62 protein-coding genes, 3 tRNA genes and 3 pseudogenes (1 of these 68 cut by a window edge) are annotated in these 53,587 nt (G+C 64.6%); 43 read left to right on the top strand and 25 right to left on the bottom strand.

From position 1 onward, the window contains the following. The 9 genes and pseudogenes from FHR94_RS16705 to FHR94_RS16670 form a co-directional block, all read left to right on the top strand. Positions 1 to 1,563, top strand: the 3' portion of a protein-coding gene (locus tag FHR94_RS16705; RefSeq protein WP_183327385.1) for an AsmA family protein. It extends 789 nt beyond the left edge of the window; the window shows 1,563 of its 2,352 coding nt (coding positions 790–2,352); its start codon lies off the left edge, out of view; the stop codon is at positions 1,561 to 1,563. 75 nt (positions 1,564 to 1,638) lie between these two features. Next, positions 1,639 to 2,727: pseudogene (gene mutY / locus FHR94_RS16700) on the top strand (A/G-specific adenine glycosylase); the annotation flags it as partial. 30 nt (positions 2,728 to 2,757) lie between these two features. Then, entirely contained in the window at positions 2,758 to 3,030 is a 273-nt protein-coding gene (locus FHR94_RS19530) for an oxidative damage protection protein (RefSeq protein WP_221188519.1), read from the top strand. Positions 3,031 to 3,124: 94 nt separating this feature from the next. Beyond that, a tRNA-Phe gene (locus FHR94_RS16695) sits at positions 3,125 to 3,200 on the top strand. A gap of 6 nt (positions 3,201 to 3,206) precedes the next feature. Then, a tRNA-Gln gene (locus FHR94_RS16690) sits at positions 3,207 to 3,281 on the top strand. A gap of 47 nt (positions 3,282 to 3,328) precedes the next feature. Beyond that, a tRNA-Thr gene (locus FHR94_RS16685) sits at positions 3,329 to 3,404 on the top strand. A gap of 251 nt (positions 3,405 to 3,655) precedes the next feature. After that, on the top strand, positions 3,656 to 4,027 hold the full coding sequence (locus tag FHR94_RS16680; protein ID WP_183327381.1) for a type II toxin-antitoxin system MqsR family toxin: 372 nt from the start codon (positions 3,656 to 3,658) through the stop codon (positions 4,025 to 4,027). Beyond that, complete coding sequence (locus FHR94_RS16675) at positions 4,024 to 4,767, top strand: type II toxin-antitoxin system MqsA family antitoxin (protein WP_183327379.1); 744 nt, start codon at positions 4,024 to 4,026, stop codon at positions 4,765 to 4,767. The genes FHR94_RS16680 and FHR94_RS16675 overlap by 4 nt, the downstream gene beginning before the upstream one ends. A 2-nt stretch (positions 4,768 to 4,769) precedes the next feature. Continuing rightward, on the top strand, positions 4,770 to 5,249 hold the full coding sequence (locus tag FHR94_RS16670) for a hypothetical protein (protein WP_183327377.1): 480 nt from the start codon (positions 4,770 to 4,772) through the stop codon (positions 5,247 to 5,249). On the opposite strand, the gene FHR94_RS19730 is transcribed toward FHR94_RS16670, so the two are convergent. The 14 genes from FHR94_RS19730 to FHR94_RS16600 form a co-directional block, all read right to left on the bottom strand. Beyond that, positions 5,246 to 6,406 carry a site-specific integrase gene (locus tag FHR94_RS19730; protein ID WP_183327375.1) on the bottom strand — a complete coding sequence of 387 codons (1,161 nt, stop codon included), beginning with the start codon at positions 6,404 to 6,406 and terminating at the stop codon, positions 5,246 to 5,248. The genes FHR94_RS16670 and FHR94_RS19730 overlap by 4 nt on opposite strands. Continuing rightward, positions 6,403 to 6,615, bottom strand: a complete 213-nt coding sequence (locus tag FHR94_RS16660; RefSeq protein ID WP_183327373.1) for a DUF4224 domain-containing protein — start codon at positions 6,613 to 6,615, stop codon at positions 6,403 to 6,405. Before FHR94_RS16660 ends, FHR94_RS19730 begins: the two co-directional genes overlap by 4 nt. A gap of 69 nt (positions 6,616 to 6,684) precedes the next feature. Next, positions 6,685 to 8,388 carry a DNA cytosine methyltransferase gene (locus FHR94_RS16655; RefSeq protein ID WP_183327371.1) on the bottom strand — a complete coding sequence of 568 codons (1,704 nt, stop codon included), beginning with the start codon at positions 8,386 to 8,388 and terminating at the stop codon, positions 6,685 to 6,687. Further along, a complete protein-coding gene (locus tag FHR94_RS16650) occupies positions 8,385 to 8,786 on the bottom strand; it encodes a hypothetical protein (protein WP_183327370.1) in 402 nt (133 codons plus the stop codon). Before FHR94_RS16650 ends, FHR94_RS16655 begins: the two co-directional genes overlap by 4 nt. Further along, on the bottom strand, positions 8,783 to 9,421 hold the full coding sequence (locus tag FHR94_RS16645; protein WP_183327368.1) for a hypothetical protein: 639 nt from the start codon (positions 9,419 to 9,421) through the stop codon (positions 8,783 to 8,785). Before FHR94_RS16645 ends, FHR94_RS16650 begins: the two co-directional genes overlap by 4 nt. 67 nt (positions 9,422 to 9,488) lie before the next feature. Continuing rightward, on the bottom strand, positions 9,489 to 9,797 hold the full coding sequence (locus FHR94_RS16640; protein WP_183327366.1) for a hypothetical protein: 309 nt from the start codon (positions 9,795 to 9,797) through the stop codon (positions 9,489 to 9,491). A gap of 175 nt (positions 9,798 to 9,972) precedes the next feature. Next, positions 9,973 to 10,776 (bottom strand): DUF2303 family protein, encoded by an 804-nt coding sequence (locus tag FHR94_RS16635; protein WP_183327364.1) that lies wholly within the window; start codon positions 10,774 to 10,776, stop codon positions 9,973 to 9,975. 58 nt (positions 10,777 to 10,834) lie between these two features. Next, entirely contained in the window at positions 10,835 to 11,191 is a 357-nt protein-coding gene (locus tag FHR94_RS16630) for a hypothetical protein (RefSeq protein WP_183327362.1), read from the bottom strand. A gap of 41 nt (positions 11,192 to 11,232) precedes the next feature. Continuing rightward, positions 11,233 to 11,631 (bottom strand): pyocin activator PrtN family protein, encoded by a 399-nt coding sequence (locus FHR94_RS16625; protein ID WP_246390021.1) that lies wholly within the window; start codon positions 11,629 to 11,631, stop codon positions 11,233 to 11,235. Next, positions 11,618 to 11,911: a phage antirepressor KilAC domain-containing protein gene (locus tag FHR94_RS16620; RefSeq protein ID WP_183327360.1), complete on the bottom strand. Its 294-nt coding sequence runs from the start codon at positions 11,909 to 11,911 to the stop codon at positions 11,618 to 11,620. The genes FHR94_RS16625 and FHR94_RS16620 overlap by 14 nt, the downstream gene beginning before the upstream one ends. Next, entirely contained in the window at positions 11,908 to 12,480 is a 573-nt protein-coding gene (locus tag FHR94_RS16615) for a deoxynucleotide monophosphate kinase family protein (RefSeq protein ID WP_183327358.1), read from the bottom strand. The genes FHR94_RS16620 and FHR94_RS16615 overlap by 4 nt, the downstream gene beginning before the upstream one ends. Beyond that, positions 12,477 to 12,668 (bottom strand): hypothetical protein, encoded by a 192-nt coding sequence (locus FHR94_RS16610; RefSeq protein ID WP_183327356.1) that lies wholly within the window; start codon positions 12,666 to 12,668, stop codon positions 12,477 to 12,479. Before FHR94_RS16610 ends, FHR94_RS16615 begins: the two co-directional genes overlap by 4 nt. Beyond that, positions 12,665 to 12,985: a hypothetical protein gene (locus FHR94_RS16605; protein WP_183327354.1), complete on the bottom strand. Its 321-nt coding sequence runs from the start codon at positions 12,983 to 12,985 to the stop codon at positions 12,665 to 12,667. Before FHR94_RS16605 ends, FHR94_RS16610 begins: the two co-directional genes overlap by 4 nt. Then, positions 12,982 to 13,173: a hypothetical protein gene (locus tag FHR94_RS16600; protein WP_183327352.1), complete on the bottom strand. Its 192-nt coding sequence runs from the start codon at positions 13,171 to 13,173 to the stop codon at positions 12,982 to 12,984. The genes FHR94_RS16605 and FHR94_RS16600 overlap by 4 nt, the downstream gene beginning before the upstream one ends. A 196-nt stretch (positions 13,174 to 13,369) precedes the next feature. Between FHR94_RS16600 and FHR94_RS16595 the strand changes: the two genes are divergently transcribed. Then, positions 13,370 to 14,113: a DUF5131 family protein gene (locus tag FHR94_RS16595; protein WP_221188517.1), complete on the top strand. Its 744-nt coding sequence runs from the start codon at positions 13,370 to 13,372 to the stop codon at positions 14,111 to 14,113. Here FHR94_RS16595 and tcmP read toward each other — a convergent pair. Both tcmP and FHR94_RS16585 read right to left on the bottom strand, forming a co-directional pair. Beyond that, the gene (gene tcmP / locus FHR94_RS16590) at positions 14,100 to 14,960 is read right to left on the bottom strand and encodes a three-Cys-motif partner protein TcmP (protein WP_183327348.1); all 861 of its coding nucleotides are present in this window, start codon (positions 14,958 to 14,960) and stop codon (positions 14,100 to 14,102) included. The two genes, FHR94_RS16595 and tcmP, sit on opposite strands and share 14 nt — an antisense overlap. Positions 14,961 to 14,977: 17 nt before the next feature. Continuing rightward, positions 14,978 to 15,607 carry a LexA family protein gene (locus tag FHR94_RS16585; protein ID WP_183327346.1) on the bottom strand — a complete coding sequence of 210 codons (630 nt, stop codon included), beginning with the start codon at positions 15,605 to 15,607 and terminating at the stop codon, positions 14,978 to 14,980. A gap of 88 nt (positions 15,608 to 15,695) precedes the next feature. Here FHR94_RS16585 and FHR94_RS16580 point away from each other — a divergent pair, with 88 nt between their 5' ends. The 3 genes from FHR94_RS16580 (at position 15,696) to FHR94_RS16570 (ending at position 16,848) form a co-directional block, all read left to right on the top strand. Beyond that, a complete protein-coding gene (locus FHR94_RS16580; protein WP_183327344.1) occupies positions 15,696 to 15,953 on the top strand; it encodes a hypothetical protein in 258 nt (85 codons plus the stop codon). 177 nt (positions 15,954 to 16,130) lie between these two features. Further along, entirely contained in the window at positions 16,131 to 16,646 is a 516-nt protein-coding gene (locus FHR94_RS16575; protein WP_183327342.1) for a phage regulatory CII family protein, read from the top strand. Beyond that, positions 16,639 to 16,848, top strand: coding sequence for a TraR/DksA family transcriptional regulator (locus tag FHR94_RS16570; RefSeq protein WP_183327340.1), 210 nt, complete (start codon positions 16,639 to 16,641; stop codon positions 16,846 to 16,848). The genes FHR94_RS16575 and FHR94_RS16570 overlap by 8 nt, the downstream gene beginning before the upstream one ends. Before the next feature lie 2 nt (positions 16,849 to 16,850). Here the strand turns inward: FHR94_RS16570 and FHR94_RS16565 are convergent, their stop codons facing one another. Together FHR94_RS16565 and FHR94_RS16560 are read right to left on the bottom strand one after the other, a co-directional pair. Next, positions 16,851 to 17,144, bottom strand: coding sequence for a hypothetical protein (locus FHR94_RS16565; protein WP_183327338.1), 294 nt, complete (start codon positions 17,142 to 17,144; stop codon positions 16,851 to 16,853). A 12-nt stretch (positions 17,145 to 17,156) separates the two neighbouring features. Then, positions 17,157 to 17,663, bottom strand: a complete 507-nt coding sequence (locus FHR94_RS16560) for a hypothetical protein (RefSeq protein WP_183327336.1) — start codon at positions 17,661 to 17,663, stop codon at positions 17,157 to 17,159. Positions 17,664 to 17,691: 28 nt separating this feature from the next. On the opposite strand from FHR94_RS16560, the gene FHR94_RS16555 reads away from it, so the two are divergent. The 29 genes and pseudogenes from FHR94_RS16555 (at position 17,692) to FHR94_RS16420 (ending at position 46,379) form a co-directional block, all read left to right on the top strand. Continuing rightward, positions 17,692 to 18,726: a PriCT-2 domain-containing protein gene (locus tag FHR94_RS16555; RefSeq protein WP_183327334.1), complete on the top strand. Its 1,035-nt coding sequence runs from the start codon at positions 17,692 to 17,694 to the stop codon at positions 18,724 to 18,726. Then, the gene (locus FHR94_RS16550; protein WP_183327332.1) at positions 18,726 to 20,444 is read left to right on the top strand and encodes a DUF5906 domain-containing protein; all 1,719 of its coding nucleotides are present in this window, start codon (positions 18,726 to 18,728) and stop codon (positions 20,442 to 20,444) included. Before FHR94_RS16555 ends, FHR94_RS16550 begins: the two co-directional genes overlap by 1 nt. 350 nt (positions 20,445 to 20,794) lie before the next feature. Further along, positions 20,795 to 21,175 carry a hypothetical protein gene (locus FHR94_RS16545; RefSeq protein ID WP_183327330.1) on the top strand — a complete coding sequence of 127 codons (381 nt, stop codon included), beginning with the start codon at positions 20,795 to 20,797 and terminating at the stop codon, positions 21,173 to 21,175. 262 nt (positions 21,176 to 21,437) lie between these two features. Next, the gene (locus tag FHR94_RS16540) at positions 21,438 to 22,007 is read left to right on the top strand and encodes an N-acetylmuramoyl-L-alanine amidase (protein ID WP_183327328.1); all 570 of its coding nucleotides are present in this window, start codon (positions 21,438 to 21,440) and stop codon (positions 22,005 to 22,007) included. A 38-nt stretch (positions 22,008 to 22,045) separates the two neighbouring features. Further along, entirely contained in the window at positions 22,046 to 22,396 is a 351-nt protein-coding gene (locus FHR94_RS16535) for a phage holin, lambda family (RefSeq protein WP_183327326.1), read from the top strand. Next, the gene (locus FHR94_RS16530) at positions 22,396 to 22,866 is read left to right on the top strand and encodes a hypothetical protein (RefSeq protein ID WP_183327324.1); all 471 of its coding nucleotides are present in this window, start codon (positions 22,396 to 22,398) and stop codon (positions 22,864 to 22,866) included. Before FHR94_RS16535 ends, FHR94_RS16530 begins: the two co-directional genes overlap by 1 nt. Before the next feature lie 444 nt (positions 22,867 to 23,310). Then, on the top strand, positions 23,311 to 23,886 hold the full coding sequence (locus tag FHR94_RS16525) for a terminase small subunit (RefSeq protein ID WP_183327322.1): 576 nt from the start codon (positions 23,311 to 23,313) through the stop codon (positions 23,884 to 23,886). A gap of 13 nt (positions 23,887 to 23,899) precedes the next feature. Next, positions 23,900 to 25,843 carry a phage terminase large subunit family protein gene (locus FHR94_RS16520; protein WP_343064680.1) on the top strand — a complete coding sequence of 648 codons (1,944 nt, stop codon included), beginning with the start codon at positions 23,900 to 23,902 and terminating at the stop codon, positions 25,841 to 25,843. Further along, positions 25,840 to 26,064 (top strand): hypothetical protein, encoded by a 225-nt coding sequence (locus tag FHR94_RS16515; protein WP_183327320.1) that lies wholly within the window; start codon positions 25,840 to 25,842, stop codon positions 26,062 to 26,064. Before FHR94_RS16520 ends, FHR94_RS16515 begins: the two co-directional genes overlap by 4 nt. Next, positions 26,058 to 27,731 (top strand): annotated as a pseudogene (locus FHR94_RS19725) (phage portal protein). Before FHR94_RS16515 ends, FHR94_RS19725 begins: the two are co-directional and overlap by 7 nt. Positions 27,732 to 27,767: 36 nt before the next feature. Beyond that, entirely contained in the window at positions 27,768 to 28,997 is a 1,230-nt protein-coding gene (locus tag FHR94_RS16505; RefSeq protein ID WP_183327318.1) for a S49 family peptidase, read from the top strand. A 38-nt stretch (positions 28,998 to 29,035) separates the two neighbouring features. After that, a complete protein-coding gene (locus tag FHR94_RS16500; protein ID WP_183327316.1) occupies positions 29,036 to 29,389 on the top strand; it encodes a head decoration protein in 354 nt (117 codons plus the stop codon). 59 nt (positions 29,390 to 29,448) lie between these two features. Further along, positions 29,449 to 30,489, top strand: coding sequence for a major capsid protein (locus FHR94_RS16495; protein WP_183327314.1), 1,041 nt, complete (start codon positions 29,449 to 29,451; stop codon positions 30,487 to 30,489). 69 nt (positions 30,490 to 30,558) lie between these two features. Then, positions 30,559 to 30,822 (top strand): hypothetical protein, encoded by a 264-nt coding sequence (locus tag FHR94_RS16490; RefSeq protein WP_183327312.1) that lies wholly within the window; start codon positions 30,559 to 30,561, stop codon positions 30,820 to 30,822. Then, entirely contained in the window at positions 30,822 to 31,139 is a 318-nt protein-coding gene (locus FHR94_RS16485) for a hypothetical protein (protein WP_183327310.1), read from the top strand. The genes FHR94_RS16490 and FHR94_RS16485 overlap by 1 nt, the downstream gene beginning before the upstream one ends. Positions 31,140 to 31,175: 36 nt before the next feature. Beyond that, a complete protein-coding gene (locus FHR94_RS16480) occupies positions 31,176 to 31,778 on the top strand; it encodes a hypothetical protein (RefSeq protein WP_183327308.1) in 603 nt (200 codons plus the stop codon). 7 nt (positions 31,779 to 31,785) lie between these two features. Next, positions 31,786 to 32,265: a hypothetical protein gene (locus tag FHR94_RS16475; protein WP_183327306.1), complete on the top strand. Its 480-nt coding sequence runs from the start codon at positions 31,786 to 31,788 to the stop codon at positions 32,263 to 32,265. Positions 32,266 to 32,269: 4 nt separating this feature from the next. Then, a complete protein-coding gene (locus FHR94_RS16470) occupies positions 32,270 to 33,025 on the top strand; it encodes a phage tail tube protein (RefSeq protein ID WP_183327304.1) in 756 nt (251 codons plus the stop codon). A 71-nt stretch (positions 33,026 to 33,096) separates the two neighbouring features. Next, the gene (locus FHR94_RS16465; RefSeq protein WP_183327302.1) at positions 33,097 to 33,249 is read left to right on the top strand and encodes a DUF7210 family protein; all 153 of its coding nucleotides are present in this window, start codon (positions 33,097 to 33,099) and stop codon (positions 33,247 to 33,249) included. A 215-nt stretch (positions 33,250 to 33,464) separates the two neighbouring features. Further along, entirely contained in the window at positions 33,465 to 33,839 is a 375-nt protein-coding gene (locus tag FHR94_RS16460; protein WP_221188513.1) for a Panacea domain-containing protein, read from the top strand. A 705-nt stretch (positions 33,840 to 34,544) separates the two neighbouring features. Continuing rightward, on the top strand, positions 34,545 to 37,505 hold the full coding sequence (locus FHR94_RS16455) for a coiled-coil domain-containing protein (RefSeq protein WP_183327297.1): 2,961 nt from the start codon (positions 34,545 to 34,547) through the stop codon (positions 37,503 to 37,505). Between the two features lie 11 nt (positions 37,506 to 37,516). Continuing rightward, positions 37,517 to 37,936, top strand: a complete 420-nt coding sequence (locus tag FHR94_RS16450; protein ID WP_183327295.1) for a hypothetical protein — start codon at positions 37,517 to 37,519, stop codon at positions 37,934 to 37,936. Positions 37,937 to 37,940: 4 nt separating this feature from the next. After that, entirely contained in the window at positions 37,941 to 41,372 is a 3,432-nt protein-coding gene (locus FHR94_RS16445) for a hypothetical protein (protein WP_183327293.1), read from the top strand. A gap of 12 nt (positions 41,373 to 41,384) precedes the next feature. Further along, positions 41,385 to 42,599, top strand: a complete 1,215-nt coding sequence (locus tag FHR94_RS16440; protein ID WP_183327291.1) for a hypothetical protein — start codon at positions 41,385 to 41,387, stop codon at positions 42,597 to 42,599. Positions 42,600 to 42,610: 11 nt separating this feature from the next. After that, positions 42,611 to 43,120, top strand: a pseudogene (locus tag FHR94_RS20095) (LamG-like jellyroll fold domain-containing protein); the annotation flags it as partial. Between the two features lie 18 nt (positions 43,121 to 43,138). Next, positions 43,139 to 43,600 carry a hypothetical protein gene (locus tag FHR94_RS19720; protein ID WP_246390020.1) on the top strand — a complete coding sequence of 154 codons (462 nt, stop codon included), beginning with the start codon at positions 43,139 to 43,141 and terminating at the stop codon, positions 43,598 to 43,600. After that, complete coding sequence (locus FHR94_RS16430) at positions 43,597 to 43,998, top strand: hypothetical protein (RefSeq protein ID WP_183327287.1); 402 nt, start codon at positions 43,597 to 43,599, stop codon at positions 43,996 to 43,998. The genes FHR94_RS19720 and FHR94_RS16430 overlap by 4 nt, the downstream gene beginning before the upstream one ends. A 9-nt stretch (positions 43,999 to 44,007) precedes the next feature. After that, the gene (locus tag FHR94_RS16425) at positions 44,008 to 46,152 is read left to right on the top strand and encodes a hypothetical protein (RefSeq protein ID WP_183327285.1); all 2,145 of its coding nucleotides are present in this window, start codon (positions 44,008 to 44,010) and stop codon (positions 46,150 to 46,152) included. Continuing rightward, on the top strand, positions 46,152 to 46,379 hold the full coding sequence (locus tag FHR94_RS16420; protein WP_183327282.1) for a hypothetical protein: 228 nt from the start codon (positions 46,152 to 46,154) through the stop codon (positions 46,377 to 46,379). Before FHR94_RS16425 ends, FHR94_RS16420 begins: the two co-directional genes overlap by 1 nt. 3 nt (positions 46,380 to 46,382) lie before the next feature. On the opposite strand, the gene FHR94_RS16415 is transcribed toward FHR94_RS16420, so the two are convergent. The 4 genes from FHR94_RS16415 to FHR94_RS16400 form a co-directional block, all read right to left on the bottom strand. Continuing rightward, on the bottom strand, positions 46,383 to 46,877 hold the full coding sequence (locus tag FHR94_RS16415; protein ID WP_183327280.1) for a hypothetical protein: 495 nt from the start codon (positions 46,875 to 46,877) through the stop codon (positions 46,383 to 46,385). Positions 46,878 to 47,014: 137 nt separating this feature from the next. After that, a complete protein-coding gene (locus FHR94_RS16410) occupies positions 47,015 to 47,437 on the bottom strand; it encodes a hypothetical protein (RefSeq protein WP_183327279.1) in 423 nt (140 codons plus the stop codon). Between the two features lie 204 nt (positions 47,438 to 47,641). Next, the gene (locus FHR94_RS16405) at positions 47,642 to 47,839 is read right to left on the bottom strand and encodes a hypothetical protein (protein ID WP_183327277.1); all 198 of its coding nucleotides are present in this window, start codon (positions 47,837 to 47,839) and stop codon (positions 47,642 to 47,644) included. Between the two features lie 404 nt (positions 47,840 to 48,243). After that, complete coding sequence (locus FHR94_RS16400; protein WP_183327274.1) at positions 48,244 to 48,465, bottom strand: DUF1654 domain-containing protein; 222 nt, start codon at positions 48,463 to 48,465, stop codon at positions 48,244 to 48,246. Between the two features lie 480 nt (positions 48,466 to 48,945). Between FHR94_RS16400 and thpD the strand changes: the two genes are divergently transcribed. After that, complete coding sequence (thpD, locus tag FHR94_RS16395; protein ID WP_183327272.1) at positions 48,946 to 49,944, top strand: ectoine hydroxylase; 999 nt, start codon at positions 48,946 to 48,948, stop codon at positions 49,942 to 49,944. Between the two features lie 93 nt (positions 49,945 to 50,037). On the opposite strand, the gene speA is transcribed toward thpD, so the two are convergent. The 3 genes from speA to FHR94_RS16380 all read right to left on the bottom strand — a co-directional run bounded on the left by speA (position 50,038) and on the right by FHR94_RS16380 (position 53,319). Beyond that, positions 50,038 to 51,960 carry a biosynthetic arginine decarboxylase gene (gene speA / locus FHR94_RS16390; protein ID WP_183327270.1) on the bottom strand — a complete coding sequence of 641 codons (1,923 nt, stop codon included), beginning with the start codon at positions 51,958 to 51,960 and terminating at the stop codon, positions 50,038 to 50,040. Next, entirely contained in the window at positions 51,957 to 52,916 is a 960-nt protein-coding gene (locus FHR94_RS16385; RefSeq protein WP_183327268.1) for a homoserine kinase, read from the bottom strand. The genes speA and FHR94_RS16385 overlap by 4 nt, the downstream gene beginning before the upstream one ends. A 112-nt stretch (positions 52,917 to 53,028) precedes the next feature. Then, a complete protein-coding gene (locus tag FHR94_RS16380; protein WP_183327266.1) occupies positions 53,029 to 53,319 on the bottom strand; it encodes a DUF2782 domain-containing protein in 291 nt (96 codons plus the stop codon). Between the last annotated feature and the right edge of the window lie 268 nt (positions 53,320 to 53,587).

Below are 53,587 nucleotides of genomic sequence, written 5' to 3'. Positions count from 1 at the left end.
AGCACCCTGCTGGAGAATGGGGAGGAAGCCCAGGAGGCTTCCCTAGTGGCGAAAGAGCTCGCGGTCGATCTCAAGGCACAGCAGCTGCGGCTCGATGGCGGTACCCTGGAGGCCAGCCTGCTGCACCCGCAGCTGGGCGACAAGCGCCTGCCGCTGACGCTGAGCCTTTTGATGGAGGCCGACCTGGCCGAGCAGACCGCGCAGCTGCGCGAGCTGTCCCTGACCGGTCCCGACGGGCTCGATCTGAGCGGCAACCTCGGCCTGGAGCAACTAGGCGCGGCCCCCCGCTACAGCGGTCAGGTGCGCCTGGCCCCGCTCTCGCTGAGGCCCTGGCTGGTACGCCTGCGCATGATGCCGACCATGGCCGGCACCACTGCCCTCTCCCAGGTGGCCCTGACCAGCCCGGTCAGCGGTGACCTTTCGGCCATCGAGCTGGATGGCCTGACCCTGGCGCTGGACGACAGCACCCTGACCGGGCGGTTGGCGGCGGGCTTCGATGGTCGTCGACTGGCGATCGACCTACAGGGGGATCGCCTGAATCTCGATGCCTACCTGCCCCCACGGGATGCGGCCCGGGACGGCGCCTCGGCCCGGCTGCCGGGCGTGGGACGTGCCTGGGCCGAGGAGGATAAGGCCCCCTTGGTGCCGGCCTCCTGGCTGGCCGAGCTCGACCTGGACGCCCATCTGGCGCTGGGTGAGCTGCGTCTGACGGGGCTGGCCTTCCAGGACGTCGACCTGAGTCTCGAAGGACGCGATGGTCGCCACCGGTTGACTGCCTTCGAGGCGGGCTTCCACGAGGGCCGCCTGGCGGCCACCGGCGAGCTCGATGTGCGCCAGGCGCCGCTGCGCTGGCAGCTCTCGCCGACGCTGTCGCGGATCCGCCTGGCCTCGCTGCTGGAGACCCTCAGTGACGAGCCTGCTCCGCTGAGCGGTCGCTTCAGCGGTAAGGGACGTCTAGAGGCCCGGGGCAACCGCCTGGGCGAACTGACGCGCTCGCTGAACGGGCGACTGACCTCGCGCCTCGATGAGGGCGCGATCGTCGGGACCAACGTCTCCCGGGAACTGTGCACCGCCGTGGCGACCCTAGAGGGAGAGGCCACCCGTCGTGACTGGGCCCCGGACACCCGCTTCGAGCGCGCGGAGGCGAGCTTCGACCTCCGCGACGGTGTGGCCTACAACGAGGACCTTACGGTCATCCTGCCGGGTATCGAGATCGGCGGTAGCGGACAGCTCGACCTGGTCAGTGAGCGTTTCGAACTGAGCGCCGCTGCCCGGCTGGTCGGTGGCGTGGATGCCGCCTGCGAGGTCAACCCGCGGCTGGCACGCGTGCCTTTCCCGGTCCGCTGCGAAGGCCAGCTGGACGGTGACCGGGCCGAATGGTGCCGCTTCGACCGCGACGCCTTCCAAGCCACGCTGGTGGAGCAGCTGCGGGCCGAGGCCGGCCGGCGCGCCGGCGAAGAGGTCGAGAAGCAACTCGACGACGCCGTGCAAAAGCTCGAAGAGAAACTTGGTGACAAGGCTGGGAGTGAACTTCGTGGCGCCCTGGAGGGTCTCTTCAAGTGAGCATCGAGTAATGCCAGTCCCTGCGCCGACCTGACCGTCGGCGCTTTTTTATGTGTTGTCTTCCCGGAGTACGCCATGAAGGAGATGCCGGTCCCCATCCTGGCACCCTACCTCTTCCAGCAGCGCCTGCTGGCCTGGTTCGCTGACCATGGTCGGCACGAACTGCCCTGGCAGCAGGCGCGTACCCCCTACCGGGTCTGGGTCTCGGAAATCATGCTGCAGCAGACTCAGGTCACCACGGTGATTCCCTACTTCGAGCGCTTCATGGCCCGCTTTCCCGACGTGCAGGCCCTGGCCGAGGCCAGTCAGGATGAAGTGCTGCACCTGTGGACCGGGCTTGGCTACTACGCCCGCGGCCGCAACCTGCACAAGGCGGCGCGGGTCGTGATGGACGAGCATGGTGGCGCGTTCCCGGTGCATAGCCTCGAGGCCATGGCCGCCCTGCCAGGCATCGGGCGCTCCACCGCGGGTGCGGTGATTGCCCAGAGCACCGGAGAGCGGGCGGTGATCCTCGATGGCAACGTCAAGCGGGTGCTGACACGCCTGCATGCCGTGGCGGGCTGGCCCGGGAGGCCGGCCGTGGAGCGCCGGCTGTGGGCCCTGGCCGAGCACTACACGCCGCATGCGCAGGTGGTGGATTTCACCCAGGCGATGATGGACCTCGGCGCGACCCTGTGTCGACGCGGGAGCCCCGACTGTGGCCGCTGCCCCTTCCGTGACGTCTGCGTGGCCCATGCCCGCGGCGAGGAGAAACGTTTCCCCGAGTCGAAGCCGAAGAAGGCCCTGCCGACCCGCGAGACCCTCATGTTGCTGCTGCAGGACGACAAGGGCCGGGTGCTGCTGGAGCAGCGCCCCCCCAGCGGGCTATGGGGCGGACTCTGGAGTTTGCCCCAGTTCGACGACCATGGCGACCTCGAGGGCTGGCTGGACGTGCATGCCCCCGGCGCCGAGCTGGCCCCGGCCCGTTCCCCTTTCACCCATGTGTTCAGCCACTTCCGGCTCGAGATCACCCCGCAGCCGGCACGAGTCACCCGGCTGGATGCGGTGAGCGAGCAGCGGCGCTGGGTCGAGCCCGGGCGCCCCGACGGCATCGGGCTGGCGGCCCCGGTGAAGGGCTTGCTGGAATCCCTGGCGCCCTTCACCCTGTCTGCCCCCCAGGGTCCCCGACCCGATTCCCAGGAGGAGGAGTCCCCCATGAGCCAGACCGTGTTCTGTCGCAAGTACCAGCAGGAGCTCGAGGCCCTGCCGTTCCCGCCGCTGCCCGGCAAGAAGGGCCAGGAGATCCAGGCCAGCGTTTCCCGGCAAGCCTGGGAGGAATGGCAGGCGCTGCAGACGCGCCTGATCAACGAGAAACACCTCAACATGCTCGACCCGGCCTCCCGGGAGTACCTGATGGAGCAGATGGAGCGCTTCCTCGACAACCGCGAGACCGACCAGGCCGAGGGCTACGTGCCCCGCGGCGAGTGATCGGCCAGGTGCCGTCGGCTTGCCGCCATCCTTCTGAAACGGAAGGGGTTGACGCCGGCGGCGCCTTGGGGTTTAATACGCACCGTTGGCAAGGGGCCAGATAGCTCAGTTGGTAGAGCAGGGGATTGAAAATCCCCGTGTCGGCGGTTCGATTCCGTCTCTGGCCACCACATTGCTGGGGTATCGCCAAGTGGTAAGGCACCGGTTTTTGGTATCGGCATTCGCAGGTTCGAATCCTGCTACCCCAGCCACGCCAACCCAGTTTCCTTCTGCATCTCGACCCGCGGGTCGGTAGCGCGCCGGCATAGCTCAGTTGGTAGAGCAACTGACTTGTAATCAGTAGGTCCCGGGTTCGACTCCTGGTGCCGGCACCATCGAGACCTCCGGGAAATCAAAGCGTTGCAGAACACAAGAGGCCGCCCATCGAGGCGGTTTTTTTGTATGCGTACAATTTGACGTAAAATCTTTGATCAGCTTCCTCATTGCTACAGCTCCTCAGGCTACTTCACATTACGCCTCGGAATGTGGTCTCCTAACCAACGTGAGATCCTGGTTGCCTGTGCGTTCTATGTAAAACAATGGGTTGCAGGCCTGGCCGACAACACCTAACCATTATGGTTGATCTATGGCAGAAGAGTCGCCACACTACCCTACAGAGGTGGTTCGAGAGCTGGTGAGGCAAAGGAAATGCAATTTTGCCAGGAATGCTTATCGCGAAGCAGAGGATCTCGGATACGCGGGTGAAGAGAAGTATTTACTTTTGGAAGAGCTTTCTGAGAGTGATTATCGTTACAGCGTAGACTTTTCTTCTGATCGGCCGGATATAAAAATGGATGTTTATTTTGTCAGGAGGAGGTCCCGCTTAAACCCTGAGTATATGTGTGACATTTATGTGAAGATTCTGGTCACCCCTCTCAGTGAAGCGGTGATAAGTATTGAAAATGCCGAGCACGTTAGTGTTCGGTCATTTCATCTCGAAAGAGGTGGGAGACTATGAGTAAGCAATGTGTTATTTGTGCTGCCGAGTGCGGCATAATTGAAGTGGAGGAGAAGTTTCTCCACAAAGGCGCTTATTTGTCTGTTCCGGGTATTAAATATTACAAGTGCTCTTCTTGTGAGGAAGAGTTCGTTGACTATGCCCTGGATAAAGAGAACTCTTTCCTTGTCAATGAAAAGAAAAAGCAAGCTGAAGGAAGAAGAACCGCTGGTGAAGTTTTTCGTCTGAGGAAGCGCTTTGGGATTTCTCAAGCTGATGCTGCCAAGGTCTTTGGGGGTGGTGCAAACGCTTTTTCAAAATATGAGCGAGGTGAAGTGACACAAAGTGCAGCTATGGATAAGCTGATGAGTGTCGCAGAAGATATACCAGGTGTTATGGAATATCTGTGCGAGAAAGAAGGCGTGGAGTATTCGCGTGAAGTTAAGAAAGCCTCTAAGAGGGGGCTTGCCTCTGCATCACCAATAGAAGATCTTTGTGCGAAGTTTTCTGCAGGGAGTGCTATGTGGGGGACTTCGCTGAGGAAAGTTCGGAAGACTTACGCGGAAGTGTCAGTTGTTAGTGCTCTAAAGGTGGCAGAGTCAGTCGATGAAGATGCTAAATATAGAGTCTTTGTCTATGGAGTTTCAAGCGCTCTGAATGAGCTTTCAACTCCTAGGATCAAGGAGTTAAGTTCAGATGAAGAGTTGTATCGCTGTGGGTTTGATTCTGAGCCGGATGCTGAGTTAGAGATGAGGCACTGAATATGAATACTGATCTCATCCATGAGGTTTTGAATGATCTATCAATCATGGATGTTTATATTGTTGATTTTAGTTTCAAGCCTCATGGGGATTACTATCCTCGTTATCTCCCTGAGGAAGACTCATTGGGGTTTCAGGATAAGTTGGCCATAAGTTCAAAAACAATATCTGTGGGCGAAGATGGTGAAGAGCAATATATATTTTTGACTGAAGCATCGTTAGGTAAAAGAGTTGTTGTGATGAAGGATGGTGAGGACTCTCCGCTCTTCTCTATAGAGGCTACCTTCAGAGCTGAGTACCTGATGAGCCGGCCTGATTTAAACAAGGATGCACTCAAAGAGTTTGCAACACATAATGGGTTGCATGCGATTTGGCCATTTTGGAGACAGTTTGTTTACGATATGATGCCAAGGCTCAGGCTTCCAATCCCAGAGATACCGCTTCGGGAGCCACTTTACAAGAAAAAGCAGTCTGAAGCTTAACTTGATGGAGGTACTACTGGGATGCTCAAGTCGTAAACATCCATCATTCCCGCTGATCTATGTCCGCTGGCATCTTGCTTCTCGTGGCGGGTGCCCACGGTATCAGTAATTCCCTTCCTTTTGAGATCGTGCATGCTGAAGCGCTCGTCTTCGGTGATGATCTCGGCCTCCATAGCCCGGCGGATGAAGCGCTGCCAGGCGCTGTCGAAGGATGACTTTCGCAGCGCGTCGCCGGAGCGGGAGACGATCAGCGGGCGGCGATCCGGCAGCATGGGTACCGCTCGGCTCCGGCGATTCCAGATCTCGGCGCGGCGATCGACGGCAGCTTGCCAGGCGGCACGCAGGCGAGGCGTCCAGGCGACGATGTTGTTCCGACTGCCCTTGCGACGATTGGTAAGCAGGCCCTCGGGGCGGGCGTTGGCGTCGGTAAGGGTGATGACTTCGATCCCCCGCAAGCGGCACAGATAGGCAAGTTCCATGACGATCCACAAGTAGGTGGGGCAGCTTCCTTTCTGGCCGCGCCGTGGGTAGTCGTTGCCGGTGGCCTGGGCGTGGGCGATCAGCTTGGCCATTATCGGGCTCTCGGGTAGCCGGCGCCGCTCGCGTTCCTTGGCGTGCTCGACGCCGTGGGCCGGGTTGTCGTCGCAGTAGCCGCGGTTCCGGCCCCAGCGGAACAGGCGCCCCAGGTAGCGCAACACGGCGTTGGCCTTGCTGGGGGTGCCTTCGTCGGCGATGCGATCGACCAGTCGCTGGACGACGGCGGAGGTGATCCGCTTGGTGGCCAGGTCACCGAAGGGTATGCCGAGCCGCGTGGGCTGCTCGAGCAGCACAGCGGCGGCGTAGTCGTACCCTTCCCGGGTCTTGGCGGCGAGCTGCTTGAACTGGCTGCTGTCGTGGAACTGCTGGCTGAGCCAGCGTAGCTTGTGCCGATCGGTGTGGCTCAGGTCATCGGCGAGCTGGTGCAGCTCGGCGAGGGTGGCCCGGGCGGTGGCGATGTTCTTGCGACGCCGGCGGTCGCCTTCCTGATAGATGGTGTACCAATTCCCACGGCCGCGGTGGTCGAAGTAGATGCCGTCGGGCAGCTTGGCCTGGTCGATGTGCCGGGGGATGTGAGGGTTGTGGCCGCGCTTGCGGCCACGCTTGGCGGGTGGGCTCATAGGATGCTGGCGTCGTAGCGTTCGTCGTTCTGTGCGTGGGGCGTGAGGCCTCCGGCCTGGTTGACCAGGTCGATGGTGGTCCAGGGGCCGAGCCGGCCCCGGAACACCTTCACTCCCTGCTCGACCAGGCAGCGCTCGATGTCGGCGGCGCGCTGGTACCCGGTGATCTCGCGGAGATCCTCGCAGGATAGTACGTTCGGGCTAGCCATGGCGTGGCGACTCCTTGGCGGTAATGCCCCGCGGTGGCTGCCAGCCAGTGGGGGCGAAGTCGCAAGTCTTCATGACGCCTCCCTTGCCGAGTGAGCGGCATATTGCGCAGATATGCGGTGAATGGCCGGTGTCTGAGCGTGATGTTGCTCAACATGGTTCGCCCTGGCGATGGCGGCCATGGGCAGAGGACTGACGCTGTTGCCGACCATCCGGGTCTGGGCCGTGGCCGTGAAGCGCCGGCCGTCGTGGCCGTGATCGATGACGTAGGTGTCGGGGAAGCCCTGGGCGCGGTACAGCTCCCGGGGCTTGAGCATGCGCAGGGCGATGTCGACGATCACGTAGGGCGTGCCCTGGATGGTGACGGTGACCAAGGCCAGGCGATCGCGGGTGGTGATGGTGTCCAGCGGAGCACGCAGGTCGCGCGGTTCGCCTTTGCCGTAGTAGTTGATCAGAAAGGCGACGCGCAGGGCACCGGCCTTCTGGTCTTGAGTGAGCGGGGCCGCCAGGCTGGCCGTGACCAACTGCTGCTGGGTACCGCGGCCGGTGATGGTGCTGAGAGGATCGCGGGCGTCTCGGCCGGCGCCGTCGTAGAAGCCGCCGTTCATTTGGGCCATGAAGGCCGTGACCAGGGCATGCTTGCCGCCGCCGGCGACCACCGTCCCGAGGGGCTGGCGGATGTCCAGCGCGCGGGGGGACTGGCCGGGACGCTCGCCATAGCCGGTCTGCACCAGGGTGGCGGTGGCCAGGGCGAACGTGCCGCCCCGTGGCCAGGCCGTAATGGTGCGCAGCGGTTCGTCGATCGGGTGCACGGCCACGCCGGTCCCGCCGTAGTTGGCGATGGGCACGATGAAGGGATCGCCGCTGTCGAGGACGAACTTCTGCACGCCCTTGGCGATCCGCCGCAACGTGTTCTCCGCCAGCGGGCGGGGCCGGTCGAAGATCGAGCGGGTGGGGATCGACCAGTCGATGCACTCGGCGGCCGATCGCCGGGGCTTCTGGCCACGCTTGGGGCGCTGGTGGTGCGTGGACTCCGGCCAGACGATCGGGCGGCCGTCGCATCGGGCGATCAGGAACAGGCGTTCGCGGGTAGTCGGGGCGCCATAGTCGCAGGCGCGCAGGGTGCGCCACTGCACGGCATAGCCCAGGCGGTGCAGGCCGTCGACGAAGTGTCGCCAGTTGTGGCCGCGGCGGCGTCGATCTGGTACCAGGAACTGCTGCTCGAGCGGCACGCGCTCGCCGGGTTCAGCCACGCGGTAGATCTTGCGGCCGGTGCGCGGGCAGGTCACCTGGTCCATGGTCACCACGCGGCCAGTGGCCTTGCAGCGCTTGGCCACCAGCGGCGACCACTGGAGGATCTGCTCGACGTTCTCCAGAGTGATTACCCGAGGCCGTTTCTTGCCGGCCCACTTGTGGACGACCCACGATAGCGAGCGGATCGCCCGCTTGCGTGGCTGACCGCCGCGGGCCTGGCTGTGGTGGGTACAGTCCGGGCTGGCGTGGAAGTGACCGACCGGCCGCCCCTTGCAGGCGGCGACCGGGTCGACCTCGTAGACGTCGGAGAGGTGATGCTCGGCGCCTGGGTGGTTCACCTGGTGCATGCTGATGGCGTCGGCGTCGTGGTTGATGGCCACGTGCACCGGGCGATTGAGGCCCATCTCCAGGCCGGTGCTTGCCCCGCCGCCACCGGCGAACAGGTCGACGTTGATCTCGCCCTCGAAGTCGATGGCGAACTGGGTGCGCCAGGCGAGGTTGGTGGGAGGGTTGGCGCTCATGCGGCGTCCTCCCTCAGCGCCCGTTCCAGCATGCTGACGATGGTCAGGCCGGGCGCGGCCGGCAGGTTGTCCCCGGCATACAGCCGTGCCTGCTGGACGGCACCGGTCAGGCGATCGAGCCGGGCCTCTTGCTCGTGCAGCTCGCCCAGGATCTGGTGCAGGCGGCGCACGGCGCGGTTCCACCCGTCGCCCACGTAGACGTCGGGCTCAGGCTCCGGCAGGTCGTCGCACGCGGCCAGCGCCTCCTCGATGTCGTCGCAGTCCTGCTTGGGCACTGTGTAGCAGTCCTCTTCGACGTGGTGGCAGGTGTCGTCTGCCCGGAAGTGCGTGGCGCGGGCTATGTTGCCGAGCAGCTCGACCAGCACGTGGGCCTCATCGGTTCGGGTCTTGTGGCTCATCCCTCACCTCCCTGCCGCTCGGCGGCCCGGTCCAGCCGCTCGATCTCGGCGAGGATCAGCGCGCCGGCCTTCACCAGGTTGCGGCGGGGGTGATCGGGGCTGGGCTTCCACCACTTGGCAGGCCAGGGCCAAATGGCCGGGCACTTGTTTGTGCCGTCGACGATGCCGGAACTCTGATAGGCATAGCTGGCGGCCGCGTAGGACAGTTCACCGTGCACGTACTGGTCATCTCGCTCGCGGCTGAACCCCTCGGTGGAGAGCTGCCGCATGCGCTCGCGGTAGACGTCGATATAGGAGCCACTGTAGGGGCTGGACGGCCCGGCGAAGGTGGCGTCGGCGCACAGCAGAAGCTGGGCGAAGACGGTCTTGGCGCGCACGGCGACGCTGATGATGTCGCCGTCTTCGTTCTCGTCGCGATAGACCTCGGTGAAGCCGGCGGGGTGCGGGAATTCGAGCGAGGCGATATAGGCCTGGGGGTCGTTGGCGAAGGCGTCCACGACGTCATCGTCGTCGACGGCCGGGTCGATCGGGGCCTCGATGGCGTGGATATTGACCTCGAATCCGAACGGCTCAATCACTTCATTGATGGGCCGTTCCTCGAACAAGGGGTGGTCGAACAGCTGATGGTTGTGCATGTGGTGTGCTCCCGTGCGTGGTGGTGAGCCCCGCCGCCGTGGTGGGCAGCGGCTGGGCGGTGGTGTGTCAGGCCGCGAAGTCGCGGAACAGGCACCCGGCGAGCCTGCCGGGCGAGGTGGCGAGGATCGCCTCGGCGCGCTGCCTTCGCTCCGCCGGTGAGTGGGGCGACACGCGCCGGCGAGCTGCCGAGCTCGCGGCTTTCTTGGCGGCCCGGGCGCGGGCGCTGTGGGGCGGCTCGACCAGGGCGGCGCCGCGCTTGCCGCTGCGGTACCGCATGCTGAGGGTGCTCAGCGGCAAGTCGTAGCGGTCGGAGAGCGTGGCCAGGGAGACGAGCTCCCGGGTACGCGGGTCAGTGCCCACGGTGGTCAGGAACACGCCCTTGACGGTCGACGAGCTCCCGGGTACGCGGGTCAGTGGTGAGGATCTTGCCCATGATGGTGTCCCTCAGTGCCAGATCAGCCAGCCCAGCGCCAGACCGGCGCTGAGTGCATAGCCGAGCTGGAGGTATTCGCCGAGCAGGCCGATCAGTTCCATGGTTTACCTCGTCGGGTTACTTGCTGAAGTTGCCGAGCAGCACGCGGACGGTGTCCGGGTGCAGCTGCTGCTCGAGCACCGCCTTGAACTCCTTGGCGATCTCTTCCTGGATGCCCTCGAGGCCCATGATCCGCAGCTTGATGCGCGGCTTGCTGTCGTCGGTGAGGATCGACACGCGCAGGTCGAAGGTGCGCAGGCGCAGGCCTTCATAGGGCAGGCAGGCGAAGCGGATGAACGCCGGGGTATCGTCGCCGGCGCTGGCGTCCATGGCATCGAGCCCGGTGCGCCGGGCGTTCCAGTCGCCTTCCTCGTGGGTACGCTCGGAGGTGGCCTTCACCTCGATGCGGCGGACCAGGTTGGCCAGCTGCTTGGCGCTGAGCTCCTTGCCCTGGCTGCTCTCGCCGGTGATGTGGGCGTGCCAGTCCTCGATCCAGTGCGCGAGATCCTTCTGGCCGAAGGCGCGGTCGTGGGCCTGCAGGCAGGCGGCATAGGGCGCGGTGCGCTGGAGCTTGAGCCGGGCGCGGTGCTCGCCGTGGCCGGCGGCCTCGGCGCTGCCCAGGTCGAAGAAGGCGAGGGCGTCCATGTCGTCGGTGTCGACGAACACCTGGGCGACAGCCTGGGCGTTGACGTAGGCGGCGTAGTCCTCGATGGAGCTGGTGGAGAAGGTGCCCCGGAAACGGCTGGGGGTGTCCTGGTAGCGCTCGAGCGATTCCAGCGAGTAGCCGTTCGGGACCAGCATGGTCGGCACGTCGGTGCCCGGGGCGCCGATCTGGCTGGCGGCGACGAGGGCTTCGATCTTCTCGATGGTGTTGGCGTCCATGTGTCAGTTCCTGTGATCGTGTGGTGGTTGGTGTGCGTGGGTGGGGGTGTGGGCGCGCTCAGGCGCCCTGGGTGGAGCCCTGCCCCTGGGGCTCGAACTCGAATTTGCCCTGGTTCTCGGGGAACAGCGTGAGCTTGCCGCCGCGGCCGACATACAGCGGCGTCTTGGTGGTGTTCTCCTCGCTGCGCTTGCCCTTGGCGGTGGGCACCGTGTAGCTGAGCTTGTGGGAGCAGTCGACCTGCGAGCTGTCGGCGATCTGCTTGAGGTCCAGGGTGACGGTGACTTTGCCCGCCTTGCCGGTCTGGACGACGCCGGCGGCGGCATCGCTCAGGGCGCGGCCGAGCTTCTCGCGGAACACGCCGGCATCCAGGTCGTCGAGCAGGGCGTTGACGTCGGTGGTGGGTTGATCACTCATGGTGTGCATCCTCTGTCGTGGTGGTTGGCCCGGTGGGCCGGTCAGTCCGCGGTGCCGGTGGGCGCGCGGAAATCGGTGGTCGGGATCGCGTCGACGAAGGCGCGGTTGAGCCGGGCATGCTGGCGATCCGGCAGCGCCTGGGCGCGTTCGATGGCGGCGGCCCGGCTGCGGTGCTCGATGTAGGCGGCCAGCTGGTAGAGGCAGACGAAGCGCCTCGTCTTGTGGCTGTCGTCCAGGGTGACCACGGGCAGCGGGATCTCGCCGCTGTTCAACGCCCGGCGGAAGGTGTGCTCGTTGCGGTTGCGGAAGTAGCGCTGCCGCACGTCCTCGATCGGGATCAGCACGTCGCCGAACTCGCGATAGAGCAGGGCGACGGTGCTGACCGGCTCGGCCTCGTCGAGCCAGGCCGGCATCTCCGCGCGCGGCTCAGCCCTGGGCATCGTTGGCGGCCTCCCGGTGGGTGACGACATCTCGGCCGAGGCGGTGGGCGATGTACATCAGCCCGCGCTCGGTCACCAGTGTCTTGCCGTAGGGGCGGGGCTGGCCCATGCCCACGTGCTGGTATTCGCGCAGCTCGACGACCAGGCGCCCGGTGCTGGTGTGGGCGCGGGTGGCCAGGTTGTTCTGGTCGAGCATGCCGAGCTCGCGCAGCTGCTGGCACAGGGTGGTGCGGCCGGTGCCGAGCAGGCTGGCGGCCTGCTGCAGGGTGTAGCGCTTCATGATGCGGCCCTCATGTCGATGATCTCGTCGATGGTCAGCGTCAGGCGGGCGTTGAGCTCGTCGAGGTCGCCGCCGTTGGTGACCACGCGGTCCTGCCGGGCGAGCGGGATGCCGGCCTCGCTGCGATGGCTGCGCACGGGCTCGGTGCCGGGGCGGTAGAGGTGGATCAGCGTGCCGCCATGGGCGCGCAGCCACTCGGCCTCCTGGGGGAAGCGGACGTCGCTGATCACGGCGCCCTGGTAGGCGTCGCCCTCGATGTCCTCGAGCTGGGCCAGGCGCTGCTGGGCCACGCGGACCCAGAAGTCCTGGGCGACCTGGTCGCGGCCCCACTCGGTGCCCAGCGTCTGCATCAGCTCGCGGGGGCTCTTGCCCAGCCAGGCCAGCGGCTCCTCCTTGAGCTCGCCATTCAGGTGCCGGTCGTCCAGGTCGAGCATGGCGCCCAGGGCGTCCTTGAGCGGGTCGGCGAAGTTGAGCCGGGCCAGGCCGTAGCGGTCGGCGATGATGCGCTGGGCGGTGCTCTTGCCGCAGCGGGCCGGGCCGGCGAGGCCGATCAGTAGCTTGATGGTCATGAGGTCCTCCGATCGCGGTGTTCGAGCCAGGCGCCCAGCAGGCAGATGGGCAGGATGAAGAGAGCCAGCGTCAGGAGCAGGCCGCCCATCACGGCAAGGCCGATGGCCTGCTCGCTGGCGTCGAGCGGCAGCAGGTCCACCAGCGCCTGGGCGACGGTGCGGAAGGGATCGAGCAGGGCGGCGATCATGCGGCACCTCCCGGGGGAAGCAGCAGGCTCTCCAGGTTGGTGATCAGATCGGCCAGTTCCCCCGTGGCAGTGCGGTAAGTCATGCGCGCCTTGGTGCCGGGCAGGTAGATATGCGCGAGCTCGGTACCGCGGAAGCTGTCGTCACCGCCCTGGTGCTTGCTGAGGTGGGCACGGGGCGTCAGCCGCACGCTGAGTTCGTGGGTGCCGCCCGAGTATTGGCAGGTCGCGACCAACTCGGGGTGGTGCAGCGTGATGTCGATGCAGATGTCCTGAATACGCGAGATCAGGACGCGGTGTTCCCTGGTGAGCTGGCTCATGCCGCACCTCCTGGCTGGGCCAGGCAGTGGACAGGAGCAACCAGCGGCATCAGTCGGATGGTTCGGGTGGTGGGGTCGGTGAAGGCCAGCCGGCCTGTGGCGACTTCGATGTCGCGCACGGCCTGGGGGCTGGTGGCGGCTGCCGGGTGCAGGTACACCCGGGCCTGGGTCGAAAGAGTGGTGTGCATCGTGCTTTCCTCTTACTCGTGGTGGGCGAGTAAGAAGCAGCATCGTACCATAACGGTATTATGTCAATACCAATAGGGTATATTTTCGCCCTCGTTTGCTTTGTAGAGCGACCCGCCGCTTGACATAGAGTACGATATGGCTTGTATTCATACCGCATGAATCATGTTTTTTTGTACAGTATCTCGCGTGGCCGCTATGAGTGACATCGAATGGACGGAGCAGACTTGGAACCCGGTGACGGGATGCACCAAGGTCTCTCCAGGCTGCAAGCATTGCTACGCCGAAGTGATGGCGGGGCGGCTACAGGCCATGGGGGCTCGTGGGTATGAGAACGGCTTCGCGCTCTCATTGATGCCCGAGCGCCTCGAACAACCTCTCAAGCGCAAGAGGCCGACCACCTACTTCGTGAACAGCATGAGTGATCTGTTCCACGAAGGCGTGCCTGACTACTACATAGAGCAGGTCCTCGACGTAGTGAAAAAAACTCCTCGCCACACCTATCAGGTGCTTACCAAGCGAGCTGCAAGGTTACCGGACTTCTTCTCAAGCCGTGATGTGCCTAAGAATCTTTGGCTGGGGGTGTCGGTTGAGGATCAGAAGTATGGCGTGCCAAGAATCGAACACCTTCGGCAGGTTGAGGCAGCCGTCCGCTTCCTCAGCGCTGAGCCACTACTTGAGGATCTGGGGGACTTGGACCTGGCTGGTATCCACTGGGTGATTGTGGGCGGAGAGTCCGGAAAGGGAGCTAGGCCAATGCGTCCTGAGTGGGCTGATAGCATCCGGCGTCAGTGTGAGGAGCAGGGGGTGGCCTTCTTCTTCAAACAGTGGGGAGGATGGGGCCAGGATGGCAAGAAGCGAAGCAAGAAGGCCAATGGTCGTGAGCTCGGGGGTAGGGTCTATGACAACTATCCTTTGATCCCCTCTATTACCGTCGCTTGAGAATATGGTTTATACCTCTTTGGGCAAGTCCGATGGCTTTTTCTGAGTCATTGGACATCGCAAAGTACAAGTTGAATAGTAGAGAATTGTTGGTGTTGTAGAATGGCACTGGATAAGGGTGGACGTACTTGAAGATCTCGTTCAGCTTGGAGGTGACGAACATATCGAGCGCTCGTGTTCCGGACTCCCTTGTCAGCTTCTCCTCAACGGGTTCGCCAAACAAGTCGGTTTCCTGTGTAGCCTGGCTAGCCTGGTAGATGGTCTGCTCCCACTCATTGCCGCCAAAGAGCTTGTTTAAGCGGTTCCGCCACCCATCCTGAATTTTTGAGTGTTCACGAGGGGTCTGTCTTATGACGGCGCTTACTGGAAACCAAATCCAGACGTCATTTCCGCGAATGCTTGATATCAGCTTCAGTGATTCCCAGTCGAGCTGGCATCCAAAGGGGTCAATAAAAAACACCGCTCTTTCGCCTCGGCGTTGAAGCAGTTCGCCACAAACGTTTCGGATCATAGTGTTGGCATCGGCGGCGCTGATGCTGACGTTGCGGCCGGTATGTTGGTTCACAATTGCTTCGAGTCGAGCTCGTCGCTCTGCGTTCGGCTCGTTGAAGTGATATTTGTAAAAAGGATTGTTTACGCCAAGCGAGATGGCTGCAGAGCCTTCGATCGGCTCGCTGGTTATCAGCTCTCCGGCGGAGTCGATCGTTCCTGTGCCTGAGAAGGGGTCAACGTAATGAAGGTTGAAATTCTGGTTCTTTAGTGCTGTTGAATAAAAGTCGAGATAACGCTTGAGGATGTCCAGCTTTTTGGCGGTCCAAGCTCCGCCGAATTGGTGGTTGTCTGTCACGGCAAGCTCCCTGCATGTTATAGATCTTCAACCCTCCAGCGGGCTTTACCTACGATTGTCCACTCACCATCCATTCTGGTGTAGCGTGGCTCGAAGCTGTCGTTTGTGGCGCAAAGGTACATCTCATCGCCTTCACAGCGGAGCTGCTTGAATGTCCCGCTGTTGTCGCTGAGGCGCATTGCATAAACGAAATCGCCACTTTTCCATTCTAGGTCAGGGTCAATGACAATCTTGTCACCTTCCCTGAACCGAGGCTCCATGCTGATTCCTTCGATCCTGAGGGCGAATGCACTGGGCCCAGTTGGGCCCGGGGCCAGCACGTACTCAGTGATGTGGGCGTCCTCTATGTTCTCCATGACCTTCCCTGCCGATGCCTGGCCCAGCACAGGGAGCCGCCGCGTTGATGTGGTTACCACCGCGGCGTTGTCGTCGTGTAGAGGCTGATCGAGGAAGCCGTTAGGGAGGTCCAGGCAAGTCTCGATGTGCCGAGCTAGGCTGTTGCCGATCCCTTTGTGTGCCGAGGCGCCGGCGATGGCGCTCACCTGTCCCTGGCTTCGATCGATCATGTCGGCGAATGCCTTCAGGGTGAGGGAGCGGTCTTTGATGATGGCCTGTACGCGGCGGCGGCGGGTCGTCGTGATGTCCATCCGTGAAGCATCCTTGACATTACCCAAATGGTAAACGAGCATTGTGGTATTGGTGTTTGAATACCAATACGGTATTGGAGAGGTCGCTATGAAACTTGCTGAGTACCTCCGCGAACTGGACCAGCCTGGCGCTGATGGCCACATCCCGCTTGAGCAGTTTGCTGAGAGAGCTGGCACCACAGTCGGCTATCTACGTGTGCATGTGATTCGCGCGCGTAAGCCTGCCTCCTTGCGGTACATGCGTCGTCTGGCTCAGGCGAGTGAAGGAAAGGTGTCACTACTCGATGTCCTCAGGCACTACGGAGTGACTGATGAAGAACTTGATATGAAGGCCCGGGCCGCCTAATCAGGCGGCCCGGAGGTTGCCGGGGTCTGCCCACCACAGACGTCCCCCGGCGAGTGGCAGAGAGGTTATGCCCACCACAGGCCCTCTCTGCGTGTGATGCACACCACATGCGATCACGAGTTCAGGATAACGCATCGGAACTCGGGGCGCATGGCAGCGTGAAGGGAGTAACGTACCATGTCCCGCAGATGGCTCTCCTCTCAGGAGCGCGCCCAGCGCGAAGTCCTGCCCCTTAACCTGGCCCTGTACCATGCCGCCCGTGAGTACCCTGGCGGCGTGAAGGCCGTGGCCGCCATCTATGGCCTGAATGCCACCACCTTGCAGCACAAGCTGAGCCCGACCCACGACTCGCATCGCGCCAACATCGATGACATCGAGGCCGTGCTCGGCGCCACACGTGACCCGCGCATCCTGGACAGCATCGGAGAGCTCGCCGGCGGCTGCCTGTGGGTGTGTCCGGTCGAGCGGCGCCTGGCACCACGCCCCGCTGAGCAACTGGACGTGCTCGAGCATCTCTCCAGGCTTCATGACCGTCTAGGCGACATGATCAGCAGCGTGCGCACTAGCCTCGAAGATGGCGTGGTCGACGATCACGAGCGGGCCGAGTTGCGCAAGCGGGCCCGCCAGACCATGGAGGCGGTGCTGTCCCTGGAGCTGGCCGCCAACATCGCGGGGGAGGTGGCGCATGGATAACGCCGATCGTGCCCAGGATCTGATCGACCAGCGCCTCGAGCAGGCGCTGGCCGCCCGCCAGGCCGCTGGCCAGTTGGTGGGAATGCAGGGTCGCGCCGAGTGTGAAGACTGCGGCGAGGAAATCCCCGCCGCGCGCCGTGAGCGCCTGCCCGGCGTGGCCACCTGCGTGGCGTGCCAGACAGCCAGGGAGGGGCGGCGGTGAGTTCAGTCAGCTTCTACGGCTTGGATGCCGTCCACAGTGATGGCACAGAGCAGCCAGTCATTCCCGTTCTTGATCTCGCGGCGATGCCCCCCGGGTGTGATGGCATACAAGGACGTGGCGGGGTGTTCAACGTCCAGCAGGCCCTGGCTTTCCAAGCCTCTGCAGTCTTTTTCCAACTCATGCAGGCTTCGGCCGTCGAAGGCGTCGGGTTCGATGGGAACCCAGTTATGAGCATCATTGTTCTCGTGGATGTAGGCGAGGATGGCATTCTGCAGATCCGTCAGCTTGGTGCTCATGGGAAGGTCCTTCTAAGTCAGTGCGTTGATGATGGCGCTCCAGGCGCCAGGGGCTTGGTCGAGGCCGTGGCTGACAACTCTCTGGGTCAGCTGCTTCAGTCCTTCTTCGCGCATTTCCTTCAGGGCGGCAATCAGGCCAGGCTTGTCCTCTTCGGGCACGTCCTCGCTCTCTGCGATCTTGGTTTCGATCAAGTCGCGGATCGTGTCGGCGTGCAAGCGAACGGTGACGGTGCCGAGGATGGCCGAGAGCCCGCCGTCGTCTTCCAGGAAGTCCAGACCTTTGGAAGTGATGCGGGCCTGCACAATCTTGGGTACTGCATTTCGGGAGTCCAACGAGGTGTGCGTTTTAAGCTCTACCAAGTCGTGCTCCTCGAGGTAATGGAGGTTCTTAGCGTATCCCTGGTCTACGCCGTCGTCGGTGACCCAGTTGGGGATGAACTCTGCTCTGGAGGCGAAGCCCGGATAATGCCGCCGGAGATCGATCAGAAGCGCTCGCTGCTTTTCCCTATCAAGAAACACTGTGCTCTCCTAATTGAGGGGGTGGTGTATGGTTGATCGTACCCCTATGAGCCTAGACGAGTTGCGACTTGCCCTACAGCACATCCCCGCCGACGACCGCGAGACCTGGGTCAGCGTGGGCAATGCCTGCAAGACCGAGTACGGCGACGACGGATTCTCGGCCTGGGACGAGTGGAGCCAGCAGGCGGCGAGCTACAAGGCGGCGGACGCCAGGAGCGTGTGGCGCAGCCTGACCCCGGGCCACGTGCACCTGGGCACCATCATCAAGTTGGCGATAGACGGTGGCTGGCAGCGTGAGCGCCGCGAGATGAGCGCCGAGGATCGCCGTCGGCTCAAGGCCGAAGCGGAGGAGCGCCGACGCCGGGTGGCCGCTCAGGTGGAGGCCGACCAGGCCAAGCTCGAGCGCATGCAGCAGGCCGTGGCCGGCGCCTGCCAGCGGGTGATGGAGCAGCACCTGGCCGCGCAAGGCCAGTCGCCATATCTGGAGCGCAAGGGCGTGGGCGCCTATGGCGTGTGGTTCCCCCGACGCACGGTGCTGATCAGCATCGACAGCCAGCGGGAGCGTGCCGACGTGTGGGTGGGCCCCGAGGTGCGTGACTGGTTTCGCGAGCTGCCCAAGCCGCGGCCGGATCACCTGCACATGTTCCAGCTGCGCCCGGGGGATGTGGTGGTGCCGCTGCGTGGCCAGGACGGTACGTTGTGGGCGCTGCAGACCATCAACCGGCAGGGCACCAAGCTGTTCCCCAAGTTCGGCCGCAAGGCCGGGTGCTGCCATCTGATCGGCAGCGACCAGGCGGCGCCCGACATCATCGCCGTGGCCGAGGGCTATGCGACATCGGCGAGCGTGCACGAGATGACCGGCTGGCCGGTGGCTGTGGCCCTGGACGTGGGCAACATGGCCCGGGTGGCGCCACCGCTGATGACGATGTATCCGCGGGCGCGGATGATCCTGTGCGGCGATGACGACCCCGGCACCGAGGGCAACCCTGGCCGCACCAAGACGCAGGCGCTGGCGGCCCAGCTGGGCTGCGCGGTGGCGTTCCCGAGCATGGAGGCGGCCTGATGGATTGGAACGACCTGCACCAGGCCGCCGGTGCCGACGAGGGTCGCCGGCAGCTGCATGCCGCCCTCGAGGCGGCGAATGATGGCCATCTCCCCCCGTCCCCCTCTGGTTGGGAGCCGCCCGCCCCGGCGGCTGCTGCAGCCTCGGGGGGCGCGGGGGAGGGCCAGGAATGGACCGACGTCGCGCTGCACCAGCGGTTCGCGCTGCTTGAGGGCGAGAAGAAGGTGTTCGACCTGGTGCGGCGCAAGATCGTCAACTGGGGCGCGTTCGAGGCCCTGGTCACCAAGGGCAAGGCGCGGGACTGGCTCGAGCGTAGCGACAAGAAGCTGATCGATGCCGAGGAAGCTCGCCACCAGGTGGCCGAGGTGAAGCTCGCGCACAAGCTCAAGGGCGAGCGCGGCACTGTCGGCATGGCGCCCACCGAGCGCTATGTCTACCTCGACGGCACGCAAGACATCTGGGATCGCCAGCTCAAGCAGCGGCTGCCGGCACGGGCCGTGCAGCTGGCCTTGGGCGATGCCTGGTCGTTGTGGGTCAACTCGCCGGAGCGCCGGCAGGTGCCGCACGATCGGTTGGTGTTCGACCCAAGCATGACCCTGGACCCGAGCGAGTACATCAACACCTTCGAGGGCCTGCCGCTGGAGCCGATCGATGACCCGAAGCGCTGCAAGTGCATACGCTACCTGATCGACTGGCTGTGCAGCGGCGACAGGGACGCCATGCACTGGTTGACCTGCTGGCTGGCCTACCCGCTGCAGCATATGGGCGCCAAGCTGGACACGGCGGTGCTCGCACACTCGACGATCGAGGGCTCGGGCAAGTCCTTGTTGCTCTCCGACATCATGGGCGAGATCTACGGGGTCTATGGCGCGACGGTCGGCCAGACGCAGCTGGAGTCCAGCTGGAACCAGTGGCAGGAGAGCAAGCTATGGGGTGTGTTCGAGGAGGTCGTGAGCCGCGACCAGCGCTACAACCAGGTCGGCAAGATCAAGCACATGGTCACCGGCAAGACGATGCGGGTCGAGGCCAAGTTCGTGAACGGCTGGGAGCAGGCCAACTACATGAACGCGGCCTTCCTCTCGAACGAGATCATGCCCTGGCCGATCAGCGAGCACGACCGGCGGATGCTGGTCATCTGGCCCGAGAAGACGCTGCCGGCCGAGGCCAGCAAGGCCCTCGGCAAGGAACTCGCCAACGGCGGTGTGGCGGCGTTCTACCATTACCTGCTGGCCTATGACACCGGCGACTTCGACGAGCGCACCCGGCCGCCGAAGACGAAGGCGCGCGAGCGGCTGGTGGCCCTGAGCCGGTCGGCCTGGGAGAACTTCCTGGTGGCCTGGCGCGAGGGGATCCTCGGCGTGCCGTTCACGGTGGCCCGCACCCAGGACGTGCATGACCTCTTCCTCGAGTGGTGCAGCAAGAACCGCGAGCACGCCATGAGCGAGACCAAGTTCTCGCTGTTCCTCAGCACCCAGGTGACGAAGTCGGAGCGTCAGCTGTGGTGGTACGACATGGAGGAGCGACGAAAACGATCCATGTTCTTCCTCCCCGACCCACCTGATGATCTCGACCTGAGCGACGGGCGAGCGATGGGCAAGCACGTGAAGGCCTTCCGTGACGCCGCCTATGAGGCGGACTGGAACCCGCTGGGCTGGGACAAGTGCAAGGGCTGGGTCAAGCCGATGGGTGGCTCGGCCACGTATGACCAAGGTGTCTAGGGTGTCTAGACGCAGGATAGGGTCATTTTCCAAGGGGGTGACAATGCAATTCCATGATATGAAAGGAAGTTTTTGCCGCTGTCTAGGGTGTCTAGGGTTTGTCGCGCCCGCGCGCGCATACGTGCGTGACTTATAGGGTTATCCACACCCGGTTAGAAAATGTCTCTCACGTGCGTAGAAACCCTATCAACCCTAGACACCCTAGACACAAGAAAATAAATAGCTGAGATATAAAAGGTTTTTAGTGTCTAGGGTGGGGATAGGGTAAGCCATTTTCTGTCTAGGGTCGGTTTTCCGGCCCGCAGGCCGCCCACCAGGCCTGACCACCACCACGACGAGGAGCACACCACATGATCAAGGCGATGGACGAGCTGCTGCAGCACTGGGCCGATCAGCACCGTGGCCAGGGCATGCGCCAGTGCTCGCCACTGGGGCAGCTGGTCGAGTTCGGCGGCATCCCGCCCCGCTCGAGCAGCCCCAAGGGCAGCCGGGACCCGCTCAACCTGGGCGAGATGGATGATGCCGCCTGGCAGGTGGAGCAGGCCCTCCAGCAGCTGGAGGACAAGCATCAGGTGCTGGCCCACGAGCACTACCGCTGGAACGGCTACAGCGACGAGAAGGCCCGACGCCTGGGCCTGGCTCGGCAGACCTACTATGACCGGCTCCAGTCGCTCCATGAGGCTCTGCTCGGGGTGCTGAGGGCCGATCACCGCAAAGCACGACGCGCCTAATCCCTGCGCATTACGGCATATTGCCGGGACGTTCCGGTGACATTAGGCCTATGGCATTACTTGTTGGTGGATGCCACCGGAATCAGGGGTCACACTTCGCATACCGTCAACTAGCTGCGCCTGTTCGGTCTCTCTCGATACCCTGCTTCGCCCCGGCCCCCGTGCCGGGGCGCTTTCGTTGGGGCGCAGCCGACGTACCGAGTAACTCCCGCCGTGGTGGGCGGCGCCGCCTTCGGGCGGCACTTACAACCGGAGGTGCGGTATGGGCTGGGTGACCGAGGTGGCAACCGTCGAGGCCGAGCCTCAGCAACACACCGTGCTGATCAGCGCCGGCCACAGCAGTACCGATCCCGGTGCCGTGGCCCAGGGCCATACCGAGGCGGAGATCGTGACCGAGTTCCGCGACCTGGTGAGCCAGGCGCTGGCCGACCAGGGCATCCGCCACCTCACCGATGGACCGGCGGGCCGCAACTGGCCGCTGGGTGAGGCGGTGGAACTGGCAGCCGAGGCGGACATCGCCGTCGAGTTTCACTGTGATGCCGCCAGCCCTCGGGCGAGCGGCACCTGGACGCTGTCACATGCCAGTGACTTCCCGCTGGCTGGCCGCCTCTGCACCGTGACCGCCGAGACCCTGGGCATCCGCAACCGCGGGGCGGCACCTGAGAATGCCGGCCAGCACCATCGCCTGGCGTTCGTCAGCGACGGGGGCGGGATCATCCACGAGCTGTACTTCCTGACCAGCCCGGTCGACCTGGCGGCCTACCAGCAGCACCGTGCGGCGCTCGCCGAGCGGGTGGCTGGGGTGATCGCCGAGGCCGCCCGGCGCGCATAACGAGAATCCGACGACGCAGGGTAGCCCACGAGGTGCCCATGAGTTCATACAACGTGAGACCCGCCATGCCGGCCAAAGACCCCAACAACTGGCAGCAGCTGGTCAACCTGATGGCCAGCATCTGGCCACAGCTGTATGCCGCTTGTCTGGCCTTCGGCCTGGCCCTGGCCAGGGCGCTGCATGCTGGCGGCAAGCCGGTGAAGTCCCTGCTCGAGGCGGTGATGTGCGGCTGCATCACCCTGGCCCTGGTGCCGGTGCTGGATCACTTCGGCCTGTCTCAGAACCTGGCGGTGGCCTTTGGCGCGGCGATCGCCTTCCTTGGCGTGGAATGGTTCCGGGATCGTGCCGCCGCTGCCGCCGAGCGCCTGCTCAAGCGGTGGATCAAATGATGGCCCTGCTCAAGGGCGCCCTGGGGCAGGTGACGCCGATCCTGCTGGCCGTGCTGCTGGGCATTGCCGTGTTCGCCGGCATGCAGGCCCGGCAGTACGCCAGCGAGCGTGATGCCGCCGAGGCCCGGGCCGAGCTCGAGACCCAACGCGCCGAGGCCTTCGGCGAGGTGATGGACTGGCAGCGTGACCGCATGCGATCCCTGAGCGCCGCCCTCGAGGAGCGCGACCAACAGCTGGCCGAGGATCGTCGGGCCATCGACCAGCGCCGAGCCGCCGCCCGGCGCCTGGAGCGTGACGATGAAGATTCTGCCGATTGGGCGGGCCGTGCTGTGCCTGCTGCCGTTCGCCGCTGGGTGCGCGACCTCGGCCCCGCCGATGCCGGTACCGCGGGTGGAGATGTGCCCGGGACCGCCGGAGCACCTGGTGACGCCGATGCAGGCACCGACGCGCGCGGTTCTGCACAACCGTGACCTGCTGCAGCTGCTGGCCGACTACGACTCGCTGCTGCGACGAGCGAATGCCGACCGGGCTGCCGTCCAGCAGCTGTTCCGGCAGCCTGGATCCGCTGGGGAGGAATGATCATGGTCCGATCCCGTCTGGTGCAGCGCTGCCGGGATTGGACCGGCTGCCGTGGCCTGCGCACCCTGGTTCTGTGGAGCGTGTTCCTGATGCTGTACCAGGCGACCCGCCCGCCACGTAGGGACATCCAGCGAAACGCGAGGAGGTGATCCCCATCTCCGGGCCGGGCTCCGGTAACCCCGGCAAGCCGGCAGCTCCCCGAGAGGGGATCCGCCGGCACAGATTCGTCTGGGTCCTCCTGGGATGGCCCGAGCTGTACGGGAGCAAAGACTCGCGGAATTCGTGCAGCTGTGGCGTGCCCATAGCTTCCTTATTGATCAGGTATCAGGTGACCGATGGATGTTCGAGAGCTGATCGCCGCCTGCCAGCAAGGCCTTTCGGCCTGGCGGGATGAAGGCGAACCGGCCCTGATCAACAAGGGGCAGTTGGCCCAGATGCTGGGTGTCTCTGAACGCTCACTGACGGATTGGCAATCCAAGGGCATGCCGGCCGAGAAGCTGGGTGCCGTTCGCACCGGCAACGAATACAGCCTGACCGCGGTGATCGAGTGGTTGCTGACGCGGGCGATCAGCGCGGGCATGGAGTCGGCGAAGGATCGCCTTGACCGCCTGCGCGGCGACCAGCTTGAACGCGAGATGCTCAAGGAAGATGGCGTGCTGGTGAGCCCGGACGACCTCGACGCCGAGTATGCGGCGATGGTGGACGCTGCCCGTGCCGAGCTGCTGTTCAACATGCCGGACGCCTTGGCCGCCGAGCTGACTGCGATCCTCGGCGAGGAGGTGGACGTTTCGATCATCCGCCGCCACGTCGATGGCGCTCTGACCACGCTGAGCCACTATGACCCTAGCGACGACACGGAAGGCGACGACGGCGAATCTGACGCCGAGCTTCCGGAAGAAGCTGAAGCGTAACGCTCGGCGTTGGGTGAGCTCGATTGCGCGCAAGTGGGCCCCGCCCGAGCGCATCGGCACCCTGGAGTGGGCCAACCGCCACCGCTGGATGAGCGAGGTCGAGACGGCCCGCCCCGGCAAGTACAGCATCCACGTGACGCCGGCCCTGGCCCTACCGGGCGGCCCGCTGGAGGCGATCGACGACCCTAACGTCGAAGAGGTGTGCTGTCAGAAGTCCGCCCAGGTGGCGTGGACCTCTGGCGTGTTGGGTAACGCCTTGGGTCGCTGGATCGACGTCGACCCGTCTCCGATCATCGGGCTGTTCCCCAAGGACGGCGCGGCCAAGGAGTACGTGGCCGAGAAGTTCGAGCCGATGGTGGAAGCGACGCCGCGGCTGCGCGACAAGATCGACCTGCGTTCGCGCAAGCTGCAGCAGCGGCAGCAGTTCAAGCGCTTCCCAGGTGGATTCCTCAAGCTGGTGGGCTCCAACTCGCCGGCCTCGGTGAAGTCCACCCCAAGCCCCCGGGGCTTCGTGGAAGAGCCCGACGACTGCAACCTGAACCTGAAAGGGCAGGGTGATTCGATCCTGCTGCTCAAGGAGCGCGGCAAGACCTACGGCCGCGGCCGAAAGAAATACATCATCGGCGGCACCCCGACCATTGCAGGCCTGTCGTCGATCGAAGCCGAGCTCAAGCTCAGTGATCAGCGCCGCTGCATGGTGCCTTGCCACCACTGCGGCGAGGTGCATGAGCTGAGCTTCGACAACCTGGTCTGTCCGGTGGAGCCGGATCGCAATCACCCGATCTACGGCCACCACCGGCCGGAGCGTACCGTCTACGCCTGCCCGCACTGTGGCAGCGAGTGGAGCGACCTGGAGAAGAACGCCAACCTGCGCAATGGGCGCTGGGTCGCCACCGCCGAGTTCCGCGGACTGGCCGGTTATTACATGAACGAGCTGCTGAGCACCTTCCCGGATTCGCGCTTCGCGCGGCTCATGGAGAAGTGGCTGGCAGCGAAGCACGCTGCCGACGAGGGTGACTTCAGCGACCTGATCGTGTTCACCAACTCCTCGATGGGGTTGGCCTATGAATTCAAGGGTGACACTCCCGAGGCCGATGCTCTTCAGGACCGCGCCGAAGACTACGCCGAGAAGGCGGTCCCACGAGGCGGCCTGCTGCTCACCGCCGGCATCGATGTCCAGCACGACCGCTTGGCCGTGGTGGTCCGCGCCTGGGGCCGCGGCGAGGAGAGCTGGCTGATCTATTGGGGTGAGCTCTACGGGAATACCTTCGACAAGGTCGATCCGGTGTGGGACGAACTCGACAAGTTGCTGACCACCGGCTTCGCGCACGACAGCGGTGCCACCTTGCGCGTCAGTGCTGCGTCGATCGACAGCTCGGACGGCAAGACCAGCGACGCCGTCTACCACTACGTGCGCGCCCGCCAGCGCCACGGCGTGATGGCGGTGAAGGGCGCCTCGCTCAACAGCGAGAGCCGCGAAATCTTCAGCCGGCCGAAGATCTCCGACGACACCAACCGGCAGAACACTAAGGCCGACAAGTACGGCCTGCGGCCCTTCATCGTGGGTACTCACAAGGCCAAGGACCTGATCCTCGAGTCGCGGGTCAACCTCCGCGGCGAGGGGCCGGGACGGATGCACTGGTATCGCAACGTACGTGCCGACTACTGGAAACAGCTGACCGCCGAGGTCAAGGCGCCGCATCCACGCAACCCTCGCCAGCGGGTCTGGCAGAAGAAGAGCGGTCAGCCCAATGAAGCCCTGGACTGCGAGGTCTACGCGCTGCATGCCGCACGCAGCTGCCGTTCCCACGTACTCAAGGCCAGTGACTGGGATCGCCTTGAGGCGACCCTGACGCAGACAACCCTTTTTGAAGCACCAAGCTCGGCGGCACCGCCCGCTGCCCAGCCGCCACAGCCACGTCGCCGTGGCCGCCGGATGAGGAATAGCAGCGTATGACCACACAGACCTACACCCAGCGCCTAGCATTGGTGCGTGAAGCCATCGATAAGTTGCTCACCGGCTCGCAGTCCTGGAGTTACAACGGCCGCCAATACACCCGCGCCAACATATTCACCCTAGAGCGTATGGAGCGTCACTACGCAAAGATGGCCGCCCGTGAGCAGGCCGCCGCCACCGGGCGCGGCGGGCGTAACCGCGTCCGCTACATCGGATGGTGAGCATGGGACTGTTCTCTCGACTCAAGCCACAGGGCCGCACCCTGGCAGATGTCCAGACCCAGGCAGTCGCCGACGAGGTGCGCCGCCTGCAGGATAGCCAGCCCCGGCCGAATGCCAACGTGGGGAGCGAGACCCGCTATCGAGGTGCCAGCCGCATGCTGCGCAGCATGATGAGCTGGCTGCCGGGCCTTGGCAGTCCGCGGCAGGATGCACCTGCCGGCGAGCGTGAAACGCTGATCGCTCGTTCACGGGACGCCTACCGCAACCACATGCTGGGCCGCGCCGCGATCTCCCGGGCTGCCACCAACGTGGTCGGCATGGGCCTGACACTGCGCCCCAACGTGGATGCTGAGGCCCTGGGGCTCAGTGACGAGGAAGCCGACGCCCTTAACGATCAGCTGGGTCGAGGCTTCCGGCTGTGGGCCGAGAACCCGGCAGAGTGCGATGCAGAAGCCACGCTCGACTTCTACATGCTGCAACGCCTGGCGTTCGTCTCGGCGCTGGTCAGCGGCGATGTGTTCGGCTTCACCCCGGACGACCAACGCCCCGGCGGCTTGTTCGGCCTCAAGCTGCAGCTCGTCGAGGCCGAGCGAATCGGCACACCGTTGTCCAGCCGCAACATCGCCGACGAGATCGATGGCATGCGTCTCGATGCCCTCGGGCGAGCCACGCATGTCCATGTGTGCAGCGGTTATCCCAGCGACCCGCTGAGCAAGCCCACATGGAACTGGGTGCCGGTGTTCGGCGCCGAGACCGGCCGTCGCCGCGTCTTGCACCTGATGAACGAGAAGGACCGCCCCGGCCAGCCACGCGGCGTGCCCTACCTGGCGCCGATTCTCGAGCCTCTGCAGAAGCTCGAGCGGTTCAGCCAAGCCGAGCTCACCGCCGCGGTGATCAGTGCCATGTTCACCGTGGCCATCACCCATGAGGCTGGAGAAGATGACCCCGGCCTGGGCGGTTCGACCCTCTGAAATCAACACAGCAGCGACCCCAGCAAGCCCGAACGCCCGGTGGTGCAGAGCAACGAGCCGCAAGCCCCGGAGGGCGACAACCTCCAACTGGGCGAGGGCGCGGTGTGGGACCTGGAAGAGGGCGCCAAGCCTGTTTCGATCAGCCCGGATCGACCCAACGCCCAGTTCGACCCCTTCTTCGTGGCCATCGTCAAGGAAATCGGCGCCGCCCTGGAGCAGCCCGCCGAAGTGCTGCTGATGCACTTCTCCACCAGCTACACCGCCGCCCGGGCGGCGTTCAACCAGCTATGGAAGTTCGTCAAGCACCGTCGCCATCACCTGACGGTGCAGTTCTGCCAGCCCGCCTATGAGCTGGTGATCGATGAGATGGTCGCTCGCGGCATGGTCGAGCTGCCCGGCTACCGCGACCCGGCCCGACGCCGCGCCTACGTGCGCGCGCTGTGGATCGGCGAGCCGCTGGGTAGCCTGAACGAACAGATCGACGCCAAGGCCGCCACCGAGCGCATCGCCAACGGCACCAGTAACGAGCACCTCGAGACCATGGCCCTGCATGGCGAAGACTGGGAAGACGTGCACCGCGACCGCGCCCGCGAGATCCGCCGCAAGCAGACCGACGGCGTGCCGCTCTACGTCGGCGGCCGGGTCCATGAGCCTGACGAACCTGATCCCAACCGAGCCAACGACGATACCGACTGACCCGCCGCCCGGCGGGTTTTTCACGAGGAGACCATCATGCGCACCGCCTTCGAGCTGGCGGCCAGCCGTACCTGGCTGATGACCGCCGAGGCGCTGGACACCCTGCTGGCAGTGGCCGACCGGCAGGGCGATGTCGAGGCACTGGAGGCCCGCCTGGGCCGGCCGCTGGACAACACCCGCACGGTCACCGTGCGCGAGGGCGTCGCCGTGATCCCCATCGCCGGCCCCATGTTCCGCTACGCCAACCTGTTCACCGAGATCAGCGGCGCCACCAGCACCGAGGTGCTGGCCACCGACATCCAGCGTGCGCTGGACGACCCGGGCGTCTCGGCCATCGTGCTCAACGCCGATAGTCCCGGCGGCGAGGCCACTGGCATCAACGAGCTCGGCGACCTGATCTACCAGGCGCGCGGGCGCAAACCGATCAAGGCCTATGTGGGCGGCCAGGCGGCCAGCGCTTCCTACTGGGTCACCAGCGCCGCCGACGAAGTGATCGTCGACGATACCGCCCAGCTGGGCAGCGTCGGCGTGGTGCTCAGCCTACGCAAGCGCGAGGACCGCCAGGGCGAGAAGAGCTACGAGATCGTCTCCAGCAACGCCCCCAACAAGCGGCCCGACCCCGAGACTGAAGCGGGCCGCGCCCAGCTCCAGGCCCGCACGGACGAGCTGGCCGCGGTGTTCCTGGACAAGGTGGCCCGCAACCGCAGCCTGCCTCGTGAAGAGGTCAACGATCGTTTCCGCCAAGGAGGGATAGCCACCGGCGCCCTGGCCGTGGAGGCCGGCATGGCCGACCGCCTCGGCTCCCTGGAATCCCTCATCGCCGAGCTGGCCGGCTCTCCCGCCAGTAGCCAAACGAGGAGCACCACCATGAAAGTCGTGAAAACCACAGCCGAGCTGCAGGCCGCGATTGAGGCCGGCACCGACCCCAAGACCATTCAGATCGCCGAGCCCCAGGCCGTCGACACCGACAATATCCGAGCCGAAGCGCAAGAGGCCGGCGCCAAGAAAGAGCGCGAGCGCTGCCAGGGCATTCATGCACTGGCTGCGCCTGGCTTCGAGAATGAGATCGCTACGGCCATCGAGGATGGCTCGAGCGTCGAAGCCACCGGCCTGGCTCTGTTCAAGGCCGCTCAGGATCGCGGCATTTCCCTGGACGGAATGCAGCGCGACAGCACTCAGGCCCCCAACGCCCAGCCGCCCAAGAGTGATCAGGACCATCAGGCCGCCGTTTCGGCGATCACCAGCCGCTGGCAAGCCTCGGCCTGACAGCACCCATTACTCGCCACCCCTAGAGGATACCAACCATGTCTGGAGCACAGGTTACCCAGCACCCTCAGCTCGCGGCACTGCTTGCCGGCGATTTCCCGCAGCGCTTCATGACCGTGACCATCGAGTCCGGCCAGGTGCAGCCCGCCGGCGCCGTGCTTGGCGAAGTCACCGCCAGCGAGGAGTACAAGCTCTCCGCCAGCGCCGCCGGCGACGGCAGCGAAGCCCCCAGCGTCGTGCTGTGGGAAGACGTCGACGCCAGCGGAGGCGCGGTACAGGCCGAAGCGTTGATCGCCGGCGACGTTCGCTCCAGCGAACTGACCCTGGGCACCGGCCATACCGTGGCCAGCGTGCGCAAGGCCCTGCGCGGCCTTTCTCTATTCGTCCACTAACCCGCTAGCCGCCCGCCTGGCGGGCTCTCATTGACTCGAATCACCCCAGGAGAATCCCCATGGACCTGTTTGCAACCCGTACGATGCTGGCGGCTGTCGAGCAGATGAAGCGCGCCCGTCGCTTCCTTGGCACCCTCTACTTCGGTGCCGCACCGGTCAACTCACCGACCGAATATATCGACATCGACATCATCAAGGGGCATCGCAAGATGGCGCCGTTTGTGCGCCCCAATCGCCCCGGTAAGGTGGTCGACCGCTCCGGCTCGGTAATGCGCAGCTACAAGGCGCCCTACATCAAGGAGAAGCTGGAGACCAGCGCCGGCATGTTGCTCAACCGCCAGCCTGGCGAGCACATCTACTCCGGCCGCACCCCGCTGCAGCGTGCCGGTGATCAGCTCGCCCGCGACATGGAAGACCTGGACGACCAGATCAACCGCCGCGAGGAGTGGATGGCTGCCCAGGCGCTGACCACCGGTGAGGTTGAGGTCAAGGGCGACGGCGTCGACGACGTCATCGATTTCCAGATGAGCAACGACCACCTGGTCACCGAGGCCACTACCTGGGCCGAAACCGATGGCAACGGCAAGTCGGTCGCCGACCCGATTGCTGACCTGCGCAAGTACAAGTCGCGCATCGCCAAGGCCAGCGGCCGCACCGCCAATGCCGTTGTCATGAGCAGCGAGGCGGGGGAAGCATTCCTGACCAATACCAACACGAAGGATCGCCTCAACACTCGTCGCATCGACCTGGGCATGATTCGCCCCGAGCAGCTGCCGGACGGCGTGACCTACTTGGGCTACCTCAACGACCCGGGCATGGACCTCTACGCCTACGAGGAGTGGTACGTCGACGATGAAGGCAATGAGCAGCCGATGATCCCGGCCGGCGGCCTGATCGTGGGCCCCACCAACAGTCGTTGCGGCATGCTCTACGCCGCCATCCAGGACATGGACGCCATCGAAGGCGCGATGTTCGATGTGGCGCGTTACCCGAAGAGCTGGGTCACCAAGGACCCCAGCGTGCGCTGGTTAATGATGCAGGCCGCGCCGCTCCCCGGTTTCCACGAGCCCGACGCCTTCTTGTTCTCCACTGTCGCCTGATGAAGCCCGGCCCGCCTCGGCGGGCTGAGGTCTTCCTGATCTGACTATCTCCATCAACAGGAGGCCACCATGGCCAAGCAATATGTTGTAGCCCGCGGACAGATCGAAAAGGGCAAGGAAGTACTCGCCAAGCGCGGCGATGCTTACAAGCCGAAGAGCGCCGCTGAAGAGAAACGTCTGGTGGAAGCCGGCGTGATCATCGAAGTGGGCGGCAAGGTGAAGGCCGCCAAACCCGCCGATGCCGTCCCTCCTGCCGGTGGCGGCGAAGGCAACCAGGGTGCCGGCTCGGGTGAAGGCGCCGGTGGCGGCGAGGGCGGCCAGGGCAACGCCTGATGAGCGCCTTCGACGACGAGGTGCGCCAGGGAACCCGCGAGATCTACCAGGAAGCGGGCACCCTGGCCTCGGTCACGCCGGTGGCCAAGCCCACGATCAATGACGTGCAGGTCATTCTCGATCGCAGCGCCAATGTCACCGATGACTACGGCATCGTGCTGGAAGCGCGCTGCGAGGTCGGCCTGCTGATGGAGGACGTGGGCGACGTGGGTCGCGGCACCCTGGTGGATACCGGCCAACCCAACGATCGCTGGCAGCTGCTCGAGCCCATCGGCAACGACGGTTTCGAGACCCGCTGGACCGCTGGCCGCGTTTAGCCCTTGTGGCAAGCTGCGCCCGGCAAGGAGGCCGAGATGGCCGACAACATCGACCTGAGCGCGATCAACGATATCGCCCAGGCCCTGAACGATTACCCCGAGATTGCTGACAAGGCGCTGCGACTGGCCCTGGCGAGTGCTGCGCGTAGAGGCCTGACGCTGGGGGTGGATGCCATCTTCCAGCGCAAGGCACTGAGCAAGAGCTACATCCGCAGCAACTTCGACGTGCGCTCACGCCCCAAGGCCCTGGAACTGCGCATCATCGCCAATCAGCGGCCCGTGCTGTTCAGCCGCTATGGCGCTCAGATGCGCACCGTACCCGCGCGCAGCGAGCCGCGCTATCTCAAGGGCGACTCGGCCCGCGGCATCCCGCGCGGGCGCAAGGCCGCCGGGGCCAAGGGGCTGCGCTTCAACCGCGGCGACGCGAAGCAGACGTTCCGGCACGTGTTCTGGGTGCGCATCCGTGGCAGCGGCCGTTGGGAGCCTGCCGAGCGCCAAGGTCCCGGCCGGAGCAACTACGAAGTGCTGCACAGCATGAGCGTGGCCCAGGCCTGGGTGCACAGCCGCGACGACGTCGCCCCCGAGCTGCAGGACTATACCGCCGCCGAGTTCACCCGGCAGTTCCTGCGCCTGAGTTGAGGAGCCTATGAGCGACCCGATTTCCACCCAGATCGCCCAGGCCCTGCAGGGCAGGCTGGAGCAGATCAGCACTGCCAACGGCTACCACACCGATCTCGGCCAGAGCATCTGGCGCGGCTTCTGGAGTCTGGCTCTGGATGCCCGGCAGGAAGTGCCACTGATCGCTATCCAACCCGACGTGGAAACGGTGGAGAGCACGCGCGAAGCCCGCACCAAGCTCGGCATCACCCGGCGCCTGGTGGTGGTGACCGACGTGATCAACGCCGCCGGCACGCAGCCGTATCACGCCGAGGATCGTCTCGAGGCCGCTTTGGCTGACATCCGCCGCGCGCTGCTGCATGCGCCCGGCAACGACCTCAACCGCCTGGGGGTGAAGGACGCCATCACCCTCGGCACCGCCGAGTACGCCCTGGCGGCGGACTCCCGTTACGCCCTCGCCGGTCTGCCGGTGAGCATCTCCTGCATCGAGCACTACCAAGAGGACTAGCCACATGGCGACCAAGACCTACTCCTACCTGGGCAAGGGCATGATCTACCTGCGCAACCGCACCCAGGGCGGTGGCCTGCTGCCGGTGGGCAACTGTAGTGCCCTGCAGCTCTCCGCCGAAACCGAAACCATCACCCAGCCCGACTACACCAGTCCCGGCGGGGGCAACGCCAACGAGATCCAGCGCGTGGGCGACGTCGGCATGAACATGACCATGCTCGAGCTGCGCCCCAGCAACCTGGCCATGGCCTTGCGCGGCAACGCCACCGAGGTTACCGGTACCAGCGTGACCGAAGAGGCGCATACCGCCTACCCTGGCGCCCTGGTACCGTTCGACCAGATCCCCGATCTTAACGAGACGGTGACCGTGACCATCGACCCGGGCGGCACCGCCACCACGGCTGTCGAGGGTACCCACTATGAGCGCACTCGTGCCGGCATCGTGATGCTGGAGCATCAGGACATCGAGAGCACCGGCACCGCGATCGCCGTGGACTACACCAGCCTGACCGCCGATGTGGTGGAGGCCATGACCAACTCCGGCGACGAGTTCGAGCTGGTGTTCGATGGCCTCAACGAAGCCGAGAGTGGTCGCGCCGTGGTGGTCACCGCGCACCGCGTCAAGTGGTCGCCTACCTCCGGGCTCGACTTCATCGGCGACGAGTTCGGTGAATTGCCCCTGGAGGGCTCGGTACTCTCCGACGCCGGCATCACCGGCGCCGGCCTGTCGCGATTCTTCAAGGTGGCTATGGCGCAGTAAGCCCCCGCCGCTACACCCTGTAAGGCCGGGACGCCCCGGCCTGTTATCCCCAACATCGGAGCTTGTGCGCCATGACTGACACCAACGAAGCACCCAAGACCAAGGATGTGAGCGTCACCCTCAAGAGACCCCATCGCCACCGCGGCGACCTCTACGCCAAGGGAGATAGCATTCGCTGCCGGCCGGACACCGCCGAACGGCTGAAAGAGAAGGGCATCGCCTGAGCCGAGGAGCCCGCACAGCGGGGCAACGGGTCGTAACAATTTGTAGACTAGTTACCTTGATTCTTAACAGGGTCATCCCTATCCTTCCGCTACACGCAGCGTGAAACCCGAGAACGACACGACTGCGACTCACGGAGGGTGATATGACTACCGCACGGGACATTGCTAACTATCTGTTAGTAAAGGCTTCTCAGGCTGAAGGTGAGGCGGCCAACATGTCCAACCTCAAGCTGCAGAAGCTGCTTTATTACGTGCAGGGGTTCCACACGGTGCTCCTTGAGCGGCCGGCGTTCGATGACCGCATGGAAGCCTGGCTGCATGGGCCTGTGCTTCCGTCGATCTACCGGGAGTTCCGCCAATACGGCAATGGGCAGATTCCGGCACCGCCCTCTGAAGTGGTCGACCAGATCGACGAAGACACCGCCGAGCTAATCGATGAGGTATTCAACGTCTACTCTAAGCACTCGGCGTGGCACTTGCGCAACTTGACCCACGAAGAGGATCCGTGGATCGACAACTACGACGACTCGGGTTCACAGGAGATCACCACGGACGACCTGGCAGCGTTCTTCCCCAGATTGCTTGCTTGAGTGAGGCGGCATGGGTAAAGGGAAAAGAGGCCGCATCAAGGATCGCGGTAAAGCCAAAAATGATCTGGCAGAGCGTCCTGCGGAGAGACGGTCTACCAATCGAGACACCCCTTGGTTCTGCTTTCACAAACTGCAACGGGGGCGTTGCATTCAGGACTGTGACCAGGAGCAGCAGGCGGCAGTAGCTGAAACACTGCGTAGGTTGAGCCAGCTCACGTGGGGTGAGATTAACCAAGCCCCCCGGCATGGGCTTGGATGCGAGAGAATTGATCGTGATTCCATACAGGTGGCGATACCGCCGTACATCACCGAGGAAGTCCAATTGCTATCGTTTCGCTGTCATGGACTTGCGCCGATGATTGGCTACCGACTTGACCGGGTATTTCATCTCGTTTGGATAGATAAAAATTTTGACGTGTACAATCACGGTTCATGAACCCCGCCCAGGCGGGGTTTTTCATACCCGGCTGGCGGGTCCGGGTAAGATAAGGTTTATCGGCCAGGCGACTCGCGTCACTCCAACTCGGAGCCTTCAACCCCGCCCGGCATGATCGTCAGTGAAGAGGCCTACGAGCGGGTCGCGCCAGATGAAGACGCCACCGCCGAATTCCGGCGCCGCATGCAACAACGCGACCCATAGCGGTCCCTAATACGATCTCTGAGCCCCGCCACCGAGCGGGGCTTTTCTTTGCCTGGAGGTAGGCCATGAGCCTGAAGGATCGCGCCGTTGAGCTGGTGCTGCGCGCCCGCAACCTACTGAGCCGAGATACCGATCAGGCCGCCGAGAGCGTGCGCGACCTGGGCGAGGGAGCGGAGCACCTGCGCGATCAGCTGCGCGGCCTGGAAGACCAGAAACAGCTGGTGCAGCAGTTCCAGCAGAGCACCAAGGCCACCGAGCGTGCCCGCCAGCAGTGGGAGCGTGCCGAGCAGCAGGTGGCCCGACTCTCCCAGGAGATAGAAGAGAGCGGCGAGGCCAGCGACTACCAGCGGCAACGCTTGGCACAGGCCCAGCGCGTGGCCGGCCAGGCTGAGGCCAGCTACCAGCAGCAGGCGGAGAGCGTGACTCGTCTCTCCGAAGATCTGCGCGCCGCCGGCATCAGCACCGAGAACCTCAGCGACGAGCAGATCCGCATTGCTCGCGAAACCACCCAGGCACGCCGCGCCCTGGCGGATTACAACGAAACTGTGGCTGATGGCGACGGGCGCCTGCGTGCGTTCGGCAAGCGCCTCGCCGCCGGGGCCGTCAGCTTCGCTAAGTGGGCGGCCGCGGGGGCCGCCGCCGGGGCCGCGCTTTCGGTGGGGCTGATCACCCGCTACACCGCCTCCCAGGCGCAGCTTGCCACCCAGCTCGACAACACCAGCGAGGCTCTGGGCGTGAACGCCCAGCGGTTGCAGGCCTACCAGTACGCCTTCCAGCGGGTCGGCATCAATGCCGACAAGACCGGCAGCATCCTCAAGGACGTGGCCGACAAGATCGGCGACTATGCCGCCACCGGCGGCGGTGAAGCCGCCGAGCTGTTCGAGAACCTCAACATCAGCATCGAGGAGCTGCAGCGCCTGGCCCCCGATCAGCAGCTGCTGGCCATCGGCGAGGCCTTGTCGCAGGTGCAGTCCCGCGGCGAGCAAGTCTTCTTCCTGGAGGCCCTGGCCGACGATGCCAGCCTGCTGCTGCCGCTGCTCGAGAACAACGCCGCCGGCCTGCGCGAACTCGCCGACGAGGCCAACAACGTCGGCGCCATCTACAGCCCGGAAGATCTCGAGCGGCTGCGCGAGACCAACCATGCGGTGGAGCGCCTGCAGGGGCGCTTCCAGGGGCTGCGTAACCGCCTGCTGGGCGAGCTGGCCCCGGCAGTGACCGAGGTGGCCGATCAGTTCGACGAGCTGCTCGAGGACAATCCCGGCCTGGTCGATGACCTGGCCACGGCCTTCGGCGGCCTGCTGCGCCAGACCGGCGACTGGATGCAGTACATCGTCACCAACCGCGAGAAGGTCGGTGGTGCCCTGCAGTCGCTGATCGACACGGCACAGTTCCTCGGCAACACCTTCACGGCGGTGTTCCGCGGTATCCAGATGGTGATCGCCGGCGTTCTGGCGGGGGCGGCCCAAGCCTATTCCCATGTCCGCAACCTGATGGAGAGCACTGCCGGCCTGCTCAATAAGCTGGGTATCGTCAGTGACGAGACCCTGGCCAGGATGCGTGCCCACTCGGAGGCCGCCCAGCAGGCGGTGCGCGACCTCGAGACCCAGACCGTCGAGTACGGGCGCCAGGCGCTGCAGGCGGGCAGGGATGCCGTCACCGCCTTCGATAACAGCGGCGCGGCTGCCAAGCGCGCGGCGGCAGCAGCGAGCGAGGCCGCCGAACAGAACGAGAAGATCAGCGCTTGGGCGGTAGCCGGTGCCCTGAGCGTTGCCCGGGCGGCCGAGGAAAATGCCCAGCGACAGACCCAGCTCCGAGACGAGATCCGCGCGACCGAGCTGGAGATCGCCAAGTATCAGCAGCGCCTGAACGACGACCCGTCGGGGGAATACGCCCGTAAGGTCCAGGAGCTGGAGGGGAAGCTAGGCGACCTCAAGTTGGAGCTGGCCAGCGTCACCCGCGAGGCCGGTGCCAACAGCCGCGCCATGGAGGCGGCTGCCGATGCCATCGGGCTCACGCTGGAGGAGCTGCGCACCGGCGTCAGCGACGCGGCCCGGGAGGCCATCGAGGGCTTCGATACCCTGGCACGCTCGGGGAAGCTCACCGGCGAGCAGCTGCAGGACGCCTTCCAGGCCACCTGGGAGAACCTGGATAGCCCGGAGGCGCGCGAGGCCTTCCTCGACAATATCCGCGAGATGGTCGAGGACGGCGTGGAGGGCGCCGGCAAGTGGCTGGCCGCCTGGCAGGAGGCGTTCCAGGGGCTGGAGGACGGCAGCACCGGGGCCGCCGATGCCCTGAAAAAGGTCAGCGACGCCGCGAAAGAGGCGGCAGAAAGCCAGGAGGAGAATGCCGAGTCCGGACGGAGCGTGCGTCTCAGCCTGGGCCAGATCCAGAGGGCCGCCGCCGGTGCGGCCGGCGGCGTTCGTGCCGCCTGGAAAGCCGTGGCACAGCAGGCCCGAGAGGCGGCGGCCGAAGAAGGTCGCGCCGCCGACAGCAGCCGAGATCACGCTGAGGCCGTGGACGAGCAGACCCGCGCCATGGAGGAGGCGGAGCGAGCCAGCCAACGCCTCAACGATTCCCTGGAATCCAGCATCGCCAGCATGCGCGAGCAGCTCGCCCAGCTCGAGGGTGATCAGGCGCGGGTGCAGGAGCTGCAGTACGACCGGCAGAAGCTCGAGCTTCAGCAGCAGCTGAACGAGGCCCGCGAGGTCGGCGATGCCGAGGCCCAGCGCAGTGCCCGCGAGGCACTGCGCTTGGCCGACCAGATCCACCAGAAGCGCCTGGACAACATCCGCCAGGAAGCCAGGGAGCGCGAACGTCAGGCAGAGGACGAGGCGCGTTCCCAACCACAACCGAGCGGTGCCGCTCGATCGGCAATGCCCCGGCAAGGCCCGCAGGTCGCCCAGCCCACGCGGCGCATCGAGGTGCTGGTCCGCGCCGAGACCGGCAATGCCCGAGTCTACGTCGATGACGACCGCAATGCCGAGGCCCTGATCACCGCCCTGGGCCGCGACGCCCGCCGCACATAGCAGGAACGCCCATGATCACCCTGACCCATGCCGGCGGCGTCATCACGCTGCCGGAGGATCTCGCCTGGCCGGATGAATTCGACTGGTCGCCGGTGGTGGCCAGCGAGCAGCGCACCCTGACCGGGGCGCTGATCGTCCAGAACAGCCGCCGGCAGAGTGGCCGGCCGATCACCCTGGAAAGCGCCGGGGCCAGCTGGTTTCCCCGGGCCAGCGTGGAGGCCCTGCAGGCGATCCAGCAGGCCGACGCCACCACCGTGGCCGCCGGCGATCCCGTCGCTCCGATGACGCTGGACCTGCACGGCCGCGCCTTCTCGGTGACCTGGCGCCGAGCGGGCGGCGGCAAGCCCCTCGAGGCGGTGCCGGTCTATCGCCTGGCCAACCCGGACGGCACCCACCCCTACCTGATCACCCTGCGGCTGATGGAGATCTAGCCCTATGCCGATCCTTCAAGGCGACATCAAGCTCCTGAAAAGCGAGCGCATGACCGACAACGCCGACGGCGGCGGTCGCATCACCGGCAACGAGATCCAGGACGGCCTCTCCAACGAGATCTTCAACGATGTCAGCGACCTCGACCGGGTGTACGGCCGCACCTCGCTGCGCAAGGTCTTCGGCGCCGTGGAGACCGACGACACCGACTACTACTTCGGCAGCCATGTGATCGTCGACCAGGCCCCGGACGACGACAATGTCGCCGTGCTGCTGTTCTCCACTGGTAGCGCCACCGACGAGCGGGCCAGCGCCCGCAACCGCATCGAGGGCTATGTGGTGGCCGGGCCGCTGACGCGCATGCGCCTGTATGGCGACCAGCTCGAGGGGCAACGCTCGCTGCTCGCCTACCAGCGGGTCGGTGAGACCCCACCCGACATCGGCGACGTGCTGTTGCTGGATACCGCCACCGGCGGCGATGCCGGCGACCAGCAGTTCGTGCGGGTGACCGGCGTGGAGACCCAGGACCAGGTATTCACCGACGGCCTGGGGGACTTCACGCGCCAGGTGCTGACCATCGAGATCAGCACGGCGCTGAGCACGCGCTTCCATGGTCACGAGCCGGTGCGCTCCAGCGCCACCCAGCCGGATACCCTGCTGCGCCAGACCCAGGTGGCCGATGCCTCGCAGTACTACGGCGTGAGCAAGCTGGCCCTCGCCGCCGGCCTGGGCGACAACCAGGTGCAGGTGGCCAGCGTCTACCAGCCCATCGTGCCCAGCACCCAGACCGAGAGCCCGGTGACCGACGTGCAGATCGGCGGCAACGTCGCGGTGGAGGTCGAGAGCGGCGGCATCACCCACGAGATCCCGCAGGTCGCCGAAACGTTGCAGATCGCCGTGGCCGTCAACAACCGTGGGTATTCGTACACGCGCAGCCTGCAGCCGCTGCCGGCCCCGGGCACCGTGGTGGTCGAGTACCTGGCGCTGGGCAAGTGGTACACCCTGCGCGATGAGGACGGTACCGGTGAGCTCAAGGGCGCCGGTACCGGTCAGGTCAACTTCGCCACCGGCAGCGTTTCGATCACCATGCAGGCGCTGCCCGACGTCGACTCATCCATCCTGATCTATTGGGGCACCCCGGTGCACTACGTCGACCGCGCCGGCTACGAGGTGCCCTTCGCCACGCCGTCGCTGCGCTTCACGCTCAACCAGGGCGGCGTGGTGCCGGGCAGCGTAACCGCCACCTGGCTGTCCGGCGGGGTAGAGGTCACCGCCACCGACGATGGCCAGGGCAATCTCACCGGCAGCGCGACCGGCCGCATGGTCTACGGCTTCCAGGATGCCACCAACGGCGACCGCGTCGGCGAGGTGTGGCTCGAGTTCGCCGATGGTGCCTGGCCGGATGCCAACTCGAACGTGGTGGTGGACTACGAATACGGCGCAAGCGACACCGCGACCTACAATCCGGCGAAGGACGGCAGCGGCTTCGTCCAGCTGCAGCTGCCCAACGCGCCGATCCAGCCGGGGTCGGTCAGCCTGGAATGGGTGGTCGAACACCGCGATGCCGAGGCCAGCGGCGGTACCATCACCGAGACCGCCTTCGAGGGCCTGCGAGCCGGGCGCATCAGCTGGCAGGAATACGGCGAGGCCGGCGGCTCGGCCAAGGACGTGGTCAGCCACTTCGACTCACGCTACGAGGAGAGCTCCAGGCTCACCTACATCGCCCGAGACGACGGTCAGGGCAACCTGCCGGGCTTCCAGGGCACCGTCGACTACGAGACAGGGCTGGTCACCACCCGGGTCGAGCTCGAGGGCAAGCTGCAGCGCTGGGATCGCAACGACGCCGACGGCGACGCCACCTGGAAGGAAGTCGAGGTCGGCGAGACCTTCGCCGATGGCTCGGCGGTCATCGCCCGCTGGCAGCCCCAGGTCATCGCCAGCACCATCGATAGCGTCTCGCTGAGCCCCAGCCCACTGGCCGTCGACCTGCTGCCGCTGCTGCAGGACCTGATCGTGCCCGGCACGCTGCGCTTCACCTTCCGTGGCGCCACCTATGAGGACCGCGACGGCAGCCTCTACCGGGATGTGGACCCGCAGACCGGCGCCGGCCTCTACAGCGGCACCATCGACTACACCGATGCCAGCGTGGTGCTCGAGGACTGGGGCGAGGGCGGCAGCAACCAGGTGGGCATCGCCAGCCTGGTCACCGTCTATGGCGAGTGGAACGTCAACGAGGTGTTCTTCCGCACCCCGGGCTCGCCCATCAAGGTCGGCGAGCTGACCCTGCTGGCCACCGCCGCGGATGGCGAGCTGCTCAGCGCCCAGGCGGACTTCGCCGGCGCCCTGGTCGGCGACTACATCGAGGGCACCGTCGACTATTCGACCGGTGTAGCCGACGCCCGCTTCGGCGAGCTGGTGGCGGACAGCAGCCTGACCACCGAGGAGAAGAACCAACCTTGGTACGACCCGGCCGACGTCGACGGCGACGGCAACATCTGGAAGCCGCGCGCGGTGCTGCCCAGCACCTGCCGCTTCAACACCGTGGTGCTCACCTCGCTGCCGCTGGACGCCGAGCTGCTGGGCCTCGACCCCGTGCGCCTGCCCCCGGACGGCCGGGTGCCCATCTACCGCCCGGCCAACGTCGCCGTGGTGCACCACACCGCCAAGACCGCCTGGCCGCTGGGTACCAACGCCGGTGACTCGCTGGACGTGGGCCGCACCCGCCTGGCCCTGCTCCATGTGGAAGATGCCGATGGCACCCGCCCGCCGGACGCCGACTACGCCGCCGACCTGGACGCCGGCACCGTGACAATCGACGCCGCGGCCGACCTTTCCGGTTATGTGGAGCCGCTCTACGCGGTGCACCGCGTCGAAGACCTGGTGCTGATCAGCGACGTGCAGATCGGCGGCACCCTGACCCTGGTGGGGCAGCTTTCCCACGACTACCCCGCGGACGAGACCCTGGTCAGCTCCGCGCTGATCGGCGGCGACCTCCAGGCCCGCGTGGCCAACTTGTTCGATCAGACCACCTGGACGAACGAGTGGAGCGACGACCTGATCGGCGACGAGACCACCGCCCAATTCAATGCCACCACCTACCCGATCACGGTCACCAACCGGGGCACCATCACCGAGCGCTGGGCGATGATCTTCACCAGCAGTACGACCTTCCGCGTGGTAGGCGAGAGCGTCGGCGAGATTGGCACCGGAGACATCAACACTGAACTGGCAATCCATAACCCCAATACCGGCGTGCCCTACTTCACCGTGCCGCTGCTGGGCTGGGGCACCGGCTGGGCGGCCGGCAACGTGCTGCGCTTCAACACCATCGGCGCCAACACCCCCATCTGGATGGCCCGCACCGTGATGCAGGGCGAGGCTCAAGGCAACAATTTCGAGTTCAGAATTCAAGTTCGCGGCAATGTGAATGCCGACTAAGGAGAGAACGACATGGCGGATTTTCCGGTTAAGTGGTACAGCCATGACATGGAGGGTGCCCCCGTCCTCATGTCCCTGGAGCTTGGTACCGTTAAGGCGTTACTACAGACGATTCTGGTGACCGGCTTTAACCAGAAGACGGTAGACACCCTGACCTACGACGCCGAGAGCGGCGAGGCGACTGCAGAAGTGTCAGCGGGGCACGGCTACTCCCCCTACCAGATTGTCGAAATAGCGGGTGCTGATCAGTCCGATTACAACGGGCAGTGGCGGGTAGTCAGCACAACGCCCATCTTGGTTAGATTCAAGATAGACACCGTCCCAGAGAGTAACGCGACCGGCCCTGTGACCATCAAGACGCCCGGCGCCGGGTGGACCATGCCTTTCGAGTCTGGTGATGGCCTTCGGGCGGTGTTTAAGCCAGACAATGATGCTGGATCGCAATGCTACTTCTATGTCGATAACACCGACCCGGCAACCGCTGACTTCATGGACGGTCATGACTATGACTCCTACCGAGGTGCCGTGCTCGTCCGGGGCTGCGAGAGCGTGGTGGACATTGATACCCGTGGGCACGAATTCGGCGATGGGCTCATTACCAAGGAGGTGGCCGATACCACTAATGACACAGATGAACGGCGTGGCTACAGGGTGGTGGCTGACCACAGGGCCGTCTACATCAACTTTCACGACAGTTATCACCCGGATGCGTCGGACAGCCAGTCGGCGATACTCGCCTTTGGTGACCTTGTCAGCGTCAGGAGCAGCCACCGGGATGCCTTCATCATCCTGAACAGCCCAGAGGATACAGACCCGCCCCCTTCCTTCTTCGGAGACTTCAACCAGTCCTCCTTTAAGCGTATTTCGTCAGGATTGATGGCGTCGGAGAGGGACGTGCCAATGATATTCCGGGCCTTGGTCTCTAACACCAAGGAGGTGGCTTTTAGGCCAGACCCCTACAACCCTGTGGTGGAGGTGTCCGACAAGGTGACTGCCGTGGCCTATGACTCATCGACGGGCCAGTGGGTAAAAGCGGGATACGTGCCGGGGCTTGCCTATTCCCTAAGCGGCCCCAGCATGGAGGACCGCGTTTTTTTGGAGCTTGACGACACCTTGTATTTGGCATTGCGGCACAACTCGGGGGAACAGCCTAAGTACAAGTCCACTGCGGCGGGGGAATACGAAAGGCCCTACCTTTCCCTTTTCAACCTTGATTCCTGGCGGTAAGGGGGCGAATTATGGCACTGACATACCCACCGACATCCGGCTATAAGTACCACCAAGACAAAGGTTGGGGCTCTGACGGGGAGTATAATCGCCTGACCATCTCACCTGCCCCACCAGAGAAAGACGGGCTCATACAGCCGTTTTCCATGGACTTCTATCTGTACATTCATTCTTTGCCACTAAATGCTACCGTTCTCTCGACCATTGCGCCCGGTAGCTCATGGACAGAACCAGGGTTTATTTTTTATGTGAGGTCGGGCACAACAACCGAGGGGTTCCACGTAGGCATAGACAACCAGTACGACAGGGCAGGGGACCCCGAGATTGGGGTTTGGATGCACATAGAAATAACCTTCGACGGGTCGTCTCTAAAACTCTACAAGGACGCCGTGGAAACCGCGTCTACTTCAGTCTCCACGCCAACCGCGGGGGAGGGGCTTATTTCAACAACAGGCGGGATAAGTAATGTTGCCGATGTTGAGATAAACAACTTACGAATGTGGGACCACGCTAGAACATCGGCCCAGGTGGCCGACGACATGGTGACCGACTACGGAGCCGGGAAGGCAGGATTGCTTGCGGGATTTTCTCTGGATTCTTCCGACTATGCCGTGACGGCTGAATACGGCGAGGGGTCCGCACTTTTGGAGCACAACCCTAAGCCTGCACCCACATTCAACTACTTGCCCAGCAACTGGATGCAGAGGCCGCTCGTGCCTTCCACAAGGTTGGTATACGAAGACCTGACCCCGGAGGAACCCACCTACCTTGGTCAAATCAGCGGCACCGTGACCGTCAAGGGTGACCCGTCCGCCCAGCGGGTGCTGGCCTTCGTGCGCTCGACCGGCAAGAAGGTGGCCGAAACCACCAGCGCCAGCGACGGCACCTACACCCTGACAGGGCTCGATCCCGATGCCGCCCACTACGTCGTGGCGCTGGACAAGAACCTGGAATACAACGGCGTGATCGCCGACAACATCGTGCCGGAGGTGCCGGCATGATGGACATGGCCCTGGCGATCAAGAACGCCCGCCTGCAGGCGATCGCCGATGGCGTCGATGCTGCCGGGCAGGGGGCGACCTTCACGCTCTACACTGGCCCCCGGCCGGCGAGCGCCAACGAGGCGGCCACCGGGACCGAGCTGGTGGCGCTGCCGGTCCCGCTGCCGTTCGCCGATACCATCGAGAATGGCGTCCTGACCGGGAACCCCATGGTCGAAGCGATGGCCACCGGCGATGGTCAGGCCGGCTGGGGGCGCCTGCGCGACGCCGCTGGCGTGGCCGTGATGGACCTGGACGCGGGCGAAGAGGGCAGCAGCAAACCGGCCACCCTGCCCGCTACGCAGATTTATGCCGGCATGCTGATCGAGGGCGTCTCCGTCGTATTGGCCGAGCCATAAGGAGGCCCCGTGGCCCGAGACCTTCCCCTGTGGCAGCCGCTGGAAGATTATGACGCCCAGGCGGTAACCCTGGACTTCACGAGCGAGAGCGTGGAGCCCTATGTGCCGCCCTACACCGCCCCGGCTGCTGGCAGCGTCGACCTGGATTTCTGGGGCGACTACAGCCCCGGCGAGTCGCTCGACACCCGCCTGGCCTTCGAGGCCACCACCTACCGCTACCAGCCCCCGGGCGCCCAGGCGGTGGACCTGGATTTCAGCGGCCTCTACACCGCCCCGGCGGCCGGGAGCGTGGTGCTGGCATTCGGCGGGGAGGGGGCCGACCAGGACGACACGGTACCGTTGTCGATCGGCGCCACCCTGCCGGGCCTGCTGGCCCAGGTGGCCCTCGAGGCCCGCAACACCGTCAAGGTGCAGGCGACCCTGCCCCAGCTGGTGCCGGCGGTCCAGTTGGCCGGCGATATCAACGTCTACCGCGACCCCATGGCCCAGGCCGGCGACCGCGTCGAGCAGGGCCGCCTGCTGCACCCCACGACCGGCAGCCGCTACGGGGAGAGCGCGCGTCAACGCCGCCAGGTGCCCGGCCGGTACCAACCGGGCGACCGTCGCCAGGCCTCCACCCGCCAGCCTAGCCGGCCGCTTGCCGACAGCCAGGCCATGCGACGCCTGGTGGCCGAGCAGGCCAAGCCCCGGGGGCGGCACCTGACTGGCGACAACCAGGCGCTGCCGTTGCAGGGGCACCGCCACCGGTCCGTGGCCGAGCAGGCAATGGCCGCCAGCGCGCGGCGCGGCGTGCTCAACCACTACCTGTCGGCGCGGCGCCGTCAGTTCGGCATGCCCTACCAGCAGGCCGCCGCGATTCTGGCTCGCCACTGGGGGGAGGCCTGGCAGGCAGCCCAGTGGCAGCCCGTGGCCTGGCGCGGCCCCTATGAGCAGGCGACCCGGCCTGGGCCGGGGATCACCCCGCCACCCGAGCCACCCGAGCCCCCGGCCGAGCCCGATTGGCCGCCTCCGCTCCCCGAGTTCTACCGTGGGACGCCGGACCTCGATTTCTGCCGGGCATTGCCTGTGGCCTCGGATCTGGATCTGGGCAGCGATCCCTGTGCCGAGCCGCCGGATGACGGCGACGTCCCCATCCAGAGGACCTATCTCGTGAGCAACTCCGCTTCCCTGACGCTGGTGGCCACCGGCCAGGCCCTCGACGCCAGCGCGATCTCCGTGGCCATCGACGCCGATTCCTGGGCGTGGGAGCTGCGCGCCACCCTGGTCGGCGAGACCAGCATCGCCGCCGTGCGCGATGCGGCACAGCCCTGCGAGCTCGAGGCCACCCTCAACGGCCACACCTGGCGGGTGGTGCTCGACAGCTGGGGGCGTGGCCGCCAGTTCGGCAGCATGGCGACCATCACGCTTGGCGCTCGCAGCCTGGCCGCCTACCTGGGCGCGCCCCATGCGGCCCCGCGCAGCTACGTGGAGACCAATGATCGCACCGCCCAGCAGCTCGCCGAGCAGGAGCTGCCCCTGGGCTGGACGCTGGACTGGCAGATCGACGACTGGCTGGTCGACGCCGGCGCCTGGCACTACACCAACCGCACGCCGATCGAGGCGATCACCGCCATCGCTGCAGCCGCCGGCGGGGTGGTGCAGGCCCACCCCAGCGAGCCGACGCTGATCGTGGCGCCGCGGTACCAGGCCCCGCACTGGGCCTGGAGTAGCGAGACGCCGGACGTGACCCTGCCGCTGGACGTGCTGACGCGCCTGGGCAGCGACTACCGGCCCGCCGAGACACTCAATGGCGTATACGTCTCCGGCGAGACCACCGGCGTGCTGGCCCTGGTCAAGCGCACCGGTACCGCCGCCGATCGTCTCGGCGAGATGGTCGTCGACCCGCTGGTGACCCGCCAGGCCGCTGCCCGCGGGCGGGGGATCGCCGTGCTCTCCGCCAGCGGCGACCAGTCCCGGGAGTCCCTGCAGCTGCCCGTGTCCGCTGACATCGCCGGCCTGCTCGCCACCGGCCAGCTGGTCCGCGTCGATCCCGCCGGCGACGACTGGCGAGGCCTGGTGCGCGCCGTCAGCATCGATGCCGGGCTGGATGGCGATGGGGCCCTGACCATCAACCAGACCGCCGAGGTCGAGCGTCACCTCGAGGAGACCGCCTGATGCGCAATCTCTACCGCCAGTTCCTGGAGCTGATCCCCCATGACCCGCTGCAGGTGGGCGAGGTCACCAGCCACAACGCCGACGGCACCAGCACCCTGCAGCTCCCCGGCGGCGGAACGCTCCGCGCCAGGGGGCAGGGTGTGGCTGTGGGGCTGAAGGCATTCGTGCAGGCCGGGGAGGTGAAGGGCGAAGCCCCGGCGTTGACAGATGTGACGGTGGAGGTGTGAGCTCTACCTGTTTTCAGAATCAGGATATTCTAAGCCGCGACGAAGGAATTCAATTTCTTCGTAGTGATGAATTATTAAAGTGGCAGGGTTTGATGATTCTTGACTGTAGTGTCTTAAAGCAGAGCCGATTACTAGTGTTTCTTTGTCAAGCCTTCTTTGTAGGTTGAAGATTGTTTCTTTGGTCCTTTCTGTTTCATCCCTTCTTGCTCTGTAAATTGCTTTCTCAACCTCGTCGTCTCCTATGTAAAATTTTTCATCCCCGTTCTTCGATACGCTCATCTTCAAGGTTTCTTTCTGAAGGGAGTTGTATTTCGCTTTGTTTGATGCGTATTGGTGCGCCCTCTTTGAGAATCCCGATCGTTTTATGTATACATCAATGAGTTGCCATATTGTATAATCTCTGCCAGCTAGGAATGCTGGCTTTAGAAAAGCTGCTATGGCAAAAGTGAAGGCTGCGAAAATTGTCAATGTAATAGGGTTGTCGATAAAAACGCCCATAAAGACCCTCCTTGGTTTTGACTTCAGTTTAACGGTGGTTTGAGTAAGAACGCCTCAAGGACGGGGCTGGTGGTGACTTTTGACGGAATGGCTAATTGAGGCCACAGGTTGATTGGTGCTCTGAGGCTCATCACAGATCACAAGAATATGGGGATGTAAGAACCAAAAGATGCAACCAGCGTACCAAGGCCTGTTAGAAATATACCTTGGAATTCGCTTGTTAGCTCGTTTTCTAGCTTCCGCTTCTTTCTGTTCTGAGCCTCCTCTTTGATTTTTTCAGCTTCCCCATTCTTTACTGGGGTGCCAGTCATTCCTGTTGTCTGACCTACTTCCTTCTCGAAGTTCAAGTACTTCTCGATTGTTGAGAAACGAACCGTCTTGAGTAATCCAAGTATTGTAACTACTCCACCAAAAGAGGCGAATAATGACATATTCTCTAGCTGCTGACCCCAGTAGAAAGATAAAAGCAGTGAAAGTAATGAGAAAATATAGGTAAAGCCCGAGTTTATAAATGCGTTAAGTGCTCGAGAGACTATTAGCTTTGTGTTGCTGAGTTCCATCTATTGAGACCTTCATCCTTGGTTTTAAGTTGACGCTTAACCGCCCCCTCTGGCCCTGGCCCTTCACCAGTCGCCACACACTTTACTGCACGTCTTCGCAGAAAACGAGGAGGTAGGCGGCGATCCGCGGCGAAGGCAGAGCTACCCCTTGAGCTTCAGCGGCTTGCGCCACTAGAGGATGCAGTAGCTGTTGGGCATTTCAGGCTAGAGTAATGAGACGACCTTGCATATGTAGTCTTTCTCGCGAACTTCAATGATTTCAAGCGATAGGTCTTGCGGCTTTGCCTGCTCCCCATCACTCAGATCGACCATGCGATGGAAATCGCGCTTTTCGCCAACAGCTAGTCTTTCCTTGAAAGCGCTGTGCGGCATTGCCGTAATGCTGTCAATTTCATAAGCCATTCCAGATCTCCTGATGAACCATGCTTGCAACAGCATAGACCATGGCTGTTGAGGCTGTGCGCGGCCTACTATCGGGGATAGATCCATTATATCGGCATACGCCTCGCCAGATGGCCGGGGTGAGCTGTCACATCTCTGGCCAAGCGCCACACGCCTTCCACGACGTCTTGGCCGCGCTCGAGCAGATAGATGGGGCTGCCGGGTTGCCAGTACCCGGCATGCTCATCGAGCATGTTCAGCCGGACACGCCCACTGATCAGCCGGCCCTGCCAGATGACGTGGTATTCGATCACTCGATTTCGCGGGGGTGGGCCCCGACGCAGCGATCGCCAGCCCCTCCGCTCAAGGCGCTTCCTCCAAGTGGTGATGCAGTACCGGGTAGCGTCGTCCATGCGGCCAGCCCGTCATGCCTCGGTGGGTACCCAGCTGACCAGCCAGCCCTCGTCGGTGCGGGTCACATCCACATTCTCGTTCTCGTTGATCTCGTCGATGATGCAGTCCCAGGCGTCGAGGTTGTCGCCGTCGTCGGGCTTCAGGTGGACTTGGCGCTTCTGTCGACGGTTCGCTGCCGCGATCTCGATCTGGATGCGGTGAGCGAGCAAGTCGTAGCTGGAGACGTCGGGCATGGTGGGCCTTTCTGTTGCTGGTTGCATGTACAGTATCAGAAGGCAAGCCCCAAGGCGCAAGAGTGCCTGCTGAGCGGGCTCAGGCTGCGTACAAAAGCGCGTAACTAGTTGATTTTTAAGTGTCGTCTAGGCGGGTGATGCGTACAAAAGGGGGCTGTAAGATGCTGTTTTGTAAGTGTAAATTCTTATATCTTGTAATCAGTAGGTCGCGGGTTCGACTCCTGCTGCCGGCACCATCGAAACCTTCGGGAATACAGCGAGTTGCAGAGTTTAGAGGCCGCCCATCGAGGCGGTTTTTGCATTTCCCCTCAAGGCCGGCCAGAAGGCGGTTTCGCCTCTCGGCCGACTAGTCGCGGGCTTGAAATCCTGACGCCTCATCACCACATGACCCTTCGCGGCCCCTGCGAGGGCCGTCACGGCTTTCCGCCGTCGGCACGAGATCGACTCTGAGAACTGATCACAGCTACAGGAGGTGATTGGATGTCAGTGCAGACATCGAGCAACCGACCGCTGGAACAAGCGAACTTGCATACCGTCATCGATTCCCCCGATCCCGAGAGCCGGGTGCGCAGCGCGCCGCGTCGGGGGCAGGACCCCTATCCCACCCGGCTGTCGACGCCCTTGGACATGCCTTGGCTCAACCGCCGCGAGGAGGTGGTCAAAGGCGATGCCGCCGACGGGCCTCTCGGCCAGGCGCAACTCGATGCGTTCGAGCGCCAGGGCTTCCTCTTCGAGCCCAACTTCATCACGGGCGACGAGCTCGACGAGCTGCGTCGGGAACTGAAGGCCCTGCTGGAAAACGAGGATTTCCGCGGCCGCGACTTCAGCATCAGCGAGCCACAGGGCAACGAGATCCGCTCGCTGTTTGCGGTGCACTGCCTCTCCAAGCGGCTCTCGCGGCTCGCCCATGACGAGCGTCTGAGGGGCCGGGCCCGGCAGATCCTCGGCGATGAGCCCTATATCCATCAGTCACGCATCAACTACAAGCCGGGGCTCGAGGGCAAGGGCTTCAACTGGCACTCGGACTTCGAGACCTGGCATGCCGAGGATGGCATGCCGGCGATGCATGCGGTGAGCGCCTCGATCGTGCTTACCGACAACCACGCCTTCAACGGGCCGCTGATGCTGATCCCCGGCTCCCACCGAGTCTTCGTGCCCTGCCTGGGGGAGACACCGGAGGACAACCACAAGCGGTCGCTCAAGGCCCAAGAGCTCGGCGTGCCGAGCCGTGAGGCGCTGAGCGCGCTGGTCAAGCGCCATGGCATCGAGGCCCCCACCGGGGTCGCCGGCGGTCTGCTGCTGTTCGACTGCAACGTGCTGCACGGCTCCAATGCCAACATGTCACCGGACCCACGCAGCAATGTGTTCTTCGTCTACAATCGCCGCGACAACCGCTGCGTGGCGCCTTTTGCCGCGAACCAGCGGCGCCCGCGCTTTCTGGCTCACGAGCCCGACGAGGTCTGGACCCCCGAGGGCTGAAGGCCGCGTCACGCACGGCCTGACAGGGCCATCACGCGACAGGACCCCGCCGGGATGGCCGGCGAGGCCCTGTCGTCTCTGTAACGCTCCGGGTCACTCCAAATAGGTATAGCCCTCCAGGCCGTCCGAAAGGTCGTCGAGGAAAGCTTGCTGCTCGTTCCGGCCGAGGCCGCTGCGGGACAGCTGCTCGGCGAGGTGATCGCGCAGGGCGGCGACGTCGAAGTTGACATAGCCCAGCACGTCGGCCACCCGGTCGCCCAGCTGGACCTGGGTGATCGACCAGTCGCCGTCGCCATTCAGGGCGGCGTCCGCCGAATCGGTATCCCCAAACAGGTTGTGCAGGTCGCCGAGGATCTCCTGGTAGGCGCCTACCAGAAAGAAGCCCAGCAGCTTCTCCTCGCCCTCGCGCCACTCCGGCAACGGCAGGGTGGTCTCGACGCCCTGGCCGTCCACGTAGCCGTCGATGCGTCCGTCCGAGTCGCAGGTGATGTCCTGGATCACGCCGCGCCGCTCGGGGCCCCGATCGAGGCCGGTCAAGGGCAGCACCGGGAAGATCTGCTGGATCCCCCAGACGTCGGGCACCGACTGGAACAACGAGAAGTTGACGAACAGCTTATCGGCGAGCTTCTCGGCCAGCTCGTCATCGATCTCGCGATGGGCGCGGTTGCGGGTGTCGAGCAGGCCGCGAAGGCGGGCACAGGCCGCGAAGTAGACACTCTCGCCCTCAGCGCGGGCATCGATGTCGGTCATGCCGATGACGAAGCGCTCGTGCAGCTCGCCCATGGCATGCACCAGATCGTGCCAGGCCTCCACCAGGCCGCGGGGCTCGGCCCGCTCGTGCAGCAGGTCATGGACCCGCCACAGCTCATCGACCTGGGGCTCGTCCTCCACCCGGCGCTGCGGCGAGGCGTGGCTGACCCGCTCTTCGCCGATGACGTTGGAGATCAGCACCGCATGGTGGGCGGTCAGCGCCCGGCCCGACTCGCTGATGATGTGCGGCTGGGGCAGCTCCTGCTCCTGGCAGGCCTGGGCGAAGGCCGAGACCACGTTGCGGGCGTACTCGAGCATCGAGTAATTGGCGGAGCAGAAGCTGCGCGAGCGGGTGCCCTCGTAGTCGATGCCCAGGCCGCCGCCGACATCCACGGTGTCCACCGGGGCGCCCAGTGATACCAGGCTCTGGTAGAAGCGGGCGCACTCGCGCAAGCCCCGCTGGATGTCGCGGATGTTGGCAATCTGCGAGCCCAGGTGGAAGTGCACCAACTGCAGGCTGTCCAGTGCCTCGGCGGCGCGCAGGCGTTCGATCACGGCCAGTATCTGGCTGGCAGTGAGGCCGAACTTGGACTTCTCGCCACCGGTGTTCTGCCAGCGGCCGCGGCCTACCGTGGAGAGTCGGGCGCGCAGGCCGATGCGAGGCGTAACGCCGAGGCGACCGGCCTCCTCGAGGATCAGCGGCAGCTCGGAGAGCTTCTCCACCACCAGGTAGACACGGTGACCGATCTTCTCGCCCATCAGCGCCAGGCGGATGTACTCGCGGTCCTTGTAGCCGTTGCAGACGATCAGCGATGAGCCATCGGCCGAGAGCGCCAGCACGGCGAGCAGCTCCGGCTTGCTGCCGGCCTCGAGGCCCACCCGGCCGCGGCCGCGCTCCTGGGTACCGAGGATCTCCTCGACCACCCGGCGCTGCTGGTTGACCTTGATCGGGTAGACGGCGCTGTAGCCTCCGGTGAACGCCTCTTCCTGCATGGCGGTATCGAAGGCGGCGCACAGTTGCTCGACCCGATCGTGGAGGATATCGGTGAAGCGCACCAGCACCGGCAGGCGCAGGCCGGCCTCGCGTAGCTTGTCCACCAGCGGCTGCAGGGGCAAAGAGGGGCCGTCGTCGTCGCTGCCCAGCGGACGGACCAGAGCCTGGCCGCTGTCGTCGACGTCGAAGTAGCCGCTGCCCCACTGATCGATGTTCCAGGTGCGACGGGCACGCTGGGCCGGCCCGGCCTTGTTGCTCTTGGACAGGCTCATGCTTCTCCCTCGGGTAGCGGCAGGGCGCCATGCTTAAGGCGCGCCAGCAGGATGGTACGGAACTGGTCGGGGTCATGGGGGGTGAGGTCGTGGGCCGGGGGATCCACGTAGACCACCAGCAGCCGTGACAACCAGTAGCGCAGGGCGGTCAGGCGCAGCATCATCGGCCAGGCATCGCGTTCGGCGTCGGTGAGCGGGCGTTGCGCCTGGTAGGCGGTGAGGATGGCGTCGTGGCGGTCCGCGACCAGGCGGCCGTCGGGTCCGGTAGCCCAGTCGTTGATGACGATGGCCAGGTCGAACAGCAGATCCCCCGTGCAACCGTTGTAGAAGTCGATCAGTCCGCCCAGGCGGTCGCCAACGAAGAGGGTGTTGTCGCGGAACAGGTCGCCGTGCAGCGCTCCCTGGGGCAGGTCCGGGGCGTCGCCGAAGACGTCCTGGTAGATCTCCACCTCGTCTTCCATCAGTGCCTGGTCCTGGGGCGACAGGTAGCCCAGCACCTTGTGGTACATGGCCAGCAGCCAGTGCAGATCGCGGGGGTTGGGACGGTGGCCGGGAAAGTGCCGTGACACCCGGTGCATACGGCCCAGGGTATCGCCTAGTTCGCGGCACTGGGCGAGGTTCGGGTCCTTCGGGTGCCGGCCGGGCAGCTTCGGGAAGAGCAGTGCCGGCTTGCCGGCCAAGCTATGCAGGGCGATGCCGTCGCGGTCATGCAGCGGGCCCGGCACCGGCAGGCGGTGCTCGTCCAGGTAGTCGAGCAGTTCGACGAAGAACGGCAGCTCCTCGTGCTCGCCCTGCTCGAAGAGGGTCAGCACCAGCTGGCGGCGATCGGTGGTGACGAAGAAGGTGCTGTTCTCGGTGCCGGCCGGCACCCCTTCCAGGGAGACCAGCGTGCCGGCATCGAAGCCGCGCAGGAACTCCGCTACCTGAGAATCATCAAGCGGTGTGAATACGGCCATGTGTCTCTCGCCCGGGAATGCCAAGCCGCCTATTGTAGCGACTTGAGGCGCCGATGCACGAGCCTCGGCCCTCGGGCCGGGTCCCTGGTGAGATCGCCGGTGCGCTTGCGGCTCAGAAGCGCTTGAGCACCCACTCGGGCACGGCGATCCGCTCGCTCTGGTGACGGGTGAAGTCGCCGTCGCCGTCATGGTCGACCAGGTAGTAGGAGGGACCGACGGCGGGCTGGATCTCGATGGCATAGAGTTCACCGTTGACCCGGTACTCGCGGATGGTTCGGTCGTCCTCCTGGCGGATGGTGATGTCCGGTGTGACATCGGCGGAGGACTGGGCCGACACCGGGCCGATAACGCCCATGCCCCCGGCGAGCAGCACGGCGACAAGCAGGAGACGGTAGCGGTTCATGGAGACCTCCGAGCCTGGCTGAGTATGACCTTGTCCCCAGTGTATGCCGTCGGTGGCGTCAGGCCTACCACTCGCGGCAAATGCCGTCGGCAATGCGTATCATGGTAAGCGCTCCAGCAACCCCATCTTCTTGAGCTGATCGGCGTCGGCCAGACTGGTGCCTCCCATCATGAAGGAGGGCACCATGACTGAGCTGACCTCGACACAGGCCTACTGGCTGGGCCATCTTTTCCATGCCTCGTCTCGGCAGCTGCCGCTGAGTGAATAC

Source organism: Halomonas cerina, assembly GCF_014192215.1.
In the GTDB taxonomy this organism is placed as follows: Bacteria; Pseudomonadota; Gammaproteobacteria; order Pseudomonadales; family Halomonadaceae; genus Halomonas; species Halomonas cerina.
Note: the sequence above shows the minus strand (reverse complement) of the source record. Positions and strands in the feature narration are given on the sequence as shown.

Bases quoted from the DNA above. Each gene is read 5' to 3' on its own strand.
- FHR94_RS16490 (WP_183327312.1), top strand. From the start codon at position 30,559: ATGGCCAAGCAATATGTTGTAGCCCGCGGACAGATCGAAAAGGGCAAG.
- FHR94_RS16485 (WP_183327310.1), top strand. From the start codon at position 30,822: ATGAGCGCCTTCGACGACGAGGTGCGCCAGGGAACCCGCGAGATCTAC.
- FHR94_RS16600 (WP_183327352.1), bottom strand. From the start codon at position 13,173: ATGCACACCACTCTTTCGACCCAGGCCCGGGTGTACCTGCACCCGGCA.
- FHR94_RS16605 (WP_183327354.1), bottom strand. From the start codon at position 12,985: ATGAGCCAGCTCACCAGGGAACACCGCGTCCTGATCTCGCGTATTCAG.
- FHR94_RS16680 (WP_183327381.1), top strand. From the start codon at position 3,656: ATGGCAGAAGAGTCGCCACACTACCCTACAGAGGTGGTTCGAGAGCTG.
- FHR94_RS16405 (WP_183327277.1), bottom strand. From the start codon at position 47,839: ATGGCTTATGAAATTGACAGCATTACGGCAATGCCGCACAGCGCTTTC.
- FHR94_RS16410 (WP_183327279.1), bottom strand. From the start codon at position 47,437: ATGGAACTCAGCAACACAAAGCTAATAGTCTCTCGAGCACTTAACGCA.
- FHR94_RS16620 (WP_183327360.1), bottom strand. From the start codon at position 11,911: ATGAAGCGCTACACCCTGCAGCAGGCCGCCAGCCTGCTCGGCACCGGC.
- FHR94_RS16415 (WP_183327280.1), bottom strand. From the start codon at position 46,877: ATGGGCGTTTTTATCGACAACCCTATTACATTGACAATTTTCGCAGCC.
- FHR94_RS16385 (WP_183327268.1), bottom strand. From the start codon at position 52,916: ATGGCCGTATTCACACCGCTTGATGATTCTCAGGTAGCGGAGTTCCTG.
- FHR94_RS16525 (WP_183327322.1), top strand. From the start codon at position 23,311: ATGGATGTTCGAGAGCTGATCGCCGCCTGCCAGCAAGGCCTTTCGGCC.
- FHR94_RS16555 (WP_183327334.1), top strand. From the start codon at position 17,692: ATGGTTGATCGTACCCCTATGAGCCTAGACGAGTTGCGACTTGCCCTA.
- FHR94_RS16650 (WP_183327370.1), bottom strand. From the start codon at position 8,786: ATGAGCCACAAGACCCGAACCGATGAGGCCCACGTGCTGGTCGAGCTG.
- FHR94_RS16545 (WP_183327330.1), top strand. From the start codon at position 20,795: ATGATCAAGGCGATGGACGAGCTGCTGCAGCACTGGGCCGATCAGCAC.
- FHR94_RS16450 (WP_183327295.1), top strand. From the start codon at position 37,517: ATGATCACCCTGACCCATGCCGGCGGCGTCATCACGCTGCCGGAGGAT.
- FHR94_RS16470 (WP_183327304.1), top strand. From the start codon at position 32,270: ATGGCGACCAAGACCTACTCCTACCTGGGCAAGGGCATGATCTACCTG.
- FHR94_RS16515 (WP_183327320.1), top strand. From the start codon at position 25,840: ATGACCACACAGACCTACACCCAGCGCCTAGCATTGGTGCGTGAAGCC.
- FHR94_RS16495 (WP_183327314.1), top strand. From the start codon at position 29,449: ATGGACCTGTTTGCAACCCGTACGATGCTGGCGGCTGTCGAGCAGATG.
- FHR94_RS16615 (WP_183327358.1), bottom strand. From the start codon at position 12,480: ATGACCATCAAGCTACTGATCGGCCTCGCCGGCCCGGCCCGCTGCGGC.
- FHR94_RS16630 (WP_183327362.1), bottom strand. From the start codon at position 11,191: ATGAGTGATCAACCCACCACCGACGTCAACGCCCTGCTCGACGACCTG.
- FHR94_RS16655 (WP_183327371.1), bottom strand. From the start codon at position 8,388: ATGAGCGCCAACCCTCCCACCAACCTCGCCTGGCGCACCCAGTTCGCC.
- FHR94_RS16675 (WP_183327379.1), top strand. From the start codon at position 4,024: ATGAGTAAGCAATGTGTTATTTGTGCTGCCGAGTGCGGCATAATTGAA.
- FHR94_RS19530 (WP_221188519.1), top strand. From the start codon at position 2,758: ATGAGCCAGACCGTGTTCTGTCGCAAGTACCAGCAGGAGCTCGAGGCC.
- FHR94_RS16645 (WP_183327368.1), bottom strand. From the start codon at position 9,421: ATGCACAACCATCAGCTGTTCGACCACCCCTTGTTCGAGGAACGGCCC.
- FHR94_RS16460 (WP_221188513.1), top strand. From the start codon at position 33,465: ATGTCCAACCTCAAGCTGCAGAAGCTGCTTTATTACGTGCAGGGGTTC.
- FHR94_RS16465 (WP_183327302.1), top strand. From the start codon at position 33,097: ATGACTGACACCAACGAAGCACCCAAGACCAAGGATGTGAGCGTCACC.
- FHR94_RS16625 (WP_246390021.1), bottom strand. From the start codon at position 11,631: ATGCCCAGGGCTGAGCCGCGCGCGGAGATGCCGGCCTGGCTCGACGAG.
- FHR94_RS16550 (WP_183327332.1), top strand. From the start codon at position 18,726: ATGGATTGGAACGACCTGCACCAGGCCGCCGGTGCCGACGAGGGTCGC.
- FHR94_RS16595 (WP_221188517.1), top strand. From the start codon at position 13,370: ATGAGTGACATCGAATGGACGGAGCAGACTTGGAACCCGGTGACGGGA.
- speA (WP_183327270.1), bottom strand. From the start codon at position 51,960: ATGAGCCTGTCCAAGAGCAACAAGGCCGGGCCGGCCCAGCGTGCCCGT.
- FHR94_RS16440 (WP_183327291.1), top strand. From the start codon at position 41,385: ATGGCGGATTTTCCGGTTAAGTGGTACAGCCATGACATGGAGGGTGCC.
- FHR94_RS16585 (WP_183327346.1), bottom strand. From the start codon at position 15,607: ATGGACATCACGACGACCCGCCGCCGCCGCGTACAGGCCATCATCAAA.
- FHR94_RS16580 (WP_183327344.1), top strand. From the start codon at position 15,696: ATGAAACTTGCTGAGTACCTCCGCGAACTGGACCAGCCTGGCGCTGAT.
- FHR94_RS16670 (WP_183327377.1), top strand. From the start codon at position 4,770: ATGAATACTGATCTCATCCATGAGGTTTTGAATGATCTATCAATCATG.
- FHR94_RS16380 (WP_183327266.1), bottom strand. From the start codon at position 53,319: ATGAACCGCTACCGTCTCCTGCTTGTCGCCGTGCTGCTCGCCGGGGGC.
- FHR94_RS16540 (WP_183327328.1), top strand. From the start codon at position 21,438: ATGGGCTGGGTGACCGAGGTGGCAACCGTCGAGGCCGAGCCTCAGCAA.
- FHR94_RS16480 (WP_183327308.1), top strand. From the start codon at position 31,176: ATGGCCGACAACATCGACCTGAGCGCGATCAACGATATCGCCCAGGCC.
- FHR94_RS16500 (WP_183327316.1), top strand. From the start codon at position 29,036: ATGTCTGGAGCACAGGTTACCCAGCACCCTCAGCTCGCGGCACTGCTT.
- FHR94_RS16570 (WP_183327340.1), top strand. From the start codon at position 16,639: ATGGATAACGCCGATCGTGCCCAGGATCTGATCGACCAGCGCCTCGAG.
- FHR94_RS16565 (WP_183327338.1), bottom strand. From the start codon at position 17,144: ATGAGCACCAAGCTGACGGATCTGCAGAATGCCATCCTCGCCTACATC.
- FHR94_RS16475 (WP_183327306.1), top strand. From the start codon at position 31,786: ATGAGCGACCCGATTTCCACCCAGATCGCCCAGGCCCTGCAGGGCAGG.
- FHR94_RS16505 (WP_183327318.1), top strand. From the start codon at position 27,768: ATGCGCACCGCCTTCGAGCTGGCGGCCAGCCGTACCTGGCTGATGACC.
- FHR94_RS16420 (WP_183327282.1), top strand. From the start codon at position 46,152: ATGCGCAATCTCTACCGCCAGTTCCTGGAGCTGATCCCCCATGACCCG.
- FHR94_RS16455 (WP_183327297.1), top strand. From the start codon at position 34,545: ATGAGCCTGAAGGATCGCGCCGTTGAGCTGGTGCTGCGCGCCCGCAAC.
- FHR94_RS16530 (WP_183327324.1), top strand. From the start codon at position 22,396: ATGGCCCTGCTCAAGGGCGCCCTGGGGCAGGTGACGCCGATCCTGCTG.
- FHR94_RS16430 (WP_183327287.1), top strand. From the start codon at position 43,597: ATGATGGACATGGCCCTGGCGATCAAGAACGCCCGCCTGCAGGCGATC.
- FHR94_RS16445 (WP_183327293.1), top strand. From the start codon at position 37,941: ATGCCGATCCTTCAAGGCGACATCAAGCTCCTGAAAAGCGAGCGCATG.
- FHR94_RS19730 (WP_183327375.1), bottom strand. From the start codon at position 6,406: ATGAGCCCACCCGCCAAGCGTGGCCGCAAGCGCGGCCACAACCCTCAC.
- FHR94_RS16535 (WP_183327326.1), top strand. From the start codon at position 22,046: ATGAGTTCATACAACGTGAGACCCGCCATGCCGGCCAAAGACCCCAAC.
- thpD (WP_183327272.1), top strand. From the start codon at position 48,946: ATGTCAGTGCAGACATCGAGCAACCGACCGCTGGAACAAGCGAACTTG.
- FHR94_RS16635 (WP_183327364.1), bottom strand. From the start codon at position 10,776: ATGGACGCCAACACCATCGAGAAGATCGAAGCCCTCGTCGCCGCCAGC.
- FHR94_RS16660 (WP_183327373.1), bottom strand. From the start codon at position 6,615: ATGGCTAGCCCGAACGTACTATCCTGCGAGGATCTCCGCGAGATCACC.
- FHR94_RS16610 (WP_183327356.1), bottom strand. From the start codon at position 12,668: ATGATCGCCGCCCTGCTCGATCCCTTCCGCACCGTCGCCCAGGCGCTG.
- FHR94_RS16575 (WP_183327342.1), top strand. From the start codon at position 16,131: ATGTCCCGCAGATGGCTCTCCTCTCAGGAGCGCGCCCAGCGCGAAGTC.
- FHR94_RS19720 (WP_246390020.1), top strand. From the start codon at position 43,139: ATGGTGACCGACTACGGAGCCGGGAAGGCAGGATTGCTTGCGGGATTT.
- FHR94_RS16400 (WP_183327274.1), bottom strand. From the start codon at position 48,465: ATGCCCGACGTCTCCAGCTACGACTTGCTCGCTCACCGCATCCAGATC.